This is a genomic window from Gilliamella sp. App6-5 (assembly GCF_001690525.1).
Classification (GTDB): Bacteria; Pseudomonadota; Gammaproteobacteria; order Enterobacterales; family Orbaceae; genus Gilliamella; species Gilliamella apicola_H.
This window is the reverse complement of sequence record NZ_LZGT01000075.1, coordinates 1-57,671: the sequence shown is the minus strand read 5'-3', so window position 1 is coordinate 57,671 and position 57,671 is coordinate 1. Positions and strand designations below refer to the sequence as shown.

Below are 57,671 nucleotides of genomic sequence, written 5' to 3'. Positions count from 1 at the left end.
GCCATGATCATAAAAAATCTCGGTACAAGGACCACAAGGACCAGTATCGCCCATCTGCCAAAAGTTATCAGAAGCATATGGAGCACCTTTATTATCACCAATACGAATGATACGTTCTTTAGGTATACCGATCTCTTTTTCCCAGATTGCATAGGCTTCGTCATCTGTCTCATAAACTGTGACGGTTAACCTATCTTTTGGGAGATTAAACCATTCTTTACTGGTTAATAATTCCCATGCAAAATGTATTGCATCATGCTTAAAATAGTCGCCGAAACTAAAATTTCCTAACATTTCAAAAAAAGTATGATGTCGGGCTGTGTAGCCAACATTATCTAAATCATTATGTTTACCACCAGCACGCACGCAACGTTGTGATGTTGTTGCTCTACTATAAGAACGCTTATCAATACCAAGAAATACATCTTTAAATTGATTCATTCCGGCATTAGTAAATAACAGTGTTGGATCATTGTGTGGAACAAGGGAACTACTTGTGACAACTTCATGTCCTTTGCCACGAAAAAAGTCAAGAAAACTTTGACGAATTTCTGCAGTACTTTTCATTTATGCTTCCATATAAAACGATAGATGTTCAAACATAGTAATATACCCGCTACAGCTAAAGTTGAAAAGTAAATATTCTTCTATTGATGCGGATCTAGTTAATATTACAAGTAAATTAAGGAAAAAATAAAAAAGAATTAGTGAGCTTTATTTGTAATCGTTTTTTCTAAATTGTATATATTATATTCTAAATATTATAATTAGTTAAGTCAATAAATCTTGTACAGTTTTAATATCATCTTGTGTATAACCTCGAGATATTAAAAATTGAATACATTTTTGTTTTTTATTACTATTTTTATGGTTAATTTGTTTTAGCTTTTTTAGTAATTGCTTGTACGCAAGATCTTCCCAGTTGATATTAGCCATTTGCAATAGCTGTTGACTTAAATCAACGGGTAAACCTCGTTGTTTAAGTTCCATTGCAATTTTATATTTTCCGTAACCTTTATTTGCACGCATAACAATATATTTTTCAATATATTGTTCATCATTAATCCAATTCTGATTAATACAATACTCAATAACATCTTGTATTTCAATTTTTAGTTTGATTAATTGGCTTTGATATTCTTCATCTGTACTTTGTCGCTTTTTGGCAAAAAAAAATGTTATTTTTTGGCTTAGCTCATACGAAGAGTGATCGCGCTGTGCAAGTAACTGCACAGCTTTATTTAGGATTAATTTATTGAGTTTTTTTTCCATTATTCAATGCTTTCATTTTCTGATGACGTATCGTCGTCATCAGCTGTAAAAACAGCCGGGCTATTAAGTAATAAATCACGTAGTTTAGTTTCAAGTTCTTTAGCAATTTCTGGACGTTCCTGTAAAAACTTAATTGAATTAGCTTTACCTTGACCAACTTTTTCGCCATTGTAGCTATACCATGCGCCAGCTTTATCGACTAATTTATGTTTAACCCCTAAGTCAATTAATTCGCCCTCTTTAGAAATGCCACAACCATAAAGAATTTGAAATTCGGCTTGTCTAAAAGGTGCGGCAACTTTATTTTTAACTACTTTTACACGTGTATCACTACCAATAACATCTTCGCCTTCTTTTACTGAGCCTGTACGGCGAATGTCTAAACGTACTGATGCATAGAATTTAAGCGCATTACCACCGGTTGTGGTTTCGGGATTACCAAACATAACACCAATTTTCATTCGAATTTGGTTAATAAATACAACTAAGCAATTTGCATTTTTGATATTTGCAGTGAGTTTACGTAATGCTTGTGACATTAAGCGGGCTTGTAATCCCATATGTGAATCGCCCATTTCACCTTCAATTTCTGCTTTTGGTGTTAAAGCAGCCACTGAGTCGACAATAATAACATCAACTGCACCAGAGCGAACTAAGGCATCACAAATTTCAAGTGCTTGTTCTCCTGTATCAGGTTGAGAAATTAATAAATCATCGACTTGTACGCCTAATTTTGCGGCATAAATTGGATCAAGTGCATGTTCAGCATCAATAAATGCGCAAGTTTTACCTTCTTTTTGTGCTTGCGCGATAACAGATAAAGTGAGTGTAGTTTTACCCGATGATTCTGGTCCAAAAATTTCAACGATTCTGCCCATTGGTAAGCCGCCGATACCTAATGCAATATCTAGCCCTAAAGAACCAGTAGATACCGCATCCACATCTAACGTTTGGGTATCGCCTAAACGCATAATTGAACCTTTACCAAATTGTTTTTCTATTTGACTTAATGCAGCTGAAAGTGCGCGTTGTTTGTTTTCGTTCATATTATAAAATTCCAATGAGTTAGGATATGGGTATACATTATACTGTATTGTTATACAGTATCAAGTTTTTTTTATACAGAGAAATTATTTAGTTAATTATGGAAACTTCTTCACAATTTTTTTATAAATAATCCATTTAGTGTAATAACTGAAACTAACAGATGGTGATGAAATAATGATATTCAAGATTAACTTTATTGGATTATTATAATTATAATATTTAATGTCTTTTAGACTAATGATGATAGTTTAAGTACATATAAAAGTCGTCATGCATTTGAGTTAGATTTTTATAAAAAAAATCTGATCATAATCAAGTTTTATTAATTTAATTTAGTAATACTTTCATAAAAAATTGCCATTTGATATGATTAGCTATGAAGAAGGTTTAACCAATTTTTATTTATTGAAATAGTGATTTCTTAAGCGCTTGTTTGAAATAATTCAATATTTTTTATTCGTAAACGTTATGTTAATGTGAAATATTTTTATAGATATAAAATATGTATCAAATAAAGGGAAATAATGGCCATTGATAAACAACATTATGTTTTATGCTCACACTGTGATTTGGTCATAGAATTATCTAATATACCCATAGGGCATAAAGCTGTTTGCCCGCGTTGTAATACAACGCTAGCTAAAAATAATGACAATATGAAATTTAGCGCTACTATGTATGCAGTTTGTTCATTAATTATGATTCTTGTAGCCTGTGGCTTTATCTTTATTGATATTCATATTGTTGGCAATTTTATTGGTATTAGCTTAATAGATATCCCTAAAACCCTTTTTTTTGATAAATATAGCTATATTTCAGCGCTTTTTATCTTATTTGTTTTGTTTTTTCCTATATTAAATTTATCAATTATCGTTTTGCTCTGTTCTAAGCTACGAGTAACAAAGTACCGTAAACGAGATCTGCTTATTGTTTATGAAAAGTTTCAGCATTGGTGTATGCCCGAAATATTTCTTACAGGGATTTTGGTGAGTTTTGTTAAATTAATGAGTTATGGCAGTATTGGTGTGACTGGCACATTTTGGGCGTTCTGTCTATTTGTGTTTTTTTATATAAAATCTTTAGTGATTTTTTCGCCCGAAACAATCTGGAATGAAATTCATCGTAGTAATTTTGCTACCGATACACCAAAAGTTGGTAAAACAGGCATTTGTCAAAATTTAAAACTTTGCAAATGCTGTGAGGCTATATTGCCAGTGCATTATGTAAAATGTCCAAGGTGTAAACAAAAAAGCAAAATCAGAGATCTTGATAAAATACAATGGACCCTAGCCTTATTGGTTACTTCATTAATTCTTTACATTCCCGCTAATTTATTTGGAATTATGATAACCGTTGTTTTCGGATCGTCATCAACATCGACTATTATGGATGGTGTCATTTATATGTGGCAAGCTGGTGATATACCTGTTGCACTTGTTATTTTTATTGCAAGTGTTGTTATTCCAATCTTAAAGATCATTTCACTCAGTTGGCTTTGTTATTTTGCACTAGCAGTAAAACGGAAAAATAAACGTAATTGCTTAAAAATGAAAAAATTGTACACTGCAGTTGAGTTTATTGGTAAATGGTCAATGATTGATATATTTGTGGTTGCTGTTATTTGTTCTTTAGTGAGAAATCAGCAAATGATGGGCGTTTACCCAGATATTGGTGTTACATTTTTTGCAACTGTCGTTATTATCACGATGATTGCATCACAAAAATTTGATCCTCGGTTAATTTGGGATCGTCGGCAAAAAAGAAAATAGATTAATAGGGACAATATGGCAACATCAAGTAAATTAGCAAAAATAATTAAAATTAGAGCTATTTCAGCTATATGGATTATTCCCATTGTTACTGCGATTGTGGGGCTTTGGATAATCTACGCTCATTTTGCCGATAGAGGCACCTCGTTCACATTACTTGCAAAAGACGCAAGTGGCATTATTGCTGGAAAAACAGTAATTAAAAACCGCAGCGTTGATGTAGGGATAGTGGACGAAGTGACTTTATCTGATGACTACAAACAAGTGGTAATAAAAGGTCGTATTTATAATGATATGGATCCGTTACTAAAAAATGACTCGATTTTTTGGGTTGTTAAGCCTGAAATTGGCCGTGATGGGGTGACTGGATTAGGGACTATTTTATCGGGTGTTTATATAGAATTAGCTGCGGGAAACGATACGCATAGTTTTCAACATAAACCGTTTGTGCTTTCGGATGCCCCTCCCTTGTCTGATCCAAGCATTAAAGGTATTCGTCTAAATTTAGAAAGTGAGCAAAATGGTGTGATTCCTCGTGGTGCTTCTATCATGTTTCATGGCTATCGTGTAGGTAATGTGGAAACATCGGAATTCGATGTTGAATCACGTAAAATGAAATATCAAATTTTTATAACTAAACCTTATGATGTACTAGTAACACAAAATGTTCGTTTTTGGAAAGAAGGAGGGATCAATTTAACACTATCATCTCGGGGGGCTAGTCTCGATGTACCTTCTTTAGATGTGTTAATGTCTGGAGGGATTAGTTTTGATTTACCTGAAGGTTCCAAATTAGGTGCACCTGCTGAACAAAATGCAGTTTATAAACTATATGAAGATAAAAAATCTATCCAAGATTCGCAGTATACCGAATATAAAGAGTTTCTTATTATGCTTTCTGACTCGATATCTGGATTAACCGAAGGTGTGCCCGTTGAATATCATGGTATTAGGCTAGGTACGGTATCTAAAGTGCCATTTTATACTGCTGAAATGCTAGAAAAATCGTCAATTTTAAATAAAAAAGTGCCGATATTAATTAGGATCGAACCCGATCGTTTATCTGAACTCGTTGATGAAAAGATCGATATTGCCGCATTGATTATGAAAGAGCAAAAAAATGGATTAAGAGCTTCGTTAAAAACTTCGAACATGTTCACAGGTGCGCTATATATAGATCTTGATTTTTATCCTGACTTAAAAAATCAATATAATTCTAAACTAGCGACACAGTTTGGTTACGATACTATTGAGGCAACTTCGACAGGAATTGCGCAAATTCAAGCAAAAATTATGCAGTTACTTGATAACTTTAATAATTTACCACTTAACAATACCCTATCACAGTTCAATCAATCATTAGCTTCAAGCGAACGATTAATGAAATCATTAAATCAGATTATGGCGAGTAAGGAAATGCAAAATATGCCAAAAGATCTGCAAAAGACATTACGTTCATTAAATGAAACAATGAAAGGCTTACAACCAGGTTCTGAACTCAACAATCAAATGAAAGAGAGTTTACAAAAAGTGCAACAAATGATGGACGAACTCACTCCATTACTCAATACGCTTAATGATAAAAGTAATGCACTGATTTTTTCTGCGCCGGCGAAAAAAGATCAACAACCTCAAGCAAAAGGTAAAAAATAATGAACAGAATATATAAAAAACTACTTATAGTTGTATTTATGCCATTGTTCGCTATATTAGCGGGTTGCTCAGCTAGCAACCCGAGTAAAAGTTATTTTCAACTCACTAGCAATTCACAGATTCCTGTATCGCAAAACATGAAAACCACGAATCAATTTATTTGGATTGAGTCAGTTGATGTGGCGAGTTTTTTAAATAAACCGGGTATTGTATTACAAACCGATAATATCAAATATGAAACAGCAATCAACCATTTATGGGTATCAACGTTATCTCAGCAGCTTCAAGACCGATTAACGCAGGATTTAACGGCTATGTTACCTAATTATTTAGTATCCAGTAAGTCAATTACAACACCAACACTAACGGTAAAATTATTTATAGATAGCTTTCATGGCAGTTATACGGGGGATGCGATAATTAAAGGCCGATGGGTTGTTACTGACCGTAAAAATAATATTGAAATCAAACCATTTGAACGCTATGTTCCTTTAGCAACCAATGGCTATGATGCTTTAGTTAAAGCGCTATCGAAAGGATGGCAAGATGAAGAACTAGACTTTGCAAACTCAATAAAACATTAGTGTTACACTGATATTCCGTCAGCGCGCTGACGGAATATCTAAATTTAAATGGCAATAGATCTTAGTGACAGTTTGAACTGTCTAAAAACCTTATCATCAATTTCCACCCATTTGCGAACACTATTGATAAAAGCGATTTTATCGGCATTTACCAGATCATCTTTTAAAATCGTTTTTTCTAACAATTGATTGTGATCCAAATAAAATTGCCGCATGGTGCCGGCTAATAATCCTGATTCTTTTTTAGGTGTCACCCATTGATCATTAATCAGCAACGCGAGATTACCATTAACAAATTCAGTAATCTCATTGTGTTGATTAAAATTAATATACTCTTTTCCTACAGTTAAATCCGAAAAGTGCTCACGATTGGAAGTTTTATGATATAAATACACATTTTGGTTATGAACACACTGTGTTGCAAGTTGAATTTCATTAATTTCCATCGGCGTGTTAATTATATCTTTGCTAATAGTATAGTGCCCATCTTTTTGCTGTAAAATTCTCACTTTATAAAGATTGTTAGGCATTGAATTTGCTAACTTAATAAGTTGCAACTTAATTGCGTGAATGTCACAGTTAAAATCAAAATAATCAGCTGATTGGGCAAGCCTGCTTAAGTGTTCATTCAATAAAAAGAATTGCCCTTTATCTAGTAATAACGATTCAATGATATATTTTGGAGTAGAAGTAGTATGATGCAAAATGGCTGTTTTAGCCAAGATCTCGCTATATTCGTCTTGGGATGTCGAATCCCAAGTGATCCCCCCGCCAACACCATAACGCAACTGTTGGTTGTGTATGGTTAAGGTACGAATTGGAATATTAAATAGAGCTTTATTCATATAGGGTTCAATATAGCCAATTGTCCCACAGTAAACACCACGTGGTGAGCTTTCAATATCTGCGATAATTTGCATTGTGCTAGTTTTGGGAGCACCGGTAATTGAGCCACAAGGGAATAGAGCTTGAAAAATTTGATATAAATTGACATCTTCTTTCAATTCACCTTGAATCATTGAAGTCAATTGCCAAACAGTTGGATATTTTTCAGCTGAAAATAATTCAGGCACCGTTACTGTTCCTGGTTTTGCAATGCGACTTAAATCATTACGCAATAAATCAACAATCATCATGTTTTCAGCCTGATTTTTTTCAGAAAATAATAATTTTAACTGTTGTTTATCTTGTTGATTATTTAAGCCGCGTGCGGTTGTTCCTTTCATTGGCTTTGTGGTAATAATATTATTGTCTAACTTAAAGAATAATTCCGGTGAAATGGATAAAATATGATAATTGTCAAACTCAAGATAAGCGCAATAATCTGCCCGATTGTTTTTTTGTAAAAAGTGGTAATAATCAATAGCATTTTCATTAAATGGTGCGGTAAATTGGATAGTATAGTTGGTTTGATAAGTATTGCCTGATTCAATTTGTGATCGAATAAAGTCAATTTTTTGATTATATTCATCCATTGATGTATCGCTAATTAAGTCAAAACTTGGCGGTGTATAATCACTTATTTCTACTTGTTCAACGATAGAATAATGATCAAAAATACCAAATAACAATAGTGGCAAATCTTGATGAACCTCATCATTATGTTTTGTTTTATTTTCGCTATTTAACCCCGTTGCGCTTTCATAAGCGAGATACCCAACCGCATAAAAACCTTGTTGCGTAAATTTTTCGATTAAATCGAATTGCTGTTGAATTGTCGAGTCATCATTCGATCTTAAAATGGCGATAGGATTGCAAAAATATTTATGCTGGCCTTCAAAATCTATATAAATTTTCATATTAAGATCGCTCATGGACAAAATTATTAATCATTTGTAAACCTGATTCGGTTTTTATCGCTTCAGGGTGGAATTGAACTGACTCAATGGGTAACGATTTATGACGCAATCCCATGATCAATCCTTGATTGTTTCGAGCAGTTACAATCAGTTGAGAATTTTTTTGTGAAAAATTCTCAACTGCAATCAATGAGTGATAGCGAACCACTGAAAGCGGGTTTTTGATTCCTTTAAATACCCCCTGACCATCATGTGTTATTTCATCGACTTTACCATGCATCGGTATTGGTGCTTTGATGATGCGATAACCATAATATTGAGCAATCGCTTGATGACCTAAACAAATTCCCAATATCGGGCAAATATGAGCAAATTCGGCAATAATAGCAAGTGATATTCCTGCATTAATTGGTGCTCCAGGGCCGGGAGAAATGATAATTTTAGAAAAGGCGAGATCTTTTACCTGTTCAATTGTCATTTCGTCATTTTTGATCACTTTAACTTCTGCGCCAACTTGGCATAAATAATCATTAATATTAAATGTAAAAGAATCATAATTATCTATTAATAATATCAAAATACAGTCCATTAATTACAAAGCATATTGATTTAAAAACTGGTAACTGTAACAGTTAAAATCCAGCCGTAACGGGTTTTATTATACCGTTAATACACTTAAAAGAAGAAATCATTGCGGTTTTACCCTTTTTTTATCTCTTTTTTATACTTAAACACTATCTTTCCTGAAACTTTTTTACAAAATAAACACGGTATTAAAAAAACAGCTAAACCGAAAACTATTTTAGAGACAATAAAAATAGTATCCAAGCAGAAGAATGAATGATTTATTGATTAGTATCTATTAAAGTACTCGATTGTTCTTTTTTATGTTATGAATAAAATTATGTTTTTATCTTTTTATAATCTGATTTATTTTGACGGTTATTGAATTTTACGCAAATAACCTAAAACTCCAGCAATCTCTATTGTCCATATTCCATTTTTAAAAACTAAAGGAAACGTTGCTCGACTGCTTGCATTGGGTCCAGGGTTTTGTTGCACAATTTCAATTTCGGTGTCAGTTACTTTACTGATAATAGCAACATGCCCATAGCTAGACCAATTAAGAACAATAATATCATCAACTTGTGGTTTAGTGGGCGAGCCATTATGAAATTGTAGTAAATTACGTTGGCGATTGATCTTTCCATCAGCAATTGATGGGTCAAAAAAATCTTTAGCATGGCCATAGCTATTTGGCATTTTATGATTAAAACGCTGATAATAATAGCGTTTAATAAACTCAACACATTGATACTTCTGGCCTAAGTTATAGCCGTCTTTAGCGACATTTCTTCCACTCACATTATAGATGCTACCATTATAATAGACTTTCACTCCATTAAATTCATCAACGACCTTGCCAATTTTTTGTTTATCAATTTCAACATTAGCAAAAGTACAGGAATAAAGTGTATAGTAGCTTAATATTGATAATAGCCAAAATAAGAACAGGCTTTTTTTATAGTTCAATACCATTTTTTATTTCCATTGTTTTTATAATCTATTATTAATTCTAATGGTTATTTTATTAAAAACAAAATAAATAAAATCGAATAATAACAATTTTATAGTAATATTATTACGTTATCTTATATTAAACTTACTAGTGTGGTATTTATGAGTAGAATGGGGTCTATTTTGGGGATAAGTTAGTGACTGATGATGGTAAATGATTATTCTCTGCTTACAATCTGAATAATTCTATTCATCATTACGATAACTATGCTTGAGTTAATAATAGTGGGGATTGTAGGATGATTAAGAAAGTTAAAATAAATGTGAGTGGTCGAGTGCAAGGCGTTGGATTTCGTTTTTTTACTTATCAGCAAGCCAAAACGCTAGGATTAGTTGGCTATGTTCGCAATTTAGAGAACGGCGATGTTGAAATTATTGCTCAAGGTGACGACTTACAAATAGCCAAATTAACAAAATGGATTGAAAATGGCGGTCCTGCCTCGTCGCGTATTTCACATATAAATATTTGTGAATTATTGCTACAAAACGATTTAACTTCTTTTAATGTTCGATATTAATTTAATAAAAAATAAAGTAAAATAATTAAAATTTTGGACATTCGAAATAATAATTTCTAATTAATGTGAATAACGTATGTTATGAATAAAAAAAATCTAATCTGTTTTTTACTGCTCATTGTTGTTATCTGTGTTTATTACAATTATCAAAAAGGAGATGGAGCAGTAAGCCAATCTACTCAAGATGCATCAGATAAACCGATTTATCAAAGTGATGACATGTTAACAGATATTTACGACTTATCAGGGGAACTTGTTTATAAAATTGAGTCGAGTAATGTTAGGCATTACGATAATTCAGGTAATACTGAATTTGATTTGCCCAATTTTACGATTTATGATCAACAACATATAGCTATATGGCATATTAAGGCAAAGCAAGCGACGCTAACGAGTGATAAACTTTTGTACCTTTATCATGATGTGCAATTAGATAATTTGACACAAGAATCCCAATTAAAACAAGTCAAAACAGATAATGCCATGATAGATTTAACTTCACAGCTAGTTACATCCAAAGATCCTGTCATCATTAATGGGGTGGGATTTTATTCAACCGGTATTGGTTTAGCAGGTGATTTGCGTGCAAAAAAGGCTAACATACTTGAAAATGTAAAAACATATTATAACACTGAGGCAAAATAAAACATGAGTTCGCTAAAACAAGTTGTTTGTTCATTACTTTTATTGCTACCTATCTCTTTAAGTAGTTTTGCAAATGGGCCGACTACGCCTGCAGATCCCAAGATGTTTGTCGATAATAAACCCATTGCAATTGATGCCGATAATCAACAGATTGATATTGAAAATAATACTATTACATTTATTGGCAATGTGGTCATTGTTCAAGAAGGATTAACCATAAACGCGGATAAAGTGGTTGTCACTGAAATGCAAAATACGGAAAAACAAAAAATCACAGCCTATGGTAAGCCAGTGAATTATAAACAAATTTTACCAAAAAACAATAAGATTGTCACAGGGCACTCTTCACAAGTGATTTACAATGTAAAACAAAATAATATTGTGTTACAAGGTAATGCTGAGTTATTTCAACAAGACAATCATATTGTGAGTGAAATGATTATTTATGATGTCAAAAAACAGCAAATATTTGCGCAGCCAGGTAAGAATAGGCGAGTTAAGAGCACTATCATCCCAAACCAAGTTAAAGAGATGAGCAAATAAAATGTCAATGTTAAAAGCGGAAAATCTAGCTAAAGTATACAAAAAACGCCGTGTAGTTGAAGATGTGAGTTTAACCGTTAATTCTGGTGAAATCGTCGGGTTATTAGGACCAAATGGCGCAGGTAAAACCACCACTTTTTACATGGTGGTTGGTATTGTGACCTTAAATGCGGGTAAAATTTATCTTGATGAGCATGATATCAGCATTTTACCTTTACACGAGCGTGCACAAAAAGGCATTGGTTATTTACCACAAGAAGCTTCTATTTTTAGAAAATTGTCTGTTATTGATAACATTATGGCAATTTTAGAAACGCGCACAGATATTGATAAAAATGAAAAAATCGGTCGTGCCGAAGAATTACTCGAAGAGTTCCATATTACGCATATTCGTGACAGCATAGGACAATCTCTCTCTGGTGGAGAAAGACGTCGAGTGGAAATAGCAAGGGCGTTAGCAGCTAATCCTAAATTTATCTTACTTGATGAACCTTTTGCTGGTGTTGATCCAATTTCGGTGATAGATATCAAAAATATTATTAAGCATCTACGTGATCGAGGGTTGGGTGTATTAATAACCGATCATAATGTCCGTGAAACGTTAGATGTTTGCGAACGTGCTTACATTGTTAATAAAGGACATTTAATTGCTGAAGGTTCACCAAATGACATCTTAAGTAACGAATATGTAAAACGCGTTTACTTAGGAAATGAGTTCAGATTATGATGAAAACCAGTTTACAACTGAAAGTCTCTCAACAATTATCCATGACGCCACAATTACAATTGGCGATTAAATTACTACAGTTGTCAACTTTAGAACTCCAACAAGAAATACAAACTGCGCTTGAAAACAATCCATTGCTTGAAGTTGATGATCAATATGACGAAGTGAACGTTAAACAAAACGATGAAACAGAAAATATTGATACGCGTGAGGCTTTAGATAGCAAAGAGATTCCCGATGATATTCCACTGGATGCATCTTTAGATGATATTTATAGTGCAGGAACTCCATCTGGAACTAACTCAGATTATCGTAATGATGAATTGCCTATCTATCAAGGTGAAACTCACGAAACATTACATGATTATCTAGAATGGCAACTTGAACTAACACCCTTTAGCGATACTGATAGGGCGATAGCGGTATCTATTATTGAAGCTATAGATGAGAGAGGCTATTTAACAGTTTCAACAGAAGAAATACTTGAAGAGCAAGGTAATGATGAAATTGAAATTGCCGAAGTTGAAGCAGTATTGAAACGAATATGGAATTTTGATCCTATCGGTGTTGGTGCCAGATCGTTGCAAGAGTGTTTGTCTATTCAAATTCAACATTTAGATGCTCCACCGTTAGTTAAAAAAATTATCGATAATTATTTAGAGTTATTAGCCATACGCGATTATAGAAACTTAAAAAAAGTGTTAAATACAACAGATGAACAATTAAAAGAGGCTGTTGACTTTATACAACGTTTACAACCTTATCCTGGCGATTTGGTTAATACAGCTTCTCCAGACTATGTCATACCTGATGTCATGGTAAAAAAGGTACAAGGAAAATGGGTTGTGTATCTAAATAGCGATACGGTGCCAGCTTTACGTATTAACCAGCAATACGCCGATATGGTAAAATTAGCTAATGAAAGTGATGGGCAATATATTAGATCTCATCTGCAAGAAGCTAATTGGTTTATTAAAAGCATCGAAAACCGTAACGAAACCTTATTAAAAGTCAGCCAATTTATTGTTGAGCATCAGCAAGCCTTTTTTGAACACGGTGCTGAATACATGAAACCAATGATTTTGTCTGATGTTGCAACGGCAATTGATATGCATGAATCGACCATTTCTCGTGTAACAACTCAAAAATATCTGCATTGTCCAAGTGGAATTTATGAACTTAAATTCTTTTTCTCAAGTCATGTTAATAATGATTCAGGCGGTGAGGTTTCATCTACTGCTATCCAAGCATTAATTAAAAAATATATATCGGCAGAAAATAGTAAAAAGCCATTAAGTGATAGTAAATTAGTTTCGATGCTTGAAGAACAAGGTATTATGATTGCCCGTCGCACCGTAGCAAAATACCGTGAAGCCTTATCAATTCCACCATCAAGCCAACGTAAACAGCTTTAAATGTAAAGCTGTTTATGACAACGGATCATTTTAGATAACTTTTTCAGTTTCAATAATCATCATATCCGTAGTAAAAGAACCATCTATTTGAAGTTCAAAATAATTTTTTGTATCGTCGGCTGCCGTTTCTTGGTAAATTCGTATTGCCTCAATTAACTGTTCAGGAGTACGCATTCGTTTAACCCATGTATCAAAAGAGAGTGTTAAACGATGACGGACAATCTTATTAATGACAAAACCAGCTTCAGTCAAAAAAGTTGACCATTCGCCAGGTGTATAATCACGAACGTGTGATGTGTCACGCAGGGATTCAACAGTTTGTAGCCAAATATCTAATACAGGGTGACCAGGTGAAACAACATCCATAATAATTAATTTGCCGCCTAGTTTAGTTATGCGATATATTTCTCGAATACTTTTACCAACATCATGCCAATGATGAGCTGAATAACGGCTGACAACAATATCAAATTGATTATCAGCAAAAGGTGGATATTCCGCATAACCTTGCTTAACGGTTATATTTTGTAAACTGCGCTCTTTTGCTGTTTGCGCTACAACCGATAACATTTCATTTGAAAGATCATAGGCTGTAACATGTTTAACATATTTTGCCGCAATAAAACTGACATGACCTGCGCCACATCCCATATCAAGTAGGTTTGCCTCGGAATGTGATATAAGTAGGTTAGATAAATATTCAAGATCAGCTCCTTGAGCATGTACTTTACTGGTTAAATAGGCATTAGCTTGTTCGCCAAACTGCTGTTTTACATTGTCATGATGTGTTGCCATTGTCGATTCTCATTATTGGGCGCAAATAAGCGCCCAAAAGTTAAAGTTAAGCTAAAAATGAAGGGATTTTCTGTTCAAAGTCGCTAATCGCATCTTCATGTTGCAAGGTTAAGCCAATATTATCTAACCCATTTAACAAGCAATGACGTTTAAATGCATCGATTTTAAATGTATATTGCTTGTCGCCGGCAATAACTACTTCATTGACTAAATCAATGGTAAACTCAATGCCTTCATTGGCTTCGACAATTTTAAACAGCTCATCAACATCTTCTTCGGACAAATTGACCAACAATAACTGATTGTTAAATGAGTTATTATAAAAGATATCGGCAAAGCTTGAACCAATGATGGTTTTAAATCCATAATCAGCAAGTGCCCAAGGGGCATGTTCACGAGAAGAACCACATCCAAAATTTTCACGTGCTAATAAAATGCTGGCACCTTTATAGCGGGGTTTATTCAAGATAAATTCAGGATTAGGCTGCTTACCAGCATCATCTAAAAAGCGCCATTCATGAAAGGCATGTTGACCAAATCCAGTACGTGTTACTTTCTGTAAAAATTGCTTTGGAATGATTGCATCTGTATCAACATTAGCTGCGTCCAAAGGAACAACTAATCCGGTATGTTTTGTAAATTTAGCCATGACAAGTCTCCTTAAAACGGTTTGCGAATATCAGTAAAATGACCAGTAATAGCCGCGGCTGCTGCCATAGCAGGACTAACTAAATGTGTTCTGGCATCTCGCCCTTGGCGCCCTTCAAAATTACGATTACTGGTTGATGCGCAGCGATCCCCTGGTGCTAATTTATCGTCATTCATTGCAAGGCACATTGAACAACCCGGTAACCGCCATTCAAAACCAGCGTCGATAAAAATTTTATCTAATCCTTCGGCTTCGGCTTGTTCTTTGACAGGACCTGAGCCTGGCACGACTAATGCTTGTACACCCTCTGCCACTTTACGACCTTTAGCAATTTGCGCAGCTGCGCGTAAATCTTCTATGCGCGAATTTGTACACGAGCCAATAAACACTTTGTTGATCTTAATATCTGTCATTTTGGTGCCAGCGGTTAATCCCATATAAGTTAATGCGCGCTCTGCGGAATGTTTCTCTATAGGATCAGAAAAACCATCGGGATTGGGTACTGTTGCATCAATGGACGTGACTTGACCTGGATTTGTTCCCCAAGTGACTTGAGGTGCAATATCTTTACCTTCAAGTGTGACCACGGTGTCAAACTGTGCGCCGTCATCGGTTTTTAGGGTTTTCCAATAGGCAACAGCTTTTTCAAAATCTTCACCCTTTGGAGAAAATTGACGACCTTTTAAGTACTCAAAAGTCACTTCATCTGGTGCAATAATGCCAGCTTTAGCCCCCATTTCGATTGCCATATTGCATAATGTCATTCGACCTTCCATTGATAATGCTTTAATCGCATCTCCACAAAATTCAACCACATGCCCAGTACCACCAGCACTAGTGGTTTTACCAATAATCGCTAATATAATATCTTTGGCAGTGATTCCTTCAGCTACTTGACCTTTGACCTCGATTTTCATGGTTTTAGCTCGACCTTGTTTTAAGGTTTGAGTGGCTAGGACATGCTCAACTTCAGAGGTGCCAATCCCAAATGCTAGTGCGCCAAACGCGCCATGTGTTGCGGTATGAGAATCACCACATACAATAGTCATACCGGGTAAAGTCATCCCTTGTTCAGGACCGACTACATGGACAATACCACGTAATGGACTTTGTAAATCATATAACGAAACACCAAACTCTTTGGCATTTTTTGCCAACTCAGTTAATTGAATGCGGGCCATTTCGCTGCAAGCATTTAAATCATTACTTTTGGTTGAAGTATTGTGATCCATGGTCGCAAAAGTTTTATGAGGCTGACGCACCTTACGATTCATTGCGCGCAAACCATCAAATGCTTGTGGTGAGGTGACTTCATGCACTAAATGACGATCGATATATAAAATAGGCGTTTCGTTTGGTGCTTCATAAACGACGTGCGCATCATATAATTTTTGATACAGTGTTTTTGACATTGCATATTCCTTATTATTTTTACAACTTATACTGCGTTGGGTTTTAGACATAATTTTATGAATACTAAGCTTAATTAGTCGCATTTAAGAGGGATACAAGTAGTTGTTTATTTTGCCTACTTGGCTTATCCCTAAGTGATACAATAAATAACATCAATCTGATTAAATGAGCTTACAAATAATGTCTCCCATTTCGTCAGTTGAAACGGCTTGTTCTTTTTGGGCAAGATCGATAGTACGATAGCCTTGTTCTAATGCTTTATTTACGGCTGTTTCGATAGCTGACGCAATATCATCTCTTTTTAAGCTATAACGTACTAGTAATGCTAAAGATAGAATTTGTGCTGTAGGATTAGCAATATTTTTACCTGCAATATCTGGCGCACTTCCGCCCGCGGGTTCGTATAATCCAAAACCTTGCTCGTTAAGGCTGGCAGAAGGTAACATACCCATAGAACCTGTTATCATAGCGCATTCATCAGACAAGATATCACCAAATAAATTTGAACATAAAATTACGTCAAACTGTGAAGGATCTTTAACTAATTGCATCGTAGCATTATCGATATACATATGCTCAAGTGTAACATCGGGATAGCTTTTAGCTACTTCGCTAACCACTTCGCGCCATAAAATTGAGGTTTGTAGTACATTAGCTTTATCAATTGATGTCACTTTTTTTCGGCGTAAACGTGCGGCTTCAAAACCCATTTTAGCGATGCGTTCGATTTCAAAACGGTGATACACTTCAGTATCAAAAGCCTTTTCTTGCGCACCACTTCCTTCTCGTCCTTTTGGCAAACCAAAATAGATACCACCAGTTAATTCGCGCATGCATAAAATATCAAAACCACGCTGGGCAATATCAGCCCGTAATGGGCAAAGATCTTCTAATCCTTGATATAAGCGAGCAGGGCGCATATTAGCAAATAATTTGAAATGTTTGCGTAATGGCAATAACGCACCGCGTTCAGGCTGTTGGTCGGGGGGTAAGTTAGTCCATTTTGGCCCACCCACTGAGCCAAATAAAATAGCATCGGCTTTTTCGCATCCTTCAAGGGTTTCATTAGGTAATGGGCAGCCATGAATATCAATTGCTGCACCACCGACATCGTATTCACTAGTAGTAATAGAAAGTTGATATTTTTGACGGATAACGTCTAATACTTTATAGGCTTGTTTCATCACTTCTGGGCCAATGCCATCGCCGGGCAGAACTGCAATATGGTAGTTTTGTGACATTTTTTATTCCTTTATAATCTCATTTAATTTTCTTATTTTGCTATTAAACGCGCAAAATAAATTATTTTTTAATCTTGGTGTAATTTTTGTTTTTCTTGGGCAACTTGATTTGCTCTATACACATTATTTAATACATTAATTAATGCGAGCGCCGATGAGTGAACAATATCGGTTGCAAGCCCAACACCATGGAACTTACGCCCCTTATATTCGGCAACAATATCCACTTGCCCTAACGCGTTTTCGCCTTGCCCTTTAGAGGCTAATTGGTATTTAACAATTGAAATAGGTTCGCCAGTAATGCGATTTATGGCTTGGTAAACTGCATCGACAGGACCATTACCCGTTGCTGCATCGGAATACTTTTTATCGCCAATTAATAAACTGACTGAAGCAGTTGAAACCACAGTTGAACCTGACTGAACATTAAAATAATCCAAAATATAATGCTCTTTTTCATCTTTCAATTGGTTGATGAAGATTAATGCTTCTAAATCATAATCAAACACTTGACCTTTTTTATCAGCCAGTTCTAAAAACGCCGCATAGACTTGATCTAAGTTATAATCTTTATCGTGATAACCTAATTCTTCAAGGCGATGTTTAACCGCTGCCCGCCCTGATCGAGATGTTAAATTTAATTGAATTTGATTTAATCCGATTGATTCAGGTGTCATAATTTCGTATGTTTCTCGATTTTTTAGCACACCATCTTGGTGGATCCCTGAGGAGTGGGCAAAAGCATTACTACCAATAACAGCTTTGTTAGCTGGGATTGGTGTATTTGTTATTTGGCTCACTATTTGGCTGGTACGATAAATCTCTTGATGATTAATATTGGTATGAACATTTAATATATTTTGGCGGATTTTAATGGCCATTATAACTTCTTCAAGTGCGGTATTACCCGCACGTTCGCCTAAACCATTCATCGCCCCTTCAATTTGGCGAGCACCTTCTTGAACCGCGCTAATCGAGTTAGCCACCGACATGCCCAAGTCATCATGGCAATGCACAGAGATAATCGCTTGATCAATGTTCGGGACACGTTCAAATAAGGTACGAATAATGCCACCAAATTGATAAGGGACAGTATAACCGACAGTATCCGGGATATTGATCGTTCTTGCCCCGGCTTTAATTGCTGCTTCAACGATACGACATAAGTTATCAATTGGGGTACGGCCTGCATCTTCACAAGAAAACTCCACATCATTAGTATAATTACGTGCACGCTTAATACAGTGCACAGCCCTTTCAATGACATCATCAAATGTCATTTTTAATTTATCTTTAACATGTAAGGTTGATGTTGCCATAAAAGTATGAATTCGGAATTGATCGGCAACTTTTAATGCCTCGGCAGCAACATCAATATCTTTATCAACACAACGAGATAAGGCACAAACTCGACTATCTTTAATAGTTTTTGCTATGGTTTGTACCGATTCAAAATCACCAGGTGATGATACAGGAAAGCCAACTTCCATCACATCGACTCGCATTCGCTCAAGTGCAAGCGCTATTTGTAACTTTTCTTTAACACTCAAACTTGCTTGTAATGCTTGTTCGCCATCACGTAACGTTGTATCAAAAATAATGACTTGATCGTTCATCGTTTTTTCCTTTTTATTTGGCGCTATCACGGGCTCTATTTTGCAAAAACAAAAAAACCCGCACTTCAGCGCGGGTTTTTGTTAATTTGTAGAGTTATTTAATAAACTATCTTTTTACTCCACGCAAAAACTATCCGCGCAAAAAGATGCGAGGAGGAAGCTGAGGTCGAGTGATAAATAGTTAACAAACATAAAATCTCAAATTTGATTGTAATATAGACTAAATTGGTATCATTTTTATCAAATGATATGGCTGATGTCAATCATTATTTTTTGATCTTAATATTCTATTTTTTAATAAAATAATAAATACACAATCTATTAAAATGATAAGTTGAGATATAACTTAACTTTATTATAATAATTGAAAACATAACTCATGAGGGCGCAACAATGAATATAGTTGATATTTCTCAAAAACGCTATACCACCAAACATTATGATGAAACCAAAAAAATTCCCGCCGATCAGATTGAACAATTATTAACAGTTTTAAGAAACAGTCCATCATCTGTCAATTCACAACCATGGCACTTTTATGTTATTGATAATGATGCGTCCAAAAATAAAATTTTACCCGCTATTGCTGAATTTAATCAACCAAGAGTGACTGGCGCTTCGCACACTATTGTTTTTTGTATTAAAACGCCAATAGACGAATCTCATTTAGTCAACCTGCTTAATCAAGAAGATAAAGACGGTCGATATCCTTCAGCCGATCTAAAACAAGCGCAAGATCAAGGTCGTCGGCACTTTGTAAAGCTCAATAGCACAACCATTGAAGCGCAACAATGTTGGGAAAGTAAACAAGCTTATCTCGCATTAGGGCAACTGCTTTTTGCAGCAGCGGCAATTGGTGTTGATTCAACGGCTATCGAAGGATATGACGCAAAAAAAATGGATGAAATCTTAGATCTTAAAAGCAAAGGACTTAAAAGTATTGTTGTTGCAACATTAGGCTATCGAGCTGAAAATGACGGCAATGCGCACCGACCAAAATCACGCTTACCGAAAGAGCAAATTTTTACGTTTTTATAAAATAACTTGAAATGTCCTCCGTCTGAATTGAGCTAAATGCGGAGGATATTTTTTTGATTTATTTCAGTTAATTATTCTATCTAGTTTGTAGATCATTTGGGTTATAACTATATTTGTGTTAGAACAATAAAATCGTAAAGTCCTTCTAGGTTGTTAAAAAGAGAATAATCTAACACTTTTGTTTGATAAATCCGGTTAAATCGTTCAAAATCCCTAAATTGAACGTTATTACTAATATTAATTAATTCCACAAAAGTTAAAACGTTCGAAATATAACACCATATTTTCATTAAAAAATCACCAACGCCTTAAAGTTGAATCGTTTCCATCTTCACATTCCTTTACAAAAAAATTCGACAAAAACTAGCCAACTATTTTTTTAGTGGCTATAATTTGATCGCTTTAGGAAATTAAGCTTATTAAATAAGCGAACAATCATAAAAATCGAAATAAAACAAAATATTACTTGACAGGTGGGACGTAATGCATTATCATTTTAGACACCAGACACTGGCAAACCTGCGTCTTAAATTTATCCAATAACGCCCTTAGGCAATTTTTCACACTTTTCTCATTTATATCCTCGAAGTTATCGCTTAAATTATTATCGAAATTGTCCCGAAAAATCTTGTTGGTATTGGGACTGTTATTATTGCCGTATTCATGGAGTTTAGAGGCATTAACCAGTAAAAATGGTCGAGCGAATAATCATCGTAGTGATGCCATAATATTATCATCGTCTGAAAACCCGTGTTTAAAATATGATAAAGGTGGGGATGCAAGTTCAGCTGACATATGGATATGGAGTCCTGATTATTTTGATCCAAGTGCGCCATTGGTTTGTTATGCCCAACCTAATTTATCAAATGATTCCAGTAATAATACTGAATATAAAGATTTAGATGGTCCGGATTGGGCAAAAGGAAAAGGATTTGTTCCACAAGATGTAAACAATCCACAACGTAATTTCCCGTCGATAGGAACAAATAATGTTTATTTTTATTTATTATTAGCAAACGTAATGCCCGAAGATATTATCTCAGCTAATGGCGCTAGAGTATTTCCTGAGTCAGGGAGTGGAGTTAGTTTAGCTTTATCATCTGCACGAACACCGGGTTGGGGAAAAGGCTCACGAGATGTAGCTTTAAAGATAGTACTAAAAGGACCAGTAAACAGTAGTGCTAATAAAAATTTTAGCCCCTCTACATTTAAGCTTTATTCTGATAGAGCTAAAAGTAAAGTCTTGTATAGCTTTAAAATTGAAAGATGGTATATAGCACAAGGAGCTCATATTAATGCATCTGTGCAAGACGCAAAAGATTACTGTAACCGAATTGGATACCGAATGCCAAGTGTAGTGGATTTCACCAACGCAAATATAGGTGATATTTGGACAGGAGGTATTCCTGAAAGAGATATCAACGGTTATCGCCGACAATTAAGCTATCGCGACGGTAATGGCAAGTGGATTGGCGGGCTATTTAATGAATGGGGAACTTTGTTTAATCATCCTAATCACTATTTAGGTCTTGACGACTGGGAACCTTGTCATCCTCAAGATTGGTATTGGACAATCGATACATACAAGGGAGAACCACTTCGGGTCGATTTAGGGGATGGAGATTTATATTATACTGAATCAACTTATGGGCAATATAGAGCGGCTTGTGTTAAGCCTTAGTTAAAAATTTATTTTTATATATTTAGCATGTATTTTAACTTTGTGACTTTTTGAAGTTAAAGAGTTTATTAAAATTGTGTACTTTCTAGCAATCTTAACAATTAAAACACAACGCTTTTTATGTACAATTAGCAGATGTAGATTTATCGAAAATAAGGGATAATCATTTTTGTTAATAAATCTGGTTGTGTTTTATATTTAATGGGCGTCATATTATTTAATGTCTTGTGCGGTTTTTGAGTATTATAAATGGTGAGCCATTGTTCGATCATTCTCCTTGCTTGCTCAAGGTTGTTAAAAAGAGAATAATCTAACACTTTTGTTTGATAAATCCGGTTAAATCGTTCAAAATCCCTAAATTGAACGTTATTACTAATATTAATTAATTCCACAAAAGTTAAAACGTTCGAAATATAACACCATATTTTCATTAAAAAATCACCAACGCCTTAAAGTTGAATCGTTTCCATCTTCACATTCCTTTACAAAAAAATTCGACAAAAACTAGCCAACTATTTTTTTAGTGGCTATAATTTGATCGCTTTAGAAAATTAAGCTTATTAAATAAGCGAATAATCATAAAAATCGAAATAAAACAAAATATTACTTGACAGGTGGGACGTAATGCATTATCATTTTAGACACCAGACACCAGACACCAGCACTGGCAAACCTGCGTCTTAAATTTATCCAATAACGCCCTTAGGCAATTTTTCACACTTTTCTCATTTATATCCTCGAAGTTATCGCTTAAATTATTATCGAAATTGTCCCGAAAAATCTTGTTGGTATTGGGACTGTTATTATTGCCGTATTCATGGAGTTTAGAGGCATTAACCAGTAAAAAAGGTCGAGCAAATAATCATCGTAGTGATGCCATAATATTATCATCGTCTGAAAACCCGTGTTTAAAATATGATACAGGCGGGGAAGCAAGTTCAGCTGATATATGGATATGGAGTCCTGATTATTTTGATCCAAGTGCGCCATTGGTTTGTTATGCCCAACCTAATTTATCAAATGATTCCAGTAATAATACTGCATATAAAGATTTAGATGGTCCGGATTGGGCAAAAGGAAAAGGATTTGTTCCACAAGATATAAATAATCCACAACGTAATTTCCCGTCGACAGGAACAAATAATGTTTATTTTTATTTATTGTTAGCAAACGTAATGCCCGAAGATATTATCTCAGCTAATGGCGCTAGAGTATTTCCTGAGTCAGGGAGTGGAGTTAGTTTAGCTTTATCATCTGCACGAACACCGGGTTGGGGAAAAGGCTCACGAGATGTAGCTTTAAAGATAGTACTAAAAGGACCAGTAAACAGTAGTGCTAATAAAAATTTTAGCCCCTCTACATTTAAGCTTTATTCTGATAGAGCCAAAAGTAAAGTCTTGTATAGCTTTAAAATTGAAAGATGGTATATAGCACAAGGGGTTGGTATAAATGCTTCAGCGAGTAAGACAAAAGATTATTGCAATCAAATTGGTTATCGGATGCCGAGTGTTGCAGATTATACTAATGCAAATAATGATGATGTGTGGACTGGAGGTATTCCTGGAAGAAATATCAATGGTTATCGACGCCAATTGAGTTATCGTAGCGGTAATGGTAAGTGGATTGGTGGCCTATTTAATGAATGGGGAACCCTATTTAACAATCCTGATCACTATTTAGGTCTTGACGACTGGGAAACTAGGCATCCTTATGATTGGTATTGGACAATCGATTCATACAAGGGAGAATCAATTCGAGTCGATCTAGGGGATGGGGATTTAGGTTATGGAGTAACTTATGAACTATACAGAGCTGCTTGTGTTAAGCCATAGTTAAATTTGTTTTATCTGTTCAGCAAATAGTTTGACTCTGTAACCTTTTGAAGTTACAGAGGTTATTACGAGTAAGTTAATTATAGAACTTACTCGCATTGTTTACAGTAATTTTCGAAAACACTGTAATAAATAGACATAAAAAAGCAAAATTAACACCTTATCATTGACTATTTATTAGCTATTATAATACAGTTAAACTGCATAAAGCAATTTTGGGGAAAACGCTTTATGAGTTTTTAGAGGATTATTTTAATGATGAAGTGTAAACAACTCGATGTTTTCCTACATTAAAATAACCGCACTGTGTTATTAACATTATTACATATTGCGGCTTTTTGGGAAGTGATATAAAACTATTTCTAGTATATATTCTTAATTAGCAATTTATTGATAATATATTTAAAAATAAAATGTTTTTACTAGACTTAAACAAATATAATCTCCCATTTTTTAATTCTATCAGTATTTAAGATACATTATTGTATAAGCAATTAGAGCATTCTTGTAAATAACCCTAGACCCAATCCTAAGAATCGCTACAATATACGCCATTAGTCATATAGCAAATACTTTTTGCTATTTTTAATCAATTAAACGGATAATGTTTTATGGCGCAATATGTTTATACCATGAACCGCGTTGGGAAGATTGTTCCTCCTAAACGCTATATTTTAAAAGATATTTCTTTAAGCTTCTTTCCGGGTGCAAAAATTGGTGTACTCGGTTTAAATGGAGCGGGTAAATCCACTTTACTACGAATTATGGCGGGTGTTGATACCGAAATTGAAGGCGAAGCACGTCCACAACCTGATATTAAAATTGGTTATTTACCCCAAGAACCGAAATTAGATCCTAAACAAACTGTGCGTGAAGCCATTGAGCAAGCGGTTAGTGAGGCTAAACAAGCATTGGCTCGATTAGATGAAGTATATGCCGCTTATGCTGATCCTGATGCCGATTTTGACAAATTAGCCAAAGAACAAGCAGAGCTTGAAGCCATTATTCAATCGCAAGATGCTCACAATCTGGATAACCAGTTAGAGCGAGCCGCTGACGCACTACGTTTGCCAGATTGGGATGCGAAAATTGAAAATTTATCAGGTGGTGAACGCCGTCGAGTAGCAATTTGTCAATTATTACTTGAAAAGCCTGATATGTTATTAATGGATGAACCGACCAACCACTTGGATGCCGAATCGGTAGCATGGTTAGAACGATTCTTACATGACTACGAAGGTACGGTTGTTGCAGTAACTCACGATCGCTACTTTCTAGACAACGTTGCAGGTTGGATTTTAGAACTTGACCGTGGTGAGGGTATTCCATGGGAAGGCAACTATTCATCTTGGCTTGAACAAAAAGATCAGCGTTTAGCACAAGAAGCCTCGACCGAATCGGCACGTCGTAAATCGATCGAAAAAGAACTCGAGTGGGTACGACAAAATCCAAAAGGTCGCCAAGCAAAAAGCAAAGCCCGTCTAGCTCGCTTTGAAGAACTCAACAGTAACGATTACCAAAAACGTAACGAAACTAACGAGCTCTTTATTCCAGCTGGACAACGTTTAGGCGATAAAGTGATTGAAGTAAGCAATCTAACTAAATCGTATGGCGATCGTGTGCTGATTGATAACTTATCTTTTAGTATTCCTAAAGGGGCAATTGTTGGCATTATTGGTCCAAATGGAGCAGGGAAATCAACCCTATTTAGAATGCTATCAGGCAAAGAACAACCTGATTCAGGCACGATTACTTTGGGTGAAACAGTGCAACTTGCATCAGTTGATCAGTTCCGTGACAGTATGGACGACAAAAAAACAGTTTGGGACGAAATTTCAAACGGTCAAGATATTATGCGTATTGGCAATTTTGAAATCCCAAGTCGTGCTTATGTTGGTCGTTTTAACTTTAAAGGTGTTGATCAGCAAAAGCGTGTTGGTGAACTTTCAGGTGGTGAACGTGGGCGTGTACATTTAGCTAAATTATTGCAAGTGGGTGGTAATGTATTACTACTTGATGAACCAACCAATGATTTAGATGTTGAAACGCTACGCGCGCTTGAAAATGCATTATTAGAGTTTCCAGGTTGTGCTTTAGTGATTTCACATGACCGTTGGTTTTTAGATCGTATTGCGACCCATATTTTGGATTATCAAGACGAAGGACATGTGGAATTCTTTGAAGGTAACTTTACCGAATACGAAGAATGGAAAAAGCGCACATTGGGTGCTGAAGCATTAGAGCCTAAACGTGCTAAATATAAACGAATCTCCAAATAGAATTAATTTTTATTTTATTCCGCCGATTTATATTGGCGGAATTGTTTTATCTTCTTGATAGCGATTTTAAATATTTTTCAAAATGTAATTATCTAAACTAACCCTTTAGATGAACTAATAATTCTCGAAAAAGTATCCATTAGCAAACGCGGTATAGCGTTTATACCACGTGATTTTGCATCATCACAAATGGCAATCGCAAGATCAGGTTTTGAACTTTTATGAATTGCTTTTTGAATAATTTGATGTACAGGCAGATCAATATGCTGTGTTGTATTATAAGCGGCAAGTTTATAGACATGACTAAAACCATGTTTAAATAAAAAGTTTTCAATGTCTCGCGCAGGCAAAACCGTTAAGTAATCATTAGGGTTTTTATCGTCACCACATAACGATTTTACCGTATCGGCATATTTTTTACCCGCCATATCCCCATCAGTAATTACATACCAATGAATTCCCATTTTATTGGCATATTTTATAAGCGGTTTTAAACCACACTGAGCAAACTCAATAAGCTGAACTCCCTCTGAACTCAGATGATAACCACTTTGTTCTGCTAGTTCACGTAACAACCACACTTCGGTTTCGCCTTCGACCAACAACCAACATCGTGCAAATAAGGCATTTGATCGGCGATAAAGAATATGAAACGCAATACGACGACTATCACTAACGCTTAATGAATAAGGTTCAATGTATTTGGCAATAATTTTATCTGGCAGACGAATTAAACGATAAAGGTTTTCTAATGAAAATAACGATACTAGATCACTTGAGTTAGACGTGATAATTTTTTGTGTAGGAAAGTTTTTTAGTAAGCGAAATGCAACGGATAAAATGATTGGATGTAACAAACTTTCAGGCTCTTCTAAAATTAAAATAGGCATTGAACTTTGTGAAAGCGAATAATTTCCTTTAGCATCAATAATAGAGCCGAAAATTCCTAAAAATACCGTTCGTAAATAATCATTATCAAGATTATCCAATACATCATTAATTTGTTCCAAAACATTCCAATCTTCTGATCTTGGTGTACTTTTGGCATTTTTTTGTTTGTAATGATTGCGGTGTGCTTGATCGACAAAATAATACTCTAATAATGAGCGTGCGGCTTGTAGGCCTCGAGCTAATTCATCTTGGGTTAATTCGGCTGAATGGGCTTTTAGTTGGTTTGAAAGTTGACTAATGTAATGTTCGGATAATGGTTCGTTAGTAACAGTTAATTGCTCAGGATTAATTGCATTTTTAAGTGTCATTACTGGATTTAGTTTGATTAATGTTGCAATTAATAATTTTTCGTTTTCTATATTAAAAGGATTGCCTTGTGCATTGAGCAATTTATGTTGTGTTATAATTTGGTTATCATGTTTATTAGCAGAAATTTGATAAGTGATACGATGCAGATTATCTTGGTGTGATTGATACGAAACCGAGCGTAATGGTTGATAATCTTGATTATTTAATTCATGTAAGTGTGATTGGCAATAAGTGATTTTAATAATAATATTATCGCCATAACATTGGTATTGATCATGATAAAAATCGGAATCGACAAATTGATAAAACGTGTTATCCAGTGATAACAATTGCAAAGCGCTGATTAAACTTGACCGCCCCCAACGATTTTCACCCATTAGTACGCTAGAACTTGCATTTAATTTTAAAGATAGTTGACTAATACCTTTAAATCCGGAAATATCAATTTGTTCAATAAACATAGCGTATCCTTATTGTTAAAGATGATACTTTTCTGTCCTTTTACGAATTCGTTCAACTTTTTGATGCGTACTAGCAATTAACTTAGCTTCATTACGCAAAATCGTTTTTAAAGGTTGATTAAAATACACTTTCAAAAAACGCCAAATATCACGATCAGTTAGCCCAATATTCATGGCTGAAAAATAAAGCCCAATTAAATCTTTATCACGCCAACGAACAGGAACTGTTTTACGGATCTGAGCACGGTGTAAATCAATCACCGATAATTTTATTTGCTGATGATTTTCAAAAAGCGGAATATCAAGCAAAAAGTGACACAAATAACAATCACGATGATTAACCCCAGCGGCATGCATTCGAGCCACCATTTTTGCCAAATAAATAACTAAAGAACGCTTTATATGATAGCTAGGTGGGTTAGTTAACCATGGCTTAGTAAAATCTTCTAAACTCACAGTCGGGTTAAGATCTTTGGTCACAATAAACGAATGACGAGTCAGCGGATTTAGCCCCTTACGACCAAATGCACGCCCATCCATCGTATTAACGCCAACTTGCTCCAAACGCTCGATCGCATCCCACTCCTGCTTAGCATCTAAAACAGGTAAACGTAACGAAATAAGATTCTTCACAATCTCTTTAATGGTTGTACCACGATGAATTTTAATAAAATACGATTCGCCACCAAGCTCAAAATTCAACGTCTTACGTTGTTTTACTGCGCGATAGACTTTGCCCGATATTAACTCAACTTCCGCAAAGGGATCTTTATCAGCCCATAACTGCTCAAAAGGCGATTTTAACTTAATTTCATTCATGATTATCACAACCTAAAATAATCTCTGTGGCACGCTGTGCTAAATGGTATAAATCAGCGGTTTTACCATAATGTATTGCGTTTTGATGCCATGTTAATAACTGATCGTGATTTGTTATAGCATTTTGCAAGGCCTCATTTAGCGCCGATTGTACAAAAGGCTCATCAAGCACAACACCAGCATTGGCATCATCAATATGATAAGCATAGCCCGAAATGCTTGACACAATCACTGGCACCCCAGCGGCTAACCCTTCAATAAGCACCATACCGGCTGCTTCTTGCCTTGCAGGGTGCAATAGCAAATCTGCCGCAAATAAAAAGTCAGGGATATCATTACGCCCTGCAAAAAAACGGACTTGATACTCAATGCCGAGTTGCTTAGCCAGTTTTTGATAAGCTTCGGGATTATCCTGCCCCACTACTAAAAAAGTCACTTTTTGTTTTAAATCGCAAGGTAGTGCGGCAATGGCGGTTAAAGAACGATCTACTCCCTTACGCTTAAAATCTGATCCAATTTGCACAATCACAAAATTATGTTCATCAATTTGATTGGCTTGCCTAAATTGCTTACCTTTAGCTAGCGACTCATAATTGTATTGACGATCTTGCGCAATACCGGGTGGCAATAGGTAAAAGCGTGATCGATCAGTATGGTAATAGCGCTCAAAGTCACTAATTTGCTGTTTTGTTAGTACCATAACTTTAGTGTGGCTTTGTTGATTAAATACTGCATCTTCAAAAGCTAAATAGTGCTTACAGCGTTTTGACCATTTATATAAAAAGCCCTTGTGTGAAACCTTTTCTGCATAACAAGTATCACCCGCAAAATAAACATCCAAATCAGGCATTTTATTAAAGCCAACCACACAATCAACAGGATTTGCTTGTAAATGAGCTTTCACCCAACGGTAATAAGATTGATTACGGCTATGATTAGACCAGCCTTTTTTAGGCACCAAAACCACATCAAAGCCTGTTGGTTTATCGCCTTGCCATGACATCACATAAATTCGTACATGGTGACCTTGAGCTTGGCAAGCCTTAGCAATTTGCAAAAAATCACGTTGCAAACCACCAAAAGGAAAATATTTATAAATACAAAACGCCAGTTGCATGCAGATTGCCTCAAGTTTGAAAGGGATATTATATACTTATTGATAAGCAAGGTGCAAAAATAGCTGGTTTTGTGAGGATTTCCTTAAAAAACAATTAGGTATTAAATTGATTTTATTGAGGTTTTTATTTTTTGTTTTTATTGAAATCAATTAATTACTTAAGTTTAACAAAAAGAAGATATTCCATAAATCTTATTGATCAACGATAAGTAAATCCTTACTCTTAATTAAAAATGGCTATTTACTAGTGCAAAAATAGGAGTAATGGAATTGATTTTATTATTTAACGAGTAAGAAACAAGTTTCATATATCGTCGCTTGAACTAAATACTCTAACTCCGTAAAATAAACAAAATTTTATTTTTGGTCTATTATGCAACTTCATCTTGTCGTCAATACTTTTGGCTCCGATCTTCAGCGTCGATATGGCGAAAAGATCTATAAACTCACCCTACACGGGGGTTTTAGCTGTCCTAACCGCGATGGCACTATCGGCTTGGGGGGATGCACTTTTTGTAATGTGGCATCAATTATTGATGAATCGATTCAAGTTAAATCAATTGCCGATCAACTTGTATCGCAAGCTCATCAAATGAAAAAATCCAGACGCTATCTTGCTTATTTTCAAGCCTACACCAGCACTTATGCTGAAGTTGCAATCTTAAAAAATATGTACGAACAGGCGCTAAATAGTGCTGATATTGTTGGGCTTTGTGTGGGTACTCGCCCTGATTGCGTACCGAATGAAGCGCTTAATTTGCTGGCAGGTTATCAATCTCAAGGTTTTGAAGTATGGTTAGAACTGGGCTTACAAACCGCTCACGATAAAACCTTGCATGATATAAATCGTGGACATACTTTTAACGATTATCATCAAACCGTACAAAAAGCTCGTAATCTTGGTATTAAAGTGTGCACTCACTTAATTATTGGCTTACCCAAAGAAACCAAACAAGATAATTTAATTACGCTTGAACGTGTATTAAATAGTGGTGTTGATGGCTTAAAATTGCATCCTTTGCATATTGTTGATGGCAGTATTATGGCAAAAGCATGGCGAGCTGGGCGTCTTGACGTTTTATCATTAGATCAATATGTCGATATTGCTGGCGATATCATCAGGCAAACGCCCGCCAATATTTTATATCATCGCATTTCAGCTAATGCCAGAAAGCCAACCTTGCTAGCGCCAGATTGGTGCGAAAACCACTGGCAATCAATGAATGCAGTCGATCATAATTTGCGCCAATTTGGCGTCCAAGGTAGCGCGATTGGCGATGGTTATTGTTTTAAGCTGTAGTCGCTTTTATAAATGGTACTAGCAGGTAAAATAATCATAACAGCATAATTTAAATGAAATTAAAAGGATTTTAGGTCGATTATGAAAGTTGTCTCGTTTATCTATTTGTTTTTGTTATTATGTTTAATTAATTTATTTTCAACTTCTCATTACGAATGGATGTTAGAATCAGGCGATATTGACAATTTTTGCCAACTTCCATCGGGTGGACGTTACACTACTGAACCTATAATCCTTTTGATTCCTTGTATTTGTCTGTTATTTTTAATAAAAAATAAAAAAATAAGATATACGTATCTATTGATAGCACTCATCTATCTTTTATGGTCGTTTTTAGGGCGTTACAGTTGGTGTTAACGGCTAAAACTCACGATTTACTCTTCGTTAAGCATCGATTTTATTTTTTCAGCTAAAAAATCATTTTTTAGGCTTAACATGTATCGTTGTTACTTGAAATATTTTGAGCAAAAGACTATTTGGGATTTAAATAAGTTTCAGAGATTGTCACTAAAGTTATTTTTTCGATCAAAGGATAAAACGTCTGAAACACATGGCATCCCAAAGCTGAATCTAACCCATTAACAAAACTTTACTGAAATTAAAAAAAACTAGTCAAATTTTTTTAATAGTTATACTTTCATTTATTAAAAATAGCTTATTTGATAAGTAAATAATTATATAAAATATAAATAAAACAATAATTTAATTGAATGGCAAACCTATGTCTTAAATTTATCAAATAGACACATCAGACAAGTTTTTACTCTTTTCGTGTTTATATCCTCGAAGTTATCTCTCAATCTATTATCAAAATTATCTCCAAAAGCTCCGTTAGTGTTGGCGCTGTTCTTGTTATTGTCGTTTTCATGGCATTTACAGGCATTGGCCGGCAAAAAAGATAATCGTAGTGATGCAATCATATTATTGCCATCACCATTCATCAACTTCGCTCGGCCGAATTTTGTTTACAGCACACGTGAAAATGTTGGTTCTGCTGGGGCATATGGCATCCAAAGAATGGATTCTTTACACAATCAATCAACCCTTCATCCGCGCTCTGTCGAGGTTTCGATACACATAAATGTCAAGGCGCTGTTGGTGCCACACCGTCATCAAAAAGTAATTATTATCAGTGCCAAATAAGGGCTGGATTTTTCACGGAGCGGGGCGCCATGTGTCATTACAACGAGGATTCAAATTTTGGTGACGACGTTCATCCAGTAAGTGATCCAATAGGTGACAATACGTACTTTGCTGTGGCCACATTTGACGGTCATGTGTTGCACAATCCTCCGTATATTGATTATGAGGGGCTTTGCGTCACTCCATAGCTTTTTAGTTCTTAGTTCTTGGTTAAGGGGGGAAAGGATGATACTAATTAAGGACAAGCAATCAAAGAAAGCAGCTCAGCATAAGGTGACTGAGCTGATGATGATAAGTTTGCGCTTTTGTGGTTAAACCGCAAAAGCGCTTTTCAAAAAAAATTAATAAAAAATTGATATCAGAATGTTTTTACAAAATACACACCACTCTTCTACAACATCCAAAACCAATCATCGCAAAAAAAATTAAACCTATAATCATTTGATTTTAATCAAAAATATCAAAACAAAAATCGAAATAAAATCAATGCTCTACCTGAGCGTTTTTTATAAGGAAAACACTCGAATTTTTTACAACTCTCAAAGGTCAATATTGCCTTTTAACCGCAATTGAATCCCACCTAAATTAAGCTACTTGTTAAAGTGAAATAACTCGATCAAACAATGGATTATCAGTCAAACGATGCGTAACCATGATTAGTGTTTTATTTTTGCAGGTTTGTTTGATCAATCGGATAATTTGTTGTTCTGTCTGTTGATCAAGACTTTCTGTGGGTTCATCCATTAAAATTAACGGTGAATTATGCAGTAATGCCCTTGCTATGCCGATTCGGCGAATTTCACCGCCCGATAAGGCGCGACCACCTTGTCCAACCAGTAAGTCTAAACCTTGCTCGGTGGTGAGTAATTTGTCGAGTTCAACTTGGTGTAATACGTCGATTAACTGTTGCTCGGTAGCTTGTTGATTGCCTATTAGCAAGTTTTGTCTTAAGGTGTCACTAAAAATAGTGATCACTTGAGGCACCATGGCAATAGCTTGTCGTAGTGTTTTTTCGTCAAGTTGATTTAGTTCAATACCGTTGATACAGATATGGCCTGATTGAGGTTCCCATGTGCGATTAACCAGACTTAATAAGGTTGATTTACCGCAACCTGTTTTACCAACCACACCAATATGTTCACCTTGTTCAACCGTCAACGAAAAATCCGTTAATACCGTAAAGGGTTGATTGGGATAGCTGAAATTAATTTGTTCAAATTGCAATTTTGCCGAACTTAAATCTATCATTTTACCTTTGGCAACAAATTGAATATCGGGTGTTTGATTAAAAATAGCTGTTGTGCGTGTGGCTGAAGTGAGTACTTGCCCTAAAAAGATAAATGCACCAGGAATTGGCATGAGTATTTCGGCACTTGCAAGGCTAACAAATACAAATAAAGCCACTAAAGGGGATAGAGTGTATTGGGTAATTAGCCACAGAACCAGTAACGTTAAAAAACCAGCAATAAGTAAGACCAATGCACTTGATAGCGCCATTAATGTTGATTGCCGTTGTTGATTATAGAGCCAGTTTGATTCAAGCTCATCAAGTTTCGCGCGATAGCGTGGTTGTGCATTAAATAGGATAAGTTCAGCTTGTCCTTGCAGGTAATTAATTAATAATAATCGGTATTCACTTTGTTGTTTAGCCAGTGTTTTACCTAGCTGTTTTCCGGCTTGATAAAAGATAACAGGTACCACAAGTAAGGTGGTTGTAAGGATAATGGTAATGATTAACGCAATGGGTAAGTTTATGCTTGCTAACCCTATAAACAAAACGCCAATGGTAACTAATGCGGTTACAATGGGCGAAAAGAGTTTTAGGTATAAGTGATCAAGTGCATCAATATCGACAATAAAGCGATTAAGCAAGTCTGCTCGTTGGTAATGAGCTAATTGATGGGTACTTAGTGGTAAAATTTTACGAAAAGCAAGTGTTCTTAAATAAGCCAAGATTTTAAAAGTGGTATTGTGATCAACCAAACGCTCCATATAACGTGAAGCGGTTCGAGTAATGGCCGCCGCTCGTACACCTGCCGCAGGCAACATATAATTAAATGTATATAAACCAGCAATGCCAACAAAAGCGGTAGAGGCTAAAAACCATCCTGATAAAGATAGCAAAAATACGCTAGCAAGTAGCGTTAGAATTGATAGCGATAAGCCAAATAAAATTTGCCAAAAATAGTGTTTATAAAGGGCTATATAGGGGCGCAATATGGCTAGCATAAATTCTCCTTGATATCACAATGTAGCTTGCCATTAGCCAATTGCCAGATCTGTGTAAAATCTTGCATATCATCTGTTTGATGAGTAATAGTGATGCTATTGGGCGCTATATGTTGCTTGTCCAAATTTTGTACGGTTTGTTTATCTAAGCTGGCAGTTGGTTCATCAAGAATCAGTAATTGGCAAGGTTTAAGCATTGCTCTTGCTAAAGCGATCCGCTGTGCTTGCCCAACGGACAAACGTACCGCATCTTCACCAACTTGGGTTTCAATACCCTGTGGTAATTTTGCAATGACATCGGTTAATTGGGTTTTGGTTATCACTTCATCAAGTTCTTTTTCAGTGGCATTTTGCTTGCCGAGTAAAATATTATCGCGAATAGAACTATTTAACAGATAAGGATTTTGTCCAATCCAGCTAACGTGTTGTTGCCAATCATTAATATCTAATTGAGTAAATTCAATACCATTAATTTTTAGTGAGCCTTGATAAGGTAAAAAGCCAAGTAGTACTTGTATTAACGAGGTTTTACCTTCGCCACTTGTACCTATTAAAGCCAATTTAAACGGTGCTTGCAGGCTAAATGATAGCGGACCGACAATCGGTTGTTGTTCGCTAGATAAAACAATTAAGTTATTGGCTTCAATGGTTTTTAATGGTTCAGTCAATTTGATGTTTGCGGTATTAGCGTTAGTTTGTTCTTGCGGTAATTTTTTACTTAAAAACGTTTCGATATTATCAGCCGCGGCGATTGCTTCGGCTTTGGCATGATAGTAAGTGCCTAAATCGCGTAAAGGTTGAAAGTACTCTGGGGCTAAGATTAGTGCAAAAAAACCTGCAAATAGGGTAACGGTGCCATTATATGTGCCAAAATTAAATTCGCCTAAATACGAAAAGCCAAAATAAACCGCGACAATGGCGATCGAAATAGAAGTAAAAAACTCTAATACTGCGGAAGATAAAAATGCGACTTTTAGGACTTGCATGGTTTTGATTCGAAAATCCTCAGACGCGCGGGCGATTTCGTTGGTCTGTTTTTCGCCTTGGTTGAATAGTCGAATGGTATTAAGCCCCTTTAAACGATCTAAAAAGTGACCGCTTAAGTAAGCGAGTGCTTTAAAATGACGGCGGTTAATATCAGCAGCCCCCATCCCCACTAAAATCATAAAGATAGGAATCAGAGGTGCCGTGCAAAGCAAAATTGTAGCTGCAGCCCAGTTAAATGGGAAGATTGCAATACAGATTAAAAGCGGTGCCATGCTTGCCAAGCGCATTTGGGGTAGATAACGGGCAAAAAAGTCATGCAATTTATCAACTTGTTCAATGAGCAACGTGCTCCAAGCGCCGATCGTACTTTGATTTAGATAAGCAGGCCCATGTAGCTCAAGTTGATCAATTACTTGCTGTCGAATTTGCTGTCGAACTTTTTTGCCTATAGTAAAGTTGATCTTTTCGCGTAGATAGATTAAACCCGCTCGAGCGAGTAGTATCGCAATTAATGCGCCAAAAAAGGGTAAAATATCCACAAAATGTTGTTGTTCAATAATGATTCGTTGCAAAATTATTGCAAGTAATCCCGCTTGGATAATGATTAATACCGTTAAAATAAAGCCAGTTAAAATTGAAGCTCGCAAATTAGTTTTATGCCTTTTTGCATGCTGTTTTAACCAGCCAAGTAGATAGGTCTGGCGTTTTTTATCTAATGACATAAAGATTTTTACTGCTTATTTTAAGTTATCCAAATAGTGCTCAGCATCTAAAGCCGCCATACAGCCCGTACCTGCTGATGTGATTGCTTGACGATAGATATGATCCATTACATCACCAGCAGCAAAAATCCCCTCGACACTGGTTTGAGTAGCGTTGCCCTGCGTACCTGATTGTACTTTGATATAACCACCGTTGAGTTCAAGCTGACCTTCAAATATGGCGGTGTTTGGTTTGTGGCCAATTGCGATAAATACGCCTAAAACTGATAATTGTTCGGTTATATTGGGATCTTGTGTGCTACGGATCCTAACACCAGTCACGCCCATATTATCGCCTAATACTTCGTCAATAATGCGATGCGTATGTAAGATAACTTTGCCTTCCTTGATTTTTTGATCCAAGCGATCCATCAATATTTTTTCAGCTCTAAAGCTATCTCGACGGTGAATTAAATGGACTTCGCTAGCGATATTGGCTAAATACAGCGTTTCTTCAACCGCAGTATTACCGCCACCCACTACGGCAACTTTTTGGTTGCGATAAAAAAAACCATCACAGGTTGCACAAGCAGATACGCCTTTGCTTTTGAATGCTTCTTCTGACGGTAAACCAAGGTATTGTGCTGATGCGCCAGTTGCAATAATAAGGGCATCACAACTATATTCAGTCTCACTACCAAAAAGTTTATACGGCTTAGAACTAAAATCAACACGATCGATCTGATCTAAAATAATTTCAGTATCAAATCTTTCGGCATGTTCTTTCATTTTGACCATTAATTCTGGTCCTGTTAAATCAGGTGCGCCAGCTGGCCAGTTTTCAAGCTCTGTGGTTGTTGTCAGTTGTCCGCCTTGTTGCATTCCAGTAATTAACACGGGCGACAGGTTAGCGCGTGCGGCATAAACCGCTGCGGTATAACCTGCTGGACCAGAACCGAGTATTAATAAACGTGCATGTTTGGTTTTCATTTTAAATCCTTATTTATTTTCAATTTTGACAACTTTAGACAAAACTCGCGCAATGTATGGCAGTAAGTCTAACATTATCAATCTTTATCGTGCAAAAAAATTGGTTATTGTAGCAATAGGTAATGACAATAGGCTTTATTAACGTTAAATAATTGGGTTATCTGTTCCTTTTCGGTTCTTTTAAAATTAGTTGTGATTTTTAAAACGATATTGGTTTTTGTTTTTGCTTTGTAACGTTTAAAATACGTCCCTTTCTTATTCTTAAATTCCTTTTTCTATTGTTTGATAATGTAATTTTGATTATCGATTTATTTGACATCCTAACAAAACGGGGGAGATGCTATGAATAATCCTTCAAAAGAAAGTGTAGAAGCAGTACTTACAAAAATTAATTGGGCGCAAGAGATTTTAAATTCGGTACAACAAAATGTCAGCGATCCTCAGATTGGTAATATTTTATCTGGAATTGCTTTTATTATGGACTCAGCTTCAGCTGACGCCGAAGCGCTCTATCAATCAATTGAATAATGATTGTGCCTGTTTTTTTATCTACCTTCATGCGCCGTGTGGCGATTGAAGGTAGCAAGTTGCTATATCTGCTTAGTGATTATCAGTAAGATACGTTGTTAAATCAGCAAGTGGCCAACGAATATGCGCTGCTGGTTCATTGATTCGATAACCAAAAGCTAAACAAAGCCCTACCCCAAATGATTCTTCACCAATTTGTGGAATATGTTTTTCTAGCATTTTTATCACTTTATCGTGGTCGAACCCACCAATAGCACATGAATCAATACCGCGAAATGCCGCAGCAGTCATCATATTGGCACAAGCGATGTAATCTTGCATTTCTGACCAATGGTTGATCGTTAAGCCATCAGCAAGCCCTTGCTCGCAAAAATTGATAAATGCTTGGCAGGCAATATCAATAGATGTTTGATTATTTGGATCGGGTAAAGTGCGCGCAATTGCACGTCGTAAATAATCGCTCTGTAATGTAAAATTATTCGCTTTTCGATAAAGCACAATCACAAAATGTGAACAACTGGTGACTTGTTCTTGATTGTAGCAAACATTACGTAATTCTGCTTTTATTTTGCTACTGTCAACAACCACAAAATGCCATGGCTCCATGCCAAATGATGAAGGAGATTGTCGACCAGCTTCCAAAATATATTCAATATCATCATTATTAATTTTTTTTGTATCATCAAATTTTTTACATGCATGTCTAAAGTTGAATGCTTGGGTTAACTTATCCATATTTTCTCCTAAGATTTGATATTCCACGGGGCCACTTTTAATAATAATAGCATACCTGGAATGGCAAGAATCGTACATAAACCAAAAAATGTTGTCCATCCCAAATGTTCAACCATAATACCTGTTGTAGCATTAATTAATGTTCTTGGGATAGATGCAATACTGGTAAATAAAGCAAATTGGGTTGCGGTATAAAGGGGATTGGTTGTTTTAGCAATAAACGCAACAAAAGCGGCCGAACCAAGACCAACGCCAAGTGATTCAAAACCAATTACTATGGCTAATAATGTTTTTTGGGATGTCCCTATGACAGTAAAAGGACCTTCTATTGAAAGCCAAGCAAAACCTAAAATTGAAATGACCTGTATAATACCAAAAGACCATAGTGCGCGGTTTATGCCTATTTTAATCATCAAAATCCCCCCCATTAATGCACCAAATACGCTTGGCCATAAAGAGGCGTTTTTAGCAATCCAACCAATGTCTGGTCGGCTATAACCCATTTGTAAGTAAAAAGGGGTGGCTAAAGAGGTCGCCATACTATCGCCTAATTTATATAGAAAGATAAATGCTAAAATTAATACGGCTGTTTTAAGTCCATTTCGAGTAATAAATTCACTAAATGGTCTAATAATGATATCTTCAAATTTATGGTTTTTGGGTGTTTGATTCGTTGGTTCTTTAACAAGTAGTGTCATGATGATAGCCGGTAGCATAAATAGTGCAGTAATGATGAAAACACTATTCCATGGTAGAGAGTTTGATAATATCAGTGATAATGATCCAGGCACTAAACCTGCAACTCGATAGGCGTTAGTATGAATGCTATTACCAAGTCCTAATTCTTTATCAAGTAATAATTCCCGTCTAAAGGCATCGAGTGCGACATCTTGAGTGGCTGAAAAAAGTGCAATAATAAAGCAAACAGCAGCGATTAACCAAATATTTAATGAAGGTGAAAGAAACCCCAATATTGCGATTGAAAAGATAAGTACAATTTGCGAACCAAGCATCCAACCACGTCGCCGTCCTAAATGGAATAGTGAAATATTATCCATAAAGGGGGACCAGATAAATTTCAAAATATAGGGCGTTTGTGTTAATGAAAATGCACCAATTGTTTTGATATTTATACTTTCACTTTCTAACCAAGCTGGTAATAGTTGTAATAATAAATAAAAGGGCAACCCAGAAGCGAAGCCAGTAAAAATGCAAATCAGCATTTTCGTGGTAAAAATTGTCTTTAAAAGTGAATTTTGCGCATTATTCATTATTTAACTTTATTGGTTAGTTTTTTTGCAAAGTGCTATCATACCACACAACATTTAAAAAATAATTCTGCAAGCTAAGATAAACCGTTTATCTACAGTTATATTTTCAACATAAGAAAAGTTATATTGTAAATATGTTGACAGCGAAAAATTCATTATTTTATTTAGGTTTTGTTAAAAAGTTTCAGGAAACTATATGTTTCAGTATAAAATTAATGTCAATAACCAGTTAAAAAGTTAACTAATTACCATTAAAAGGGGTTCAGTAAGATGAAAAGTTCAATTAAAGTAGCTGTTTTTAGCAGTAAGCATTACGACAAAGAACATTTAGAAATGGCGAACAAAAAGTTTGGTTTCGATATTGAATATTATGAACATAAACTGAGCCATAAAACAGTTGTTACTGCCCAAGGTTATCATGCGGTTTGTACATTTGTTAATGACGAAGTAGATAAAAAAGTACTGCAAAAATTAGCCAGTTATGGCATTAAAATTTTAGCCCTTCGTTGCGCTGGATTTGACAATGTTGATTTAGCCGAGGCTGAAAAATTGGGTATTACGGTGGTTCGTGTGCCTGCTTATTCGCCAGAAGCTGTTGCAGAACATGCGGTGGCTTTAATGATGACGCTAAATAGAAGAACACATAAAGCCTATCAGCGCACTCGTGATGCTAATTTTTCGTTAGAGGGATTAACTGGATTTAATATGCATAATCGTACCGCTGGCGTTATTGGTACTGGCAAAATTGGTCAAGCCGTTATCCGTATCTTGAAAGGTTTTGGTATGCATATTCTTGCTTACGATCCTTATCCTACTGATATTGCTGTTGAGTTAGGAGCTCAATATGTTGATCTAGATGAATTATATGCAAAATCAGATGTGATTACGTTACATTGCCCAATGACGCCTGAAAATTATCACTTATTGAATAAAGAGTCTTTCCAAAAGATGAAAGACGGTGTGATGATTATCAATACTAGCCGAGGAGCATTACTTGACGCCATAGCGGCTATTGATGCATTAAAACAAACAAAAATTGGCGCTTTGGGGATGGATGTTTATGAAAATGAGCGTGATCTATTTTTTGAAGACAAATCTAACGATGTTATTTTAGATGATGTATTCCGTCGCTTGTCTTCTTGTCATAATGTTATTTTTACTGGTCATCAGGCCTTTTTGACACAAGAAGCATTGTTAAATATTTCTGATACCACTTTAAACAATATTAAACAAGTTGCGGAAGGTAAATTATGTCCAAATATTGTTAAATAACAAGAAATATCTTATGATGTTGTCGATTTTTTAATTACTTAAGATATGGATTTTTTATGCAGCGTATTATCATTTTTATTAGCATAATTTTATTGCTTGCAGCTTGTAGTAGTCGTAGATCTTCAACATCACCCATGAAAGAACACCGCGGACAGACCAATGTTAAAGGCGGTGTTTATCTTGAAAAAGATCACAATCAATCTAAAATCGCCAGTCCTCCGTTGGCTGTAGATAAAGAAAAATTTATCGATAGAATGGTAAGTAAGCATGGTTTTAATCGTCAACAGCTTCGCAATGTGCTTGCACAAACCAATAAACTTGATTGGGTTATTAATTTAATGGATAAACAAGCACCAAAAGCTGGCCCTTCAACGGGACCAAATGGTGCTTGGATTCGATATAAAAATAAATTTATTACACCGAGCAATATTCCTCGTGGGGTCGATTTTTGGAACCAATACGAAAAAGAGTTACAACGTGCTTATAATGAATATGGTGTACCGCCAGAAATTATTGTAGGCATCATTGGTGTTGAAACAGGTTGGGGTAGGGTAATGGGTAAAACTAAAGTGATTGATGCTTTGTCAACACTTGCCTTTGACTATCCAAGACGGGCACATTATTTTTCTAACGAATTAGAAGATTTTTTAGTTATGTGTCGTGATGAAGGCGTAGATCCATTTGATTTAAATGGATCGTTTGCTGGTGCAATGGGATATGGTCAATTTATGCCGTCTGCATTTAGACGTCACGCTGTTGATTTTAATCGCGATGGGCATATTGATTTATGGGATCCGGTTGATGCCATTGGTAGTGTGGCTAATTACTTTAAATCATATGGTTGGCAACGTGGTAAAAAGGTGGCAGTAATGGCTGATGGTCAGGCTCTATCACTTGATACTGGTTTTAGCACTAAATACTCAATTGAAACACTAGCAAAAGCTGGGTTAAAACCACAAAGTTCATTAGATGGGCATACTCAGGTGAGTCTATTGCGTCTGGATATGGGCGATCGTTACCAATTCTGGTATGGATTACCAAACTTTTATACTATTACCCGTTATAACCATAGTTCACATTATGCAATGGCTGTTTGGCAATTAGGACTGGCCGTCAAAGAGGCAAGATAGTCATTGATACTTGGTATCAAAATTTATAAGGTCACTTTTGTGGCCTTTTTTATATCCTATAATGATTAACTTGATTGCGAGCAATAATAAAAGTAGACCCAAAAATCTGATTAATTTTTTAATTGATAATTTCTGTGCAATTTGCACGCCACTTTGGCTATGGGGATGCTTGCTAGCATAATCACTAAGGCTGTAGGTAAATAAAACCTAAATAGTAGTTTGGTAATTGTGGATTATTCCAATCCGCGATGATATAGCTAATAGTACCACCAATGGCAACTTGTACAGTGAAAGCAGCCGATATTCCAATGGCTTTACGCATATCAACACCACATCGTTGTAAAAATGCCAATCAAGCCGCTAGCAAATACAAAAATAGTATCATTTAAGGGAACTGCCTTACTAACAAAAGCGGTGTGCCGACAATGGCTATTTTATTTGCTGCTTTATTTCATTTATGTTTAGTAGTTATTGCTACAAATAATGCAAAAGGGTTACCAACGTTAGTGTCATTTGTTGATATTGGCGCATTAACGGCATTTATTATGTTACATTTATCTGTCATCGGTTATTTTTAGCTCAAAAAAGGCTCCAAAGGCTGGCTTTCATGGATTTTAGATATTTTTATGCCTATTATTGGTATTGTTGTGCTATTACCCGTATTATTTCATATCGATAATGATGCAAAAATGGTCGGCATGATTGGTTAGTGATAGGTGTGATCATTCTCTATTTAAACAAAGATCGAACGCAATTACGATGGTTAGAAAAAAATAAATTCAATTAATTTATTGAAAGCTTATGATATCATTGATTAAATGCTAATGTTTTACTATTTTATTCTGGTGTTATAACCAAATGCTATCAGAAATATTACGTGGCGCTTTAATTTCAGCCAGTCTAATTATTGCTATTGGTGCTCAAAATTTATTTGTGCTCAAGCAAGGGTTATTAAAAAATCATATCTTTTATGTATCGGCAATTTGTTTTATCTGTGATTTTGCTTTGATGTCCGTGGGTATTTTTGGGGTAGGCACCTTTATTGGTAGCAATCCTTTAATTACTAATATACTTGCGATATTAGGGGCGGTTTTTTTAGTTTGGTATGGATTTTGTGCGTTTAAAAGTGCAATTAAAGGCACAAGTAGTATGCAAATCGAATCCCAAGTTCCTAACAATAACAGCTTATTAAAAGTTGTACTAGCAACTTTGGCGATCACACTACTTAATCCTCATGTCTATTTAGATACTGTTGTCATTGTGGGCGGGATTGCTGGCACGTTAACTAGTGAACAAAAACTTGCTTTTTTGTTTGGCACGGTTTGTGTTTCATTCATCTGGTTTTTTAGTATTGGTTATGGGGCAAGATTACTCACACCGCTATTTAGGCAAAAAAGAATATGGGTAATATTGGATTGCATTGTTGGCACTGTAATGTTCTATATCGCTTACCGATTAGTTATTTATGTGATTTATAAAAATTAACCAAATAACTGTAAGTTAGCCATGTACATTACTGACGTTCTAACAACAAGCCTGTTATTTGCTATTGACCAAGTCAAACTTGAATGTCATCAATTAAAAAAATATTGTTGATAATTTAGATCAAGCTGATGTCGTTGTCGTTAGAATAAATTAGCCTTATGAACAAAACCATAAAGGTTACTTTTTTGGTTTAGAATATCATGAAGGATCATTGGCATTTCGGCCTAACGACAAAGATATTGAATTTATTGTTCAAGCAAGTAAAACGCATCGTGTTGTTGTTACCGTTTATTTGGATAGACCAGCAGTTCTTGCCCCTATAAAACAATATGCTAGTGCGATTATTGCTAATTTTGGGGTAAATGATAATGTGTTATTTGATAGATTATTTGATAACAAACCTTATTTGGCTAAAATGCCATTTTCATTACCCGATTCAATGGATAGCGTGCAACATCAAGCGTCAAATTTACCAAACGACATGAAAGCACTTTATCCGTTTGGTTATGGTTTAACGCATTAATTATATATTTTAGCTCAAACTTAACCCGACAATCACTTATTATTCATCGGGTTTCATGTTAGCAAAACGTGTGTCCGATCAGTAAAATAAAGTCTCTATTTTTTAAAACTACTTGTTTGAAATAGGGTTCTATTCATCTTGCTTTATTGTTTTTTATGATTTATTTCCTGAAGCGTAAGTTCATCAGTTCACCACTTTACTCATAGTGTTTTTTACAGAGGTAATGACTATCACGGCTTATAGCCCATCATCCATCACCTATCTTGAACACTTCCTAGCTGTAATTGTTTTACTAAAGAATGTTTTTGACATGTTTGCAAGCCTCTTGGTAGTTATTTTGGCAAGCTTGTTGAAAGTAATGTTTTGCGGTATAAATGTCTTTTGCGACACCTAATCCTTGTTGATAGATGATACCGAGATTGTATTGGGAATTGGCATGGTTTTGCTCAGCGGCAAGCTGAAACCATACCCTAGCTTTGGTATAATCTCTTTCAAACCACGAACCATTATAATATAACCAACCTAAGCTATATTGTGCTTCAGGATTTCCGCTTTGTGCAGATTGAGTATCTAATTCTACACCTTTGGCAAAATCTTTTTTTAATCCGCCCAATCCATTGTAATACATATTTGCTAAATTATGCAGTGCATATATGTTGCCTTGCTTGGCTGCTTGTTCATATAGTTGTCTAGCTTTGGTATAGTTCTTTTTAACAACAATTCCACTATAATAAAATCCACCCAGATTGTTTTGAGCTTCTTTGTTACCTAGTTGCACCGCTTTTTCATAAAAATCTTTCGCCTTAACATAGTTTTGACTAATAGTATTATTATCTGAATTTTGTTCAATTCCTTTACGATAATGTTTTTTTTCTGCAAATTCGTAAAGTGCCCCTAGACTGAATAAGCCTAAAGCATAACCACTTGAAGCCGCTTTTTCATAGAGTTGCTTTGCTTTAAGTAGATCTTTTTTCACACCGATACCATAATTATACATGTAGCCTAAATTTACTTGTGCATCGGCGTAATTTTGATTAGCCGACTTTTGGTACCATTCAATAGCTTTAGCATAATCTTGTTTAACGTTTTGACCATACTGGTACATATAACCTAAATGATTTTGCGCTTCGGCACTATTTTGTTCAGTCGCTTTTTTATATTCAGCATCAAAGTTATATTTTGTATTTTGTGTTGCAAAAATAGGCGTGTTTAACGATATAAATAAGCATATTAACAATAGTAATCTTTTCATGTCATTGCCTTTGTTGGAGGTGAACAAATTATGTTTTAATTAAAGAATTTTTTTGGCATGTTTGCAAGCCTCTTTGCAGTTATTTGGCAAGCTTGCTGAAAGAAAAGCTTGGTTGTGTGGACATCTTTTTTTATTTTTGCTTTTAATTGAAAATATTATTTGATACTCGACCAATTGTCTTACCCAATATCAATGGAGAGCGTTAAATAGAATAAGAAATCATTACTTTTATTGGGTTATGCTTTCTTTGATGCATTGAATTATTCTATTATCGTTATTTTAATGATGCTAATAGAATAAAATAGCATTCCGTCATTTATTTAATATTAATCACAACCGCAATCATTATTACTAGCTTGTTTTTTCTTGGCTTGCTGTTTGGCTACAATAGCATTAACCTTTTTTGTTACAATAGTTAAATGATCTTTTGCATCAGAATAGTTTTGCTCAGCAGCCTTAGCAAACCATTGTTTGGCTTTAAAATAGTTCTGTTTTATGCCAGTTCCATTGTAATAGAGCGTTGCTAATGTATATTGCGCAACGGCATTTCCTTTTTTAGCCGCTTTTGTATCCCACTCAATGCCTTTTAAATAGTTTTGCTTTGTGCCTTGCCCGTTATAGTACAATAAAGCTAAACTGTGTTGAGCAGCAATATGGCCTTGATTGGCCGCTTTTTCAAACCACTCTTTTGCCTTAATATAATCAGGTTGTGCTTTTGATTGTTGTTCAAAGCCATCTTCAATGCCTTTAAATTGACGTTTTTTAGTATATGAACCATCGGTATATATAAGGCCCAAATGATATTGTGCTTCGGCATCATTTTGTTCGGTTGCTTTTTGATATTCCTGATTAAAATCAAACAATGTTTGTTGATCAGCATTAGCAGCAATACTAAAACATAAAACTAGTGATAGTTTTGCAAGAAACTTTAGCATACGACTTCCTTAAAAAATAAATAACTTAATCATTTTATCGCATTTATTTGTTTAGTATAGCGTAATTAATTGCGTTGTTTAGTGATTCAATATTGGTGTTATGAAATGGACTATCGTGAGCCTCATACTTTCAAAGTCAACACTGTGTGTTGTTCAAATTCGTTCCAGACAAATTTGTCGAACTCTGGCGTTATCATCATTTTTTTTGTTTAGATTAGGTAATGTTTATTGATTAAGTGTAGGTACTATTAAAATGGTGGGTCGTGAGCGATTCGAACGCTCGACCAACGGATTAAAAGTCCGCTGCTCTACCGACTGAGCTAACGACCCATCTGAAGATGGTGGGTGATACCGGGTTCGAACCAGTGACCCCCTCCTTGTAAGGGAGGTGCTCTCCCAACTGAGCTAATCACCCCACTGTTTCATTGCTGAAACGTCACGGTAAAGATTGGTGGGTGATACCGGGTTCGAACCAGTGACCCCCTCCTTGTAAGGGAGGTGCTCTCCCAACTGAGCTAATCACCCTTACCGTGTGGATGTGCATTATAAGGCACGTCTTATTTCAGTCAACCTTTTTTTTTAAATTTCTTTAAAAATAACCTCGTTCGATTTAATTTTAAACATTTTTTGGGTGTTAGTTCTCAAAAATAACTTTTGTTTATTTTTATTTAGAATAGGGTGATTATGATGAAGTGAAGTTGTTATCAGAAATAAGAAGATATTCCATCATGATCTTTAATAAAGAACGCGTCATTATGTATGTGGAACCGGCAATTTTACGTTATAAGATAGTAAGTACAGCTAAGCAAAACAATACATTAACAGCTAGCAAAGATTTAATAACATTCAATTACCAAAATGTCGCTGATGTCGATGTTTTTATTGATGAGTTACGAAAAAAAATTTCTGGGCGTGCTGAGTTTGAGCTTAATTTGGATAGCAATTTGATTCAAGTGCAACAACTAACCTTGCCCGATGTAAAGCTAAATGTCGGTGAATTGATTTTGTATATTGAAGCAAACATTTATAAATTATTTCAATTGCCAGCTAAAAGTGTGTTTTTTGATTTTGTTTTAAATGAGCAAACCAAACAAGTTACGGTGATAATAGTTGAACGCCATTATATTGAAAATTGGATTAATCTTTTTAAAAAGTATGCACTACTATTAACATTTGCAGGTTGCCGATTTGAAAATACTAAAGTTAACTTTTTACCTTGGCGGCAAGAAAAACACACCAAACATCAACAACAAATGTTCGGTGCGATTGTCGGTTTTATCGGCATAATCAGTTGTGTATTCTGTTATTTGTGGATACAAGCACGAAATGATCGACAAAATTATGATAAAAAATTGTTACACCAGCAAGGGATAGCACAAGCGCTAACCGAAGAATTATCTAATTATTTGCCTAATCCATCATTAAGCCAAAAACAAATTCATCAATCTTTAATACTGCTTTCAAAGCAGTTACCTTCCGTAATTTGGCTTGAATCTTTTTATTATGAACCACAAAAAGTAAGGATTGAGGGACAAAGTTTTAGTTATGTCGAGCTGACTAATTTTAATCAAAGTTTGTTAATGCTGAAAAATATAAGTCATAGCCAAGTAAAAACTATCTCAACCAATAAAAATAATCTATTTTTTGAAATGGAAATAAAACTTAATGAACAGTAATTTTTTTTATCGTCCAATTTGGCAACAATATGGGGTTTGTATTTTATGTTGCTTGGTGTTTTTTGCTATCGTTTATCTTCTTTTTATTAAAGATATCCAGCAACAAGCTATGCTAAAGGCTAAATTATATCAGCAAAAAATTACTGAAACTAAGTTGCTACAGGCAAAAGTAAATCGTTATCAGGCAAGTAAAAATACTTTATATAGCGTAATATCAGAAAAAGAACTGGCACAGGTTTTCGAGAAAAATCATCTTGCATTACGTTCCTTTAAACATTATCAAACGGGTAATATGGTTAATTGGGATATCGAATTAGAGGGGCAATTTGGCGATTTTATTAATTTAATTTCATCATTGACAAATGATTTTTATTTTCTTGATTTTCAAAATCTAAAAATCAGCAAACAAGAACAGCAGTTACAGATCATGTTTACTTTATTGTTTAAAAAGGGCATAGAGTGATGTGCTGTATATATAAGTACCTCTGGTTATTGTGTGTTATCTGTTTTGAGCTAAAGGCTAGTATGCTTTTAGATCGAGATCCTTTTCAACAAAATTATTCAGTTTCTTGTAGTGAGCAAACAGCGTTACTGCTTGAACAAATTCAAGTTTGGCATTTTAAGGGGCTTATGAAACAAATTGATCAGCAGTATCAGCAGATTTGGTTAGCATCAGATAATCAGTGGTTAGCAATAACCGATAATGTGGTGCCAAATGTTTTGTTTCCTTGGTCTGTACAATCTTTACTAAATGATAAAATTATGTGGCAAGCCGATTTACCTGATTATTGCCATAATACTGTGTCATGGACAATGTCATTCAATGAATAATAACAATCCCACAAATCAAGCGTATAAAAGGCTAAATCAAAATATTAGCAGATTAATTAATACTAAAATAAGTTTGTTAGTCGCGATAGTTTTTGCATTTGTAACAATTGGCATAAATGCTACTTATGCAAATATAAATCAATCTTCACATGTCGAACAGCAAAAAAATATCTCCATGACATTTTACCAAACGGACATTGCAATTATCTTACAAGCATTAGCCGATAGTCAGCAGATGAATTTAGTTATGTCAGAAGATTTGTCAATAAAACAAACTATCAAGCTTAACAATGTTGATTGGCACAAAGCGCTAAAGATCATTTTAGACTCAGCAAATTTACAAGCGGAAATTGACGATAATATTTTGTTCGTTTCTAAAGCGATAGATCCTGAAGTTTTATTGCATAAACAACAATTAGAACAAAAAGAAAAAGAGCTAAAGCAATCGCTTAATTCGGTATCTATAGCTGTTAATCATGCCGATCCAACGACCTTAATCGAAACAATTCAACAACAAGGATTATTATCAGAACGAGGTAAGGTTGCGCTTGATAAACGGACAAATTCACTGATCATTACCGATTTACCTAAACAATTTACTCATATCGAAAAATTAGTTAAAACACTTGATAAACCTATGCCTCAAGTACATATTTCAGCGCACATTGTTACTATGAGTGATGAAAGTATGTCTGAGTTGGGGATTAAATGGGGATATGCAGGAAAATCATCGCAATTATTAGATAAGTTTGATATAGGGCTTGGTACTAGTCATCCGACTACAACTGTTGGTTTTAATTTAGCTAAACTATCAGGTAGTTTACTTAATTTAGAGTTATCTGCGCTTGAATCTGAAAATCAGCTCGAAATTATTGCTAGCCCGAATTTACTCACAGCTAATCAAAATATGGCTTCGATAAAACAAGGTACTGAAATCCCTTACGAAGTTGCGAGTGGTAGCAATGGGGCTACATCTATTGAATTTAAGCCTGCGGTGTTGGGGCTAGAAGTTACACCTAAAATTTTATCTGATAATCAGATAATTTTAGATTTACACATTACGCAAAATACAGCTGGTCGTTCAATAAAACGTAGCGATGGTGGTGAGGCGTTAGCTATTGATACGCAAGAGATCAAAACACAAGTTCAAATAAAAAATGGTGAAACAGTAGTGTTAGGTGGAATCTTTCAACAAGTTAACACCAGCGGACAACGAAAAGTTCCAGGTGTAAGCGACATGCCAATTATTGGAAATTTATTTAAACACAATAGGAAAAAACAACAAAAACGTGAGTTAGTTATTTTTATTACGCCACAATTGGTTGAGTAAATGTCAACAGAGTTGTATCATATCTTGGCTTGTTTTAGCCTTTGCTTTGATAAGTAATGCTTGTTTTAAAGTATATTATTTTAGTCGTCATTATTACCATTTATTATAAGAGTAGAGAATATTATGCATGTTGTTGCTTCTGATTTAGACGGTACTTTATTAACTCCTGAACATAGCTTATCGCCTTACACGAAACAAGTTCTTCAAGCGCTTCGTAACAAAGGCATTCATTTTGTTTTTGCAACTGGTAGACACCACATTGATGTCGCTCAAATGCGAGAAAATATGGAAATTGATGCTTTTATGATAACGTCAAATGGCGCAAGAGTACATGATAGCCAAGGCCATTTAGTTTTTAGCCAAAGTATTGAACCATCACTTGCGAGCGAAATAGCTAAAATGAGTATGGAAGATCCTTTAGTTTATACTCATTTATATCGTGGTGATGAGTGGTTAATTAATAAAGAAGATACATATTCATTAGAATTTTATCGAGACACGCAGTTTACTTATCAATTATTTAACCCACTTGATTTTGATACTAACGATATTGCTAAAATTTATTTTACTACCACGGATAATGCACTTTATCCACATTTAGTTCAGCTAAAAAATCGACTAGATGCAAAATTTGGTAATAAAATTAGCGTCGCTTTTTCTACTTTAAATTGCCTAGAAGTGATGGCCGAAAATGTGTCTAAAGGAAGTGCATTAAAAAAAGTGGTTGAAAAACTAGGTTACAGTTTAAAAGAGAGTATTGCTTTTGGTGATGGCATGAATGACTACGAAATGCTAAAAGTGGCAGGTAAAGGCTGTATAATGCAAAATGGTAGCTCAGAGTTAAAGGAATTGTTACCCGAATTAGAGGTAATAGGTTCAAATGCACAAGACGCCGTGCCTCATTACTTAAGTAAACTATTTTTATAATTATCAAATATATCTAAAAATGAATATAATTATTGACAAAGAACTCAATACGCTTGGATTGCGTTGCCCTGAACCGATTATGCTAATAAGAAAATCCATTCGAGAACTTGCCATAGGGCAAGTTCTTTATGTCATTGCTGATGATTTTGCCACAACTCGCGATGTCCCTAGCTTTTGCCGCCATATGGATCATGAATTACTGTCATCGCAAATAGAATCCCAACCCTATCAGTATTGGATTAAAAAATCGCATTAGTTTAACAACTTTTTTGACAAAATTTTCAAGAAAGTAGGTGTTTGCATTAAGTGAAATCAATTTGTTTTAAGTAAAAACGTAATGTTCGCCAGTCATTAGGTTGCAGATTATCAACCATTAACAAAAGCGTACAGCATTTACCGTCATGTCGAGATTTTAACTTCAAGATAATAACATAACGAAATATCAGCGGTTTATACATTAAGTACCAGCGTTGTTTGTGCCAATATATTTGATTGATATAGTGAAATAGCGCAAATTCGTTTTTAATGGTTTTGAAATAACAGATACTACGCCACCATTCTATTATTAATAATATTATAATAATAAAGGTATAAGAATTTAAGGATGTGTTAGCAAACATGACTAGACAAAGCATCATTAGCATGGAATAAAAAAGGGTTGAAATCAGTAATTGCAACTTCGATATACTAAGTTTTATGCTCCACATAATGCTTACTCTAATTAGTGAAAATATAATTATTTCATGATTTTGTTAAAAATTGCTTAAAATAAAGTTAAATATGGGAGATAATACGCACAATTTGGGTGTGATTTAATGGATAAGTGATCAATCATTAGCATTTTCCTTTAATGTAATGTGAAGTCCTTACCAAAAAATAGTTTAACTAAATTTGGCGCAGAGAGAACTCTGAAGCCATTATTTTTGCCTTAAAATTTAGATAGGAAAAATTTGTGATATTAATTAGAGTGTTAAAAATTCTTCTAAAATTACTCATTGGTTTATTTCTTTGTAGCTTAATTATTGGCATTGCTGGTTATGCTCATTATTCTAAAGATTTGCCGGATGTTACTACATTAAAAGATGTTCGATTACAAACGCCAATGCAAGTATTAAGTAAAGATGGTGAGTTAATTGCTATTTTTGGTGAACGGCGTCGAACCCCATTGAAATATGACGAAATTCCACCAATGGTTGTTAATGCTGTCATTGCAACAGAAGATGCTCGTTTTCATGAACATTTTGGCATTGACCCTATTGGTATTGTTCGGGCAATGTATATCGGTTTAAAACATAAAGGATTTTCTCAAGGTGGTAGTACCATCACTCAACAAGTCGCTAAGAACTTTTTCTTAACACCTGAAAAAAGCATATCGCGTAAAGCCAAAGAAGTTATTTTAGCTATCCGTATGGAAAAAGAACTATCGAAAGAAGAAATCATGGCATTGTATCTTAACATGATTAATTTCGGTTCTAGAGCATACGGTGTTGCCGCTGCATCTTATACTTTTTTTGGTAAAACTCCCGATCAGTTAACCATTGATGAAGCCGCTTTATTAGCCGGTTTACCAAATGCACCATCAGCTTACAACCCAATTTCTCATCCAGATCGTGCATTAACTAGACGTAATTGGGTATTAGGACGTATGTTAGACCAATCCTATATCACTCAAGCTGAATATAATGAAGCGATTAAAAAGCCGCTTAGCGCCAGCTATCATTCACCACAAATCGAATTTTCAGCGCCTTATGTCGCAGAAATGGCACGTCAATTTATGTACGATAAATTTGGCGAAAATGCCTATACAGATGGCTATAAAGTTTATACAACTATTTCGAAAACAGATCAAATAGCTGCAACAGAAACGGTACAAAAGCATATTATTGATTATGATATCAGGCATGGTTATCGTGGCGCTGAAAAAGTATTATGGCAACCGAATGAAACCCCATGGGATCTTGAGCAAATCAAGCAAACCCTTGATAAATATATGTGTTATAACGGCATGTGCCCAGCTGTTGTTATGACCTCAGCAGATAAAGAGGCAACAGCGGTATTATCTGATAAAAGCAGTATTACTATTACATACCCGAACATGAAATGGGCTCGTCCATTTATTAGTGATACAAGACAAGGTGCGTTTCCTAAAAAAGTATCTGATACTCTTAAATCAGGACAACTTATTTGGGTTAAAAAAACAGGCGATAATTGGGAGTTAGCACAAATTCCAGCTGTAAATGCTGCACTGGTATCACTTGATTCAGACAATGGGGCAATCAAAGCAATTGTAGGCGGTTATGATTTTAATTTGAGTAAATTTAACCGAGCAACGCAAGCGCTCCGGCAATTAGGTTCAAATATTAAACCATTTATTTATACTTCAACCTTAGAACAAGGCTTAACGATGGCAACACTGCTGAATGATGCACCCATCGTCCGTTCTACGGGGAGTGCAATATGGCGCCCTAAAAACTCACCACCAACCTATGCTGGTCCACTACGCTTAAGAATCGGGTTAGGGATGTCTAAAAATGTAATGATGGTAAGGGCTTTGCGTGCCGTTGGTATAGATTATGCGGCAGATTATTTAGAACGTTTTGGATTCCCAAAAGAAAATATTTCACATAACGAATCGTTAGCGTTAGGTTCGGCTTCGTTTACTCCCCTGCAAGTGGCAAGAGCGTATTCTGTTATCACTAACGGAGGTTACTTAATTACACCATACTTAATTGAAAAGATAGAATACAATAGTGGTACTGGTACAATATATCAACACCAACCGATGATTGCTTGTCACAACTGTGATGATGATGACGTCATTATTGGCTCAACACCAGTATCACTTGATAATGTTGAAAATGAATCAAATGAATCAGATAATGAAGAACCTGAACAAGCCAACCTTAAATCTGATGATGATATTGTATTACCAGATATAAATCTTAATAATAAAACAATTGATGTCACGCCAAAATACGCGCCACATACGATAAACAGTGGAATTGCATTTATTATGAAAGATGGTCTTCGATCTATTGTCTTTGGTGGTTCAGATTGGCAGGGTACGGCATGGCGCGTAAAAGCGTTGGGTAGAAAAGATGTTGGTGGTAAAACAGGGACTACTAACTCATCTAAAGACGTTTGGTTTTCTGGATTTGGTGGCAATATTGTTACAACTGTTTGGATGGGGTTTGATGATCACCGCCGTGACTTAGGTCGAACTTACCGAGCCGAAGCAGGGGCTGTAACCGCAAATCCAATATGGGTTGATTATATGAAAGTTGCTCTAAAAGATGTACCGGTAATAGAAGATGTCAAACCTGAAAATGTGATTTCTGTGACTATTGATCAAAAAACGGGGTTATTACCTCAATCTGGCTCTAGAACAATGTCAGAGTACTTTATAAAAGGTACCGAGCCAACGATTTATGCAACTCAAGAAGTGGGCACGAGAGTAACAGATTCAGAAGGCAACACTTCAGAGCTATTTTGATACAGGATTTAAAATGAATGGTTCAATAAGAATTATTGGTGGAAAATGGCGTGGGCGTAAACTGTCAGTACTTGATAAGCAAGGATTGCGCCCAACCACAGATCGTATTAAAGAAACCCTATATAACTGGTTAATGCCTGTTATACACGATAGCGATTGTTTGGATTGTTTTTCAGGTAGTGGATCATTAGGTTTTGAAGCCGCATCACGAGGCGCCCAAAGTGTTACCTTGCTTGAAAAAGATAAACAAGTTGCACAACAACTCAACAAAAATAAACAGCTTATTTCTAGCGATGTAATCGATATTTATCATACCGACACTTTACATTGGCTAAACAAGCCAGCTATAAAACAATTTGATATTGTATTTATCGACCCACCATTTCATCAAGCATTGGTGGCAAAAACGGTTAGCGAGCTTGAGAATAATAACTGGCTAAAACCATCAGCTTATATTTATATTGAAACAGAAATAGATCATGAATTAACAACTTATATTCCAACTCACTGGTATTTGCATCGCGAAAAAACGGCTGGACAAGTCCATAGTTATCTATTTATACGAGAAGGCAATTAATGTTCATATTTATAGGAAAAGTCTTGTATTCATTGATATGGTTATTTTTAGTATTTAACCTTATCCATCCTTACCCACACCCTGCCAATGTAGTGGCTAATATCGGTTTAATTGCGTTTACGGTTATCCATGGTTTACAAGCGTGGATGTTACACTCAACCATGACAAATCAAGAAAAGCAACAAGACAAATTTAAAGTCTTGCGTTTGTTCTTATTTGGTGTTTTTGAATCACTTAGTTGGAAAGGTAAAAAATAACAATAAAAATAGTTGCTAGATACAAAAATTTTTGTATAATGCTCACCACTTCTTTCTAAGTGCCTCAATAAGCGGGAATAGCTCAGTTGGTAGAGCACGACCTTGCCAAGGTCGGGGTCGCGAGTTCGAACCTCGTTTCCCGCTCCAATTTAACTTCTATAAAATTAGTAGAAATTCAAAAAGAAAGTAGGGTTGTATTGCAATACTATTTACCAAAATAGGTAAAAATAGACGAGTCCAACATAACCTTAAAAAAATTATACCCATACGCATAGTCAATTGAAATTTTAAAAAAATTTCAAGTTTTTTGCCAAAATAGAAACATTTTTCAAAGCTGGCCTTAATCAATTTTATCAAATTTTTTAAGCAAAATGATGGTCAATTTTTTTTTAAACGCTATACTTACAAAAAGCAAAAAGCAATTCAGCTTATTTTAAAAGCCAGAAATTGTAAAAAAGATAAATAATTGATAGATGGAATGTTATGGAAAGACAGTTTAAAGACCAACTGCCCTATGTCTTAAATTTACCAGATAAACACGTTAGAAGAGTTTTCACATTATCATCGAAATTGTTATCAAAAATCCTGAGGGCGTTGGCACCGTTGTTATTATTGCCGTATTCATTGGGCTTACAGGCGTTATCCGCCAAAACTACCGATATAATTCAAGGTACAGCGCCGTATTTAACATTTGATAGTGGTAGAACCAAAGTGACAACAACAGAGGATTTACTTAGTATCAGGCTATCGGATGGTACTCAAATCACACCATCGAACAATCCCTCAACCCCCACGAGCCCAATCACCTTACCTAATGCAGGAGATACTCTTGCTGATATTGACATGATGATACCAGTATCAAGAAATTCCATATTGTTAAGTGACTTAGTAACGCGTTATCACTATTGGGGCGATGATGATGGTGATGGATTAGGCACAAAGGGGGTTATCGCAACAGGTAGTTTATCAATTAAGATTACTGATAAAAATAACCGAGAAATTAACCGTAATGATGCTTTAGATATTTGCAAAGCGCCTTATAAAATGGAGCTAAATAACATGGCTGGCAGTTTAAGTACGCAGTACGGTGTACCAAGCTACAGCATTTTTGATTACGGCACGGCAACATATTATATCAATCCAAATTTACCATCTACAGTTTGCTATGCTAGGCCGAATTTGCAACATGGCACAGGTAGCTTTAAGGGACCTGATTCCATATGGGATTCAGATAAAGGTTTTATCCCGCAATCAACCAATCCCACATTATACGGCAGCAACTTCCCGACCACGGGGGCTGATGGTTTATATTTTGATTTAGACATAAGGGGCATTGATCCGAATCAATTAACTTGGCAACCCGTCACACATGAGGGAATAACTGCCACAGTAACAAGGACAATAGCAAATGATAATTGGATTTCTGACCATCCAGAAGTAGTAACACGAGTCACTTTAACAGGTCCAGAAGCAAGAGCACAAAAGGATAATGTCAATCCTAGTCGAATTAGCAAGCCCAATTTACCAAAGACATTTGAATTAGTAGGTAAAGATAGTGATGGTAATGTAGTCGTAAAATATGGATTTGTATTACGGAAGTGGTTCATCAACCGAGGGGATAAAAGCGACACAGCATCTAATCAAGTTGCATGGTGTCGTAGTTTAGGTTATCGTCTCGCACAGGTTAAGGATCTGACTAACGCAGTTTGTTTTGGTTTGAACTCTGGCAATTATTGTCAAGATGCCATCGGGGCTACACCATCAGCCAGTGATAATTTTTATCAGCGTCAAATAGGTGCTGGATTTTTCACCGAGTGGGATCAAATATTCGATTATGCGGGTATAGATTTCACCCTCTGGTACTGGACAAGTGATACAACGGGAAACCTTCAGTTCTATGTGGGGGTAATGGGCGGTGGTGTGGACAGCTATAACCCAAGTTACCACTACTCAGGTCTTTGCACGACGCCTTAGTTTTTATTTTTAGTCTGTAATACTTGGCGGAAGGGCACAATCAAAGGATGTAACTCTAGCGGAAGGCGGGGGCCCAAACCGTCGATGTTTCGTAAAAAGTAAGCCATATTAACCTTTGGGTGTTATGGAAATTGATATTTTTTCTATAAAAACAGATTGGGTATAACATTGATTTTATTTTTTGTTTTTTTGCAAACTAAGGTAGTTATAGGATGGCTTTTGCGATGATATTTTTTCCATACCTTACCAATGTAACTACCCCCTAAAATAGTACAGCACAAAAGTAGAAAATTCTCTATGATACAAGTAAAGGGGATTTAATGATGAAAAAAATGACTGAACATCAAATCGTCGCTATTTTAAAAGAAGCTGAA

General features: G+C 35.4%; 55 protein-coding genes and 4 tRNA genes (1 of these 59 running past the window's edge). 32 read left to right on the top strand and 27 right to left on the bottom strand.

Annotated elements, in window-relative coordinates; all coding sequences use genetic code 11:
- The 3 genes from alaS to recA form a co-directional block, all read right to left on the bottom strand.
- A protein-coding gene (alaS, locus tag A9G24_RS09325; protein WP_065638770.1) for an alanine--tRNA ligase crosses the window boundary here: on the bottom strand, positions 1-567 show its beginning. It extends 2,067 nt beyond the left edge of the window; the window shows 567 of its 2,634 coding nt (coding positions 1-567); the start codon lies at positions 565-567; its stop codon lies beyond the left edge, outside the window.
- A 204-nt stretch (positions 568-771) separates the two neighbouring features.
- The gene (locus tag A9G24_RS09320) at positions 772-1,272 is read right to left on the bottom strand and encodes a regulatory protein RecX (RefSeq protein WP_065638769.1); all 501 of its coding nucleotides are present in this window, start codon (positions 1,270-1,272) and stop codon (positions 772-774) included.
- Entirely contained in the window at positions 1,272-2,318 is a 1,047-nt protein-coding gene (recA, locus tag A9G24_RS09315) for a recombinase RecA (RefSeq protein WP_065638768.1), read from the bottom strand. Before recA ends, A9G24_RS09320 begins: the two co-directional genes overlap by 1 nt.
- 525 nt (positions 2,319-2,843) lie before the next feature.
- Between recA and A9G24_RS09310 the strand changes: the two genes are divergently transcribed.
- The 3 genes from A9G24_RS09310 to A9G24_RS09300 are packed head-to-tail and all read left to right on the top strand — an operon-like array spanning position 2,844 to position 6,325.
- On the top strand, positions 2,844-4,088 hold the full coding sequence (locus A9G24_RS09310) for a PqiA/YebS family transporter subunit (RefSeq protein ID WP_065638767.1): 1,245 nt from the start codon (positions 2,844-2,846) through the stop codon (positions 4,086-4,088).
- Positions 4,089-4,103: 15 nt separating this feature from the next.
- Positions 4,104-5,741 (top strand): intermembrane transport protein PqiB, encoded by a 1,638-nt coding sequence (gene pqiB / locus A9G24_RS09305; protein ID WP_065638766.1) that lies wholly within the window; start codon positions 4,104-4,106, stop codon positions 5,739-5,741.
- A complete protein-coding gene (locus A9G24_RS09300) occupies positions 5,741-6,325 on the top strand; it encodes a PqiC family protein (protein ID WP_065638765.1) in 585 nt (194 codons plus the stop codon). The genes pqiB and A9G24_RS09300 overlap by 1 nt, the downstream gene beginning before the upstream one ends.
- Before the next feature lie 44 nt (positions 6,326-6,369).
- Here A9G24_RS09300 and pabB read toward each other — a convergent pair whose 3' ends face one another.
- The 3 genes from pabB to A9G24_RS09285 all read right to left on the bottom strand — a co-directional run bounded on the left by pabB (position 6,370) and on the right by A9G24_RS09285 (position 9,663).
- Positions 6,370-8,124, bottom strand: coding sequence for an aminodeoxychorismate synthase component I (pabB, locus tag A9G24_RS09295; protein WP_065638764.1), 1,755 nt, complete (start codon positions 8,122-8,124; stop codon positions 6,370-6,372).
- Between the two features lies 1 nt (position 8,125).
- Positions 8,126-8,701 carry an anthranilate synthase component II gene (locus tag A9G24_RS09290; RefSeq protein WP_141673133.1) on the bottom strand — a complete coding sequence of 192 codons (576 nt, stop codon included), beginning with the start codon at positions 8,699-8,701 and terminating at the stop codon, positions 8,126-8,128.
- 365 nt (positions 8,702-9,066) lie between these two features.
- Complete coding sequence (locus A9G24_RS09285) at positions 9,067-9,663, bottom strand: CHAP domain-containing protein (RefSeq protein ID WP_065638763.1); 597 nt, start codon at positions 9,661-9,663, stop codon at positions 9,067-9,069.
- A 278-nt stretch (positions 9,664-9,941) separates the two neighbouring features.
- On the opposite strand from A9G24_RS09285, the gene yccX reads away from it, so the two are divergent.
- The 5 genes from yccX (at position 9,942) to A9G24_RS09260 (ending at position 13,550) form a co-directional block, all read left to right on the top strand.
- The gene (yccX, locus tag A9G24_RS09280; protein WP_065638762.1) at positions 9,942-10,220 is read left to right on the top strand and encodes an acylphosphatase; all 279 of its coding nucleotides are present in this window, start codon (positions 9,942-9,944) and stop codon (positions 10,218-10,220) included.
- An 81-nt stretch (positions 10,221-10,301) separates the two neighbouring features.
- Positions 10,302-10,865 (top strand): LPS export ABC transporter periplasmic protein LptC, encoded by a 564-nt coding sequence (lptC, locus tag A9G24_RS09275; protein ID WP_065638761.1) that lies wholly within the window; start codon positions 10,302-10,304, stop codon positions 10,863-10,865.
- A 3-nt stretch (positions 10,866-10,868) separates the two neighbouring features.
- Positions 10,869-11,408, top strand: a complete 540-nt coding sequence (gene lptA, locus A9G24_RS09270; protein WP_065638760.1) for a lipopolysaccharide transport periplasmic protein LptA — start codon at positions 10,869-10,871, stop codon at positions 11,406-11,408.
- 1 nt (position 11,409) lies between these two features.
- A complete protein-coding gene (gene lptB / locus A9G24_RS09265) occupies positions 11,410-12,135 on the top strand; it encodes an LPS export ABC transporter ATP-binding protein (RefSeq protein WP_065581606.1) in 726 nt (241 codons plus the stop codon).
- Entirely contained in the window at positions 12,135-13,550 is a 1,416-nt protein-coding gene (locus A9G24_RS09260; RefSeq protein WP_065638786.1) for an RNA polymerase factor sigma-54, read from the top strand. The genes lptB and A9G24_RS09260 overlap by 1 nt, the downstream gene beginning before the upstream one ends.
- A 30-nt stretch (positions 13,551-13,580) precedes the next feature.
- On the opposite strand, the gene A9G24_RS09255 is transcribed toward A9G24_RS09260, so the two are convergent.
- The 5 genes from A9G24_RS09255 to leuA all read right to left on the bottom strand — a co-directional run bounded on the left by A9G24_RS09255 (position 13,581) and on the right by leuA (position 19,264).
- Positions 13,581-14,345: a class I SAM-dependent methyltransferase gene (locus tag A9G24_RS09255; RefSeq protein WP_065638759.1), complete on the bottom strand. Its 765-nt coding sequence runs from the start codon at positions 14,343-14,345 to the stop codon at positions 13,581-13,583.
- Between the two features lie 46 nt (positions 14,346-14,391).
- Complete coding sequence (leuD, locus tag A9G24_RS09250; RefSeq protein WP_065638758.1) at positions 14,392-14,994, bottom strand: 3-isopropylmalate dehydratase small subunit; 603 nt, start codon at positions 14,992-14,994, stop codon at positions 14,392-14,394.
- Positions 14,995-15,005: 11 nt separating this feature from the next.
- A complete protein-coding gene (gene leuC / locus A9G24_RS09245; RefSeq protein WP_065638757.1) occupies positions 15,006-16,406 on the bottom strand; it encodes a 3-isopropylmalate dehydratase large subunit in 1,401 nt (466 codons plus the stop codon).
- A 162-nt stretch (positions 16,407-16,568) separates the two neighbouring features.
- Positions 16,569-17,648 (bottom strand): 3-isopropylmalate dehydrogenase, encoded by a 1,080-nt coding sequence (gene leuB, locus A9G24_RS09240; protein WP_065638756.1) that lies wholly within the window; start codon positions 17,646-17,648, stop codon positions 16,569-16,571.
- 68 nt (positions 17,649-17,716) lie between these two features.
- Positions 17,717-19,264, bottom strand: coding sequence for a 2-isopropylmalate synthase (gene leuA / locus A9G24_RS09235; RefSeq protein WP_065638755.1), 1,548 nt, complete (start codon positions 19,262-19,264; stop codon positions 17,717-17,719).
- A gap of 393 nt (positions 19,265-19,657) precedes the next feature.
- On the opposite strand from leuA, the gene nfsB reads away from it, so the two are divergent.
- Positions 19,658-20,302, top strand: coding sequence for an oxygen-insensitive NAD(P)H nitroreductase (gene nfsB, locus A9G24_RS09230; RefSeq protein WP_065638754.1), 645 nt, complete (start codon positions 19,658-19,660; stop codon positions 20,300-20,302).
- Positions 20,303-20,954: 652 nt separating this feature from the next.
- Positions 20,955-21,983: a hypothetical protein gene (locus tag A9G24_RS09220; RefSeq protein ID WP_065638752.1), complete on the top strand. Its 1,029-nt coding sequence runs from the start codon at positions 20,955-20,957 to the stop codon at positions 21,981-21,983.
- Positions 21,984-22,126: 143 nt separating this feature from the next.
- Here A9G24_RS09220 and A9G24_RS09215 read toward each other — a convergent pair whose 3' ends face one another.
- A complete protein-coding gene (locus A9G24_RS09215; protein WP_065638751.1) occupies positions 22,127-22,414 on the bottom strand; it encodes an integrase core domain-containing protein in 288 nt (95 codons plus the stop codon).
- A 375-nt stretch (positions 22,415-22,789) separates the two neighbouring features.
- On the opposite strand from A9G24_RS09215, the gene A9G24_RS09210 reads away from it, so the two are divergent.
- Entirely contained in the window at positions 22,790-23,815 is a 1,026-nt protein-coding gene (locus tag A9G24_RS09210; RefSeq protein WP_065638750.1) for a hypothetical protein, read from the top strand.
- A 611-nt stretch (positions 23,816-24,426) separates the two neighbouring features.
- Entirely contained in the window at positions 24,427-26,094 is a 1,668-nt protein-coding gene (ettA, locus tag A9G24_RS09205; protein ID WP_034915195.1) for an energy-dependent translational throttle protein EttA, read from the top strand.
- A 92-nt stretch (positions 26,095-26,186) separates the two neighbouring features.
- Here ettA and A9G24_RS09200 read toward each other — a convergent pair whose 3' ends face one another.
- From A9G24_RS09200 to A9G24_RS09190, 3 genes are read right to left on the bottom strand one after another with little or no spacing between them, the layout of a single operon-like run.
- The gene (locus A9G24_RS09200) at positions 26,187-27,815 is read right to left on the bottom strand and encodes a DUF2813 domain-containing protein (RefSeq protein WP_065638749.1); all 1,629 of its coding nucleotides are present in this window, start codon (positions 27,813-27,815) and stop codon (positions 26,187-26,189) included.
- Between the two features lie 15 nt (positions 27,816-27,830).
- Positions 27,831-28,634, bottom strand: coding sequence for a lipopolysaccharide core heptose(I) kinase RfaP (gene rfaP / locus A9G24_RS09195; protein ID WP_065638748.1), 804 nt, complete (start codon positions 28,632-28,634; stop codon positions 27,831-27,833).
- Positions 28,627-29,751, bottom strand: a complete 1,125-nt coding sequence (locus A9G24_RS09190) for a glycosyltransferase family 4 protein (RefSeq protein WP_065638747.1) — start codon at positions 29,749-29,751, stop codon at positions 28,627-28,629. Before A9G24_RS09190 ends, rfaP begins: the two co-directional genes overlap by 8 nt.
- 373 nt (positions 29,752-30,124) lie before the next feature.
- On the opposite strand from A9G24_RS09190, the gene A9G24_RS09185 reads away from it, so the two are divergent.
- From A9G24_RS09185 to A9G24_RS09180, 3 genes are all read left to right on the top strand, one after another.
- A complete protein-coding gene (locus A9G24_RS09185; RefSeq protein WP_065638746.1) occupies positions 30,125-31,051 on the top strand; it encodes a TIGR01212 family radical SAM protein in 927 nt (308 codons plus the stop codon).
- 81 nt (positions 31,052-31,132) lie between these two features.
- Positions 31,133-31,408, top strand: coding sequence for a DUF2645 family protein (locus A9G24_RS13375; protein WP_081303147.1), 276 nt, complete (start codon positions 31,133-31,135; stop codon positions 31,406-31,408).
- A 492-nt stretch (positions 31,409-31,900) separates the two neighbouring features.
- A complete protein-coding gene (locus A9G24_RS09180) occupies positions 31,901-32,194 on the top strand; it encodes a hypothetical protein (protein ID WP_065638745.1) in 294 nt (97 codons plus the stop codon).
- Between the two features lie 597 nt (positions 32,195-32,791).
- Here the strand turns inward: A9G24_RS09180 and cydC are convergent.
- Genes cydC through trxB form a run of 3 tightly spaced genes read right to left on the bottom strand, consistent with a single transcriptional unit; the run spans position 32,792 to position 37,101 of the window.
- A complete protein-coding gene (gene cydC, locus A9G24_RS09175; RefSeq protein WP_065638744.1) occupies positions 32,792-34,423 on the bottom strand; it encodes a heme ABC transporter ATP-binding protein/permease CydC in 1,632 nt (543 codons plus the stop codon).
- Entirely contained in the window at positions 34,417-36,132 is a 1,716-nt protein-coding gene (gene cydD / locus A9G24_RS09170; RefSeq protein WP_065638743.1) for a heme ABC transporter permease/ATP-binding protein CydD, read from the bottom strand. The genes cydC and cydD overlap by 7 nt, the downstream gene beginning before the upstream one ends.
- Before the next feature lie 15 nt (positions 36,133-36,147).
- Positions 36,148-37,101: a thioredoxin-disulfide reductase gene (trxB, locus tag A9G24_RS09165; RefSeq protein WP_065638742.1), complete on the bottom strand. Its 954-nt coding sequence runs from the start codon at positions 37,099-37,101 to the stop codon at positions 36,148-36,150.
- Positions 37,102-37,443: 342 nt separating this feature from the next.
- On the opposite strand from trxB, the gene A9G24_RS09160 reads away from it, so the two are divergent.
- Positions 37,444-37,629, top strand: a complete 186-nt coding sequence (locus A9G24_RS09160) for a hypothetical protein (RefSeq protein ID WP_065585956.1) — start codon at positions 37,444-37,446, stop codon at positions 37,627-37,629.
- Between the two features lie 72 nt (positions 37,630-37,701).
- On the opposite strand, the gene A9G24_RS09155 is transcribed toward A9G24_RS09160, so the two are convergent.
- Both A9G24_RS09155 and A9G24_RS09150 read right to left on the bottom strand, forming a co-directional pair.
- A complete protein-coding gene (locus A9G24_RS09155) occupies positions 37,702-38,364 on the bottom strand; it encodes an NAD(P)H-dependent oxidoreductase (RefSeq protein WP_065638741.1) in 663 nt (220 codons plus the stop codon).
- An 8-nt stretch (positions 38,365-38,372) separates the two neighbouring features.
- On the bottom strand, positions 38,373-39,635 hold the full coding sequence (locus A9G24_RS09150; RefSeq protein WP_065638740.1) for an AmpG family muropeptide MFS transporter: 1,263 nt from the start codon (positions 39,633-39,635) through the stop codon (positions 38,373-38,375).
- A gap of 282 nt (positions 39,636-39,917) precedes the next feature.
- Here A9G24_RS09150 and A9G24_RS09145 point away from each other — a divergent pair, with 282 nt between their 5' ends.
- Together A9G24_RS09145 and mltB are read left to right on the top strand one after the other, a co-directional pair.
- Complete coding sequence (locus A9G24_RS09145) at positions 39,918-40,907, top strand: 2-hydroxyacid dehydrogenase (RefSeq protein WP_065638785.1); 990 nt, start codon at positions 39,918-39,920, stop codon at positions 40,905-40,907.
- A gap of 56 nt (positions 40,908-40,963) precedes the next feature.
- The gene (gene mltB, locus A9G24_RS09140) at positions 40,964-42,037 is read left to right on the top strand and encodes a lytic murein transglycosylase B (protein ID WP_065638739.1); all 1,074 of its coding nucleotides are present in this window, start codon (positions 40,964-40,966) and stop codon (positions 42,035-42,037) included.
- 184 nt (positions 42,038-42,221) lie between these two features.
- Here mltB and A9G24_RS12900 read toward each other — a convergent pair whose 3' ends face one another.
- Entirely contained in the window at positions 42,222-42,389 is a 168-nt protein-coding gene (locus tag A9G24_RS12900; protein WP_176701190.1) for a hypothetical protein, read from the bottom strand.
- 73 nt (positions 42,390-42,462) lie between these two features.
- Between A9G24_RS12900 and A9G24_RS12895 the strand changes: the two genes are divergently transcribed.
- From A9G24_RS12895 to A9G24_RS09130, 3 genes are all read left to right on the top strand, one after another.
- The gene (locus A9G24_RS12895) at positions 42,463-42,615 is read left to right on the top strand and encodes a hypothetical protein (RefSeq protein ID WP_176701189.1); all 153 of its coding nucleotides are present in this window, start codon (positions 42,463-42,465) and stop codon (positions 42,613-42,615) included.
- Between the two features lie 280 nt (positions 42,616-42,895).
- The gene (locus tag A9G24_RS09135) at positions 42,896-43,522 is read left to right on the top strand and encodes a LysE/ArgO family amino acid transporter (protein WP_065638738.1); all 627 of its coding nucleotides are present in this window, start codon (positions 42,896-42,898) and stop codon (positions 43,520-43,522) included.
- Between the two features lie 211 nt (positions 43,523-43,733).
- A complete protein-coding gene (locus A9G24_RS09130; RefSeq protein ID WP_065638737.1) occupies positions 43,734-44,045 on the top strand; it encodes a hypothetical protein in 312 nt (103 codons plus the stop codon).
- A gap of 292 nt (positions 44,046-44,337) precedes the next feature.
- On the opposite strand, the gene A9G24_RS09125 is transcribed toward A9G24_RS09130, so the two are convergent.
- The 5 genes from A9G24_RS09125 to A9G24_RS09105 form a co-directional block, all read right to left on the bottom strand.
- Positions 44,338-45,297, bottom strand: coding sequence for a tetratricopeptide repeat protein (locus A9G24_RS09125; protein WP_065638736.1), 960 nt, complete (start codon positions 45,295-45,297; stop codon positions 44,338-44,340).
- A 326-nt stretch (positions 45,298-45,623) separates the two neighbouring features.
- Entirely contained in the window at positions 45,624-46,232 is a 609-nt protein-coding gene (locus A9G24_RS09120; RefSeq protein ID WP_065638735.1) for a tetratricopeptide repeat protein, read from the bottom strand.
- Positions 46,233-46,486: 254 nt separating this feature from the next.
- A tRNA-Lys gene (locus tag A9G24_RS09115) sits at positions 46,487-46,562 on the bottom strand.
- A 9-nt stretch (positions 46,563-46,571) separates the two neighbouring features.
- Positions 46,572-46,647: transfer RNA gene (locus A9G24_RS09110), tRNA-Val, on the bottom strand.
- Between the two features lie 34 nt (positions 46,648-46,681).
- Positions 46,682-46,757 (bottom strand) — tRNA-Val (locus A9G24_RS09105).
- 203 nt (positions 46,758-46,960) lie between these two features.
- Here A9G24_RS09105 and A9G24_RS09100 point away from each other — a divergent pair.
- The 6 genes from A9G24_RS09100 (at position 46,961) to tusA (ending at position 51,252) form a co-directional block, all read left to right on the top strand.
- Positions 46,961-47,908, top strand: a complete 948-nt coding sequence (locus A9G24_RS09100; protein ID WP_065638734.1) for a PilN domain-containing protein — start codon at positions 46,961-46,963, stop codon at positions 47,906-47,908.
- On the top strand, positions 47,898-48,371 hold the full coding sequence (locus tag A9G24_RS09095) for a hypothetical protein (protein ID WP_065638733.1): 474 nt from the start codon (positions 47,898-47,900) through the stop codon (positions 48,369-48,371). The genes A9G24_RS09100 and A9G24_RS09095 overlap by 11 nt, the downstream gene beginning before the upstream one ends.
- Positions 48,372-48,433: 62 nt before the next feature.
- On the top strand, positions 48,434-48,739 hold the full coding sequence (locus A9G24_RS09090; protein ID WP_065638732.1) for a hypothetical protein: 306 nt from the start codon (positions 48,434-48,436) through the stop codon (positions 48,737-48,739).
- Positions 48,732-50,069, top strand: coding sequence for a secretin N-terminal domain-containing protein (locus A9G24_RS09085; RefSeq protein WP_081303146.1), 1,338 nt, complete (start codon positions 48,732-48,734; stop codon positions 50,067-50,069). Before A9G24_RS09090 ends, A9G24_RS09085 begins: the two co-directional genes overlap by 8 nt.
- A gap of 120 nt (positions 50,070-50,189) precedes the next feature.
- Complete coding sequence (locus A9G24_RS09080) at positions 50,190-50,996, top strand: Cof-type HAD-IIB family hydrolase (RefSeq protein ID WP_065638731.1); 807 nt, start codon at positions 50,190-50,192, stop codon at positions 50,994-50,996.
- A gap of 19 nt (positions 50,997-51,015) precedes the next feature.
- The gene (gene tusA / locus A9G24_RS09075; RefSeq protein ID WP_065638730.1) at positions 51,016-51,252 is read left to right on the top strand and encodes a sulfurtransferase TusA; all 237 of its coding nucleotides are present in this window, start codon (positions 51,016-51,018) and stop codon (positions 51,250-51,252) included.
- A 46-nt stretch (positions 51,253-51,298) separates the two neighbouring features.
- On the opposite strand, the gene A9G24_RS13370 is transcribed toward tusA, so the two are convergent.
- Positions 51,299-51,703, bottom strand: coding sequence for a protein YgfX (locus tag A9G24_RS13370; RefSeq protein ID WP_081303145.1), 405 nt, complete (start codon positions 51,701-51,703; stop codon positions 51,299-51,301).
- 245 nt (positions 51,704-51,948) lie between these two features.
- Between A9G24_RS13370 and A9G24_RS09070 the strand changes: the two genes are divergently transcribed.
- From A9G24_RS09070 to A9G24_RS09050, 5 genes are all read left to right on the top strand, one after another.
- Positions 51,949-54,489, top strand: a complete 2,541-nt coding sequence (locus tag A9G24_RS09070; protein WP_218056279.1) for a PBP1A family penicillin-binding protein — start codon at positions 51,949-51,951, stop codon at positions 54,487-54,489.
- 13 nt (positions 54,490-54,502) lie between these two features.
- Complete coding sequence (gene rsmD, locus A9G24_RS09065; protein WP_065638729.1) at positions 54,503-55,066, top strand: 16S rRNA (guanine(966)-N(2))-methyltransferase RsmD; 564 nt, start codon at positions 54,503-54,505, stop codon at positions 55,064-55,066.
- On the top strand, positions 55,066-55,323 hold the full coding sequence (locus tag A9G24_RS09060) for a DUF1145 domain-containing protein (protein WP_065638728.1): 258 nt from the start codon (positions 55,066-55,068) through the stop codon (positions 55,321-55,323). The genes rsmD and A9G24_RS09060 overlap by 1 nt, the downstream gene beginning before the upstream one ends.
- Positions 55,324-55,394: 71 nt before the next feature.
- A tRNA-Gly gene (locus tag A9G24_RS09055) sits at positions 55,395-55,470 on the top strand.
- A gap of 336 nt (positions 55,471-55,806) precedes the next feature.
- The gene (locus A9G24_RS09050) at positions 55,807-57,297 is read left to right on the top strand and encodes a hypothetical protein (RefSeq protein WP_065638727.1); all 1,491 of its coding nucleotides are present in this window, start codon (positions 55,807-55,809) and stop codon (positions 57,295-57,297) included.
- The last annotated feature ends 374 nt before the right edge of the window (positions 57,298-57,671 follow it).

Coding starts and splice junctions, on each gene's coding strand:
- A9G24_RS09150 (WP_065638740.1), bottom strand. CDS start 39,635: ATGAATAATGCGCAAAATTCACTTTTAAAGACAATTTTTACCACGAAA.
- A9G24_RS09085 (WP_081303146.1), top strand. CDS start 48,732: ATGAATAATAACAATCCCACAAATCAAGCGTATAAAAGGCTAAATCAA.
- A9G24_RS12895 (WP_176701189.1), top strand. CDS start 42,463: ATGGCTATTTTATTTGCTGCTTTATTTCATTTATGTTTAGTAGTTATT.
- nfsB (WP_065638754.1), top strand. CDS start 19,658: ATGAATATAGTTGATATTTCTCAAAAACGCTATACCACCAAACATTAT.
- A9G24_RS09320 (WP_065638769.1), bottom strand. CDS start 1,272: ATGGAAAAAAAACTCAATAAATTAATCCTAAATAAAGCTGTGCAGTTA.
- A9G24_RS09285 (WP_065638763.1), bottom strand. CDS start 9,663: ATGGTATTGAACTATAAAAAAAGCCTGTTCTTATTTTGGCTATTATCA.
- recA (WP_065638768.1), bottom strand. CDS start 2,318: ATGAACGAAAACAAACAACGCGCACTTTCAGCTGCATTAAGTCAAATA.
- rsmD (WP_065638729.1), top strand. CDS start 54,503: ATGAATGGTTCAATAAGAATTATTGGTGGAAAATGGCGTGGGCGTAAA.
- A9G24_RS09090 (WP_065638732.1), top strand. CDS start 48,434: ATGCTTTTAGATCGAGATCCTTTTCAACAAAATTATTCAGTTTCTTGT.
- A9G24_RS09135 (WP_065638738.1), top strand. CDS start 42,896: ATGCTATCAGAAATATTACGTGGCGCTTTAATTTCAGCCAGTCTAATT.
- A9G24_RS09215 (WP_065638751.1), bottom strand. CDS start 22,414: ATGAAAATATGGTGTTATATTTCGAACGTTTTAACTTTTGTGGAATTA.
- A9G24_RS09185 (WP_065638746.1), top strand. CDS start 30,125: ATGCAACTTCATCTTGTCGTCAATACTTTTGGCTCCGATCTTCAGCGT.
- lptB (WP_065581606.1), top strand. CDS start 11,410: ATGTCAATGTTAAAAGCGGAAAATCTAGCTAAAGTATACAAAAAACGC.
- A9G24_RS09200 (WP_065638749.1), bottom strand. CDS start 27,815: ATGTTTATTGAACAAATTGATATTTCCGGATTTAAAGGTATTAGTCAA.
- leuB (WP_065638756.1), bottom strand. CDS start 17,648: ATGTCACAAAACTACCATATTGCAGTTCTGCCCGGCGATGGCATTGGC.
- A9G24_RS13375 (WP_081303147.1), top strand. CDS start 31,133: ATGAAAGTTGTCTCGTTTATCTATTTGTTTTTGTTATTATGTTTAATT.
- A9G24_RS09160 (WP_065585956.1), top strand. CDS start 37,444: ATGAATAATCCTTCAAAAGAAAGTGTAGAAGCAGTACTTACAAAAATT.
- A9G24_RS09120 (WP_065638735.1), bottom strand. CDS start 46,232: ATGCTAAAGTTTCTTGCAAAACTATCACTAGTTTTATGTTTTAGTATT.
- trxB (WP_065638742.1), bottom strand. CDS start 37,101: ATGAAAACCAAACATGCACGTTTATTAATACTCGGTTCTGGTCCAGCA.
- leuD (WP_065638758.1), bottom strand. CDS start 14,994: ATGGCTAAATTTACAAAACATACCGGATTAGTTGTTCCTTTGGACGCA.
- A9G24_RS09155 (WP_065638741.1), bottom strand. CDS start 38,364: ATGGATAAGTTAACCCAAGCATTCAACTTTAGACATGCATGTAAAAAA.
- A9G24_RS09310 (WP_065638767.1), top strand. CDS start 2,844: ATGGCCATTGATAAACAACATTATGTTTTATGCTCACACTGTGATTTG.
- A9G24_RS09060 (WP_065638728.1), top strand. CDS start 55,066: ATGTTCATATTTATAGGAAAAGTCTTGTATTCATTGATATGGTTATTT.
- yccX (WP_065638762.1), top strand. CDS start 9,942: ATGATTAAGAAAGTTAAAATAAATGTGAGTGGTCGAGTGCAAGGCGTT.
- A9G24_RS09190 (WP_065638747.1), bottom strand. CDS start 29,751: ATGCAACTGGCGTTTTGTATTTATAAATATTTTCCTTTTGGTGGTTTG.
- pabB (WP_065638764.1), bottom strand. CDS start 8,124: ATGAAAATTTATATAGATTTTGAAGGCCAGCATAAATATTTTTGCAAT.
- rfaP (WP_065638748.1), bottom strand. CDS start 28,634: ATGAATGAAATTAAGTTAAAATCGCCTTTTGAGCAGTTATGGGCTGAT.
- A9G24_RS09095 (WP_065638733.1), top strand. CDS start 47,898: ATGAACAGTAATTTTTTTTATCGTCCAATTTGGCAACAATATGGGGTT.
- cydD (WP_065638743.1), bottom strand. CDS start 36,132: ATGTCATTAGATAAAAAACGCCAGACCTATCTACTTGGCTGGTTAAAA.
- A9G24_RS09125 (WP_065638736.1), bottom strand. CDS start 45,297: ATGAAAAGATTACTATTGTTAATATGCTTATTTATATCGTTAAACACG.
- lptC (WP_065638761.1), top strand. CDS start 10,302: ATGAATAAAAAAAATCTAATCTGTTTTTTACTGCTCATTGTTGTTATC.
- pqiB (WP_065638766.1), top strand. CDS start 4,104: ATGGCAACATCAAGTAAATTAGCAAAAATAATTAAAATTAGAGCTATT.
- leuA (WP_065638755.1), bottom strand. CDS start 19,264: ATGAACGATCAAGTCATTATTTTTGATACAACGTTACGTGATGGCGAA.
- A9G24_RS09255 (WP_065638759.1), bottom strand. CDS start 14,345: ATGGCAACACATCATGACAATGTAAAACAGCAGTTTGGCGAACAAGCT.
- A9G24_RS09260 (WP_065638786.1), top strand. CDS start 12,135: ATGAAAACCAGTTTACAACTGAAAGTCTCTCAACAATTATCCATGACG.
- A9G24_RS09100 (WP_065638734.1), top strand. CDS start 46,961: ATGATCTTTAATAAAGAACGCGTCATTATGTATGTGGAACCGGCAATT.
- A9G24_RS13370 (WP_081303145.1), bottom strand. CDS start 51,703: ATGTGGAGCATAAAACTTAGTATATCGAAGTTGCAATTACTGATTTCA.
- ettA (WP_034915195.1), top strand. CDS start 24,427: ATGGCGCAATATGTTTATACCATGAACCGCGTTGGGAAGATTGTTCCT.
- A9G24_RS09300 (WP_065638765.1), top strand. CDS start 5,741: ATGAACAGAATATATAAAAAACTACTTATAGTTGTATTTATGCCATTG.
- A9G24_RS09050 (WP_065638727.1), top strand. CDS start 55,807: ATGGAAAGACAGTTTAAAGACCAACTGCCCTATGTCTTAAATTTACCA.
- lptA (WP_065638760.1), top strand. CDS start 10,869: ATGAGTTCGCTAAAACAAGTTGTTTGTTCATTACTTTTATTGCTACCT.
- mltB (WP_065638739.1), top strand. CDS start 40,964: ATGCAGCGTATTATCATTTTTATTAGCATAATTTTATTGCTTGCAGCT.
- cydC (WP_065638744.1), bottom strand. CDS start 34,423: ATGCTAGCCATATTGCGCCCCTATATAGCCCTTTATAAACACTATTTT.
- tusA (WP_065638730.1), top strand. CDS start 51,016: ATGAATATAATTATTGACAAAGAACTCAATACGCTTGGATTGCGTTGC.
- leuC (WP_065638757.1), bottom strand. CDS start 16,406: ATGTCAAAAACACTGTATCAAAAATTATATGATGCGCACGTCGTTTAT.